The organism is Rhodoferax sp. (genome assembly GCF_025354435.1).
Taxonomy (GTDB): domain Bacteria; phylum Pseudomonadota; class Gammaproteobacteria; order Burkholderiales; family Burkholderiaceae_C; genus Rhodoferax_B.
Map to the genome: position 1 here is coordinate 1 of NZ_JANXMU010000044.1, position 54,750 is coordinate 54,750.

56 protein-coding genes and 1 pseudogene (1 of these 57 only partly in view) are annotated in these 54,750 nt (G+C 63.4%); 18 read left to right on the forward strand and 39 right to left on the reverse strand.

Translation table 11 applies throughout. The annotated features are described in order from the left end of the window. The 3 genes and pseudogenes from Q0T48_RS11420 to Q0T48_RS11430 form a co-directional block, all read right to left on the reverse strand. Window positions 1–480, reverse strand: a pseudogene (locus tag Q0T48_RS11420) (branched-chain amino acid ABC transporter permease); the annotation flags it as partial. Window positions 481–651: 171 nt separating this feature from the next. After that, window positions 652–1,845 carry an ABC transporter substrate-binding protein gene (locus Q0T48_RS11425; protein WP_295956397.1) on the reverse strand — a complete coding sequence of 398 codons (1,194 nt, stop codon included), beginning with the start codon at window positions 1,843–1,845 and terminating at the stop codon, window positions 652–654. A 32-nt stretch (window positions 1,846–1,877) separates the two neighbouring features. Continuing rightward, on the reverse strand, window positions 1,878–2,810 hold the full coding sequence (locus tag Q0T48_RS11430; RefSeq protein WP_295956399.1) for a shikimate dehydrogenase: 933 nt from the start codon (window positions 2,808–2,810) through the stop codon (window positions 1,878–1,880). Window positions 2,811–2,938: 128 nt separating this feature from the next. Between Q0T48_RS11430 and Q0T48_RS11435 the strand changes: the two genes are divergently transcribed. The 5 genes from Q0T48_RS11435 to Q0T48_RS11455 all read left to right on the forward strand — a co-directional run bounded on the left by Q0T48_RS11435 (window position 2,939) and on the right by Q0T48_RS11455 (window position 7,822). Further along, window positions 2,939–3,724 carry an IclR family transcriptional regulator C-terminal domain-containing protein gene (locus tag Q0T48_RS11435; protein ID WP_295956401.1) on the forward strand — a complete coding sequence of 262 codons (786 nt, stop codon included), beginning with the start codon at window positions 2,939–2,941 and terminating at the stop codon, window positions 3,722–3,724. Between the two features lie 274 nt (window positions 3,725–3,998). Further along, complete coding sequence (locus Q0T48_RS11440; protein ID WP_295956403.1) at window positions 3,999–5,348, forward strand: MFS transporter; 1,350 nt, start codon at window positions 3,999–4,001, stop codon at window positions 5,346–5,348. A gap of 23 nt (window positions 5,349–5,371) precedes the next feature. Then, on the forward strand, window positions 5,372–6,415 hold the full coding sequence (locus Q0T48_RS11445; RefSeq protein ID WP_295956406.1) for an aromatic ring-hydroxylating dioxygenase subunit alpha: 1,044 nt from the start codon (window positions 5,372–5,374) through the stop codon (window positions 6,413–6,415). Beyond that, window positions 6,412–7,371, forward strand: a complete 960-nt coding sequence (locus Q0T48_RS11450; protein ID WP_295956407.1) for a PDR/VanB family oxidoreductase — start codon at window positions 6,412–6,414, stop codon at window positions 7,369–7,371. The genes Q0T48_RS11445 and Q0T48_RS11450 overlap by 4 nt, the downstream gene beginning before the upstream one ends. 4 nt (window positions 7,372–7,375) lie before the next feature. Beyond that, window positions 7,376–7,822, forward strand: coding sequence for a MarR family transcriptional regulator (locus Q0T48_RS11455; RefSeq protein WP_295956409.1), 447 nt, complete (start codon window positions 7,376–7,378; stop codon window positions 7,820–7,822). An 87-nt stretch (window positions 7,823–7,909) separates the two neighbouring features. Here the strand turns inward: Q0T48_RS11455 and Q0T48_RS11460 are convergent, their stop codons facing one another. From Q0T48_RS11460 to Q0T48_RS11495, 8 genes are all read right to left on the reverse strand, one after another. After that, window positions 7,910–9,196: a hypothetical protein gene (locus Q0T48_RS11460; RefSeq protein ID WP_295956412.1), complete on the reverse strand. Its 1,287-nt coding sequence runs from the start codon at window positions 9,194–9,196 to the stop codon at window positions 7,910–7,912. A 2-nt stretch (window positions 9,197–9,198) separates the two neighbouring features. Then, window positions 9,199–9,855 carry a GGDEF domain-containing protein gene (locus tag Q0T48_RS11465; RefSeq protein WP_295956414.1) on the reverse strand — a complete coding sequence of 219 codons (657 nt, stop codon included), beginning with the start codon at window positions 9,853–9,855 and terminating at the stop codon, window positions 9,199–9,201. Window positions 9,856–9,909: 54 nt separating this feature from the next. After that, on the reverse strand, window positions 9,910–10,821 hold the full coding sequence (locus Q0T48_RS11470) for a hypothetical protein (protein ID WP_295956416.1): 912 nt from the start codon (window positions 10,819–10,821) through the stop codon (window positions 9,910–9,912). 71 nt (window positions 10,822–10,892) lie between these two features. Beyond that, a complete protein-coding gene (locus Q0T48_RS11475; protein ID WP_295956417.1) occupies window positions 10,893–12,140 on the reverse strand; it encodes a hypothetical protein in 1,248 nt (415 codons plus the stop codon). Window positions 12,141–12,143: 3 nt separating this feature from the next. Continuing rightward, window positions 12,144–12,893: a hypothetical protein gene (locus Q0T48_RS11480; RefSeq protein ID WP_295956419.1), complete on the reverse strand. Its 750-nt coding sequence runs from the start codon at window positions 12,891–12,893 to the stop codon at window positions 12,144–12,146. Window positions 12,894–12,899: 6 nt separating this feature from the next. Next, entirely contained in the window at window positions 12,900–13,433 is a 534-nt protein-coding gene (locus Q0T48_RS11485; RefSeq protein ID WP_295956421.1) for a hypothetical protein, read from the reverse strand. After that, entirely contained in the window at window positions 13,430–13,708 is a 279-nt protein-coding gene (locus Q0T48_RS11490) for a DnaJ domain-containing protein (RefSeq protein ID WP_295956423.1), read from the reverse strand. The genes Q0T48_RS11485 and Q0T48_RS11490 overlap by 4 nt, the downstream gene beginning before the upstream one ends. A 358-nt stretch (window positions 13,709–14,066) precedes the next feature. Then, a complete protein-coding gene (locus Q0T48_RS11495) occupies window positions 14,067–14,951 on the reverse strand; it encodes a LysR family transcriptional regulator (RefSeq protein ID WP_295956425.1) in 885 nt (294 codons plus the stop codon). A 206-nt stretch (window positions 14,952–15,157) separates the two neighbouring features. Between Q0T48_RS11495 and dctA the strand changes: the two genes are divergently transcribed. Both dctA and Q0T48_RS11505 read left to right on the forward strand, forming a co-directional pair. After that, on the forward strand, window positions 15,158–16,453 hold the full coding sequence (dctA, locus tag Q0T48_RS11500) for a C4-dicarboxylate transporter DctA (protein ID WP_295956427.1): 1,296 nt from the start codon (window positions 15,158–15,160) through the stop codon (window positions 16,451–16,453). Between the two features lie 34 nt (window positions 16,454–16,487). Continuing rightward, complete coding sequence (locus Q0T48_RS11505) at window positions 16,488–17,528, forward strand: porin (protein WP_295956429.1); 1,041 nt, start codon at window positions 16,488–16,490, stop codon at window positions 17,526–17,528. A gap of 11 nt (window positions 17,529–17,539) precedes the next feature. On the opposite strand, the gene Q0T48_RS11510 is transcribed toward Q0T48_RS11505, so the two are convergent. Together Q0T48_RS11510 and Q0T48_RS11515 are read right to left on the reverse strand one after the other, a co-directional pair. Next, on the reverse strand, window positions 17,540–20,215 hold the full coding sequence (locus tag Q0T48_RS11510; RefSeq protein WP_295956430.1) for a bifunctional acetate--CoA ligase family protein/GNAT family N-acetyltransferase: 2,676 nt from the start codon (window positions 20,213–20,215) through the stop codon (window positions 17,540–17,542). A 33-nt stretch (window positions 20,216–20,248) separates the two neighbouring features. Further along, complete coding sequence (locus Q0T48_RS11515) at window positions 20,249–21,145, reverse strand: LysR family transcriptional regulator (RefSeq protein ID WP_295956432.1); 897 nt, start codon at window positions 21,143–21,145, stop codon at window positions 20,249–20,251. Between the two features lie 110 nt (window positions 21,146–21,255). Here Q0T48_RS11515 and Q0T48_RS11520 point away from each other — a divergent pair, with 110 nt between their 5' ends. Then, a complete protein-coding gene (locus Q0T48_RS11520) occupies window positions 21,256–21,831 on the forward strand; it encodes a YceI family protein (RefSeq protein ID WP_295956434.1) in 576 nt (191 codons plus the stop codon). 42 nt (window positions 21,832–21,873) lie between these two features. Beyond that, on the forward strand, window positions 21,874–22,461 hold the full coding sequence (locus Q0T48_RS11525; RefSeq protein ID WP_295956435.1) for an NAD(P)-binding domain-containing protein: 588 nt from the start codon (window positions 21,874–21,876) through the stop codon (window positions 22,459–22,461). A gap of 25 nt (window positions 22,462–22,486) precedes the next feature. Here Q0T48_RS11525 and Q0T48_RS11530 read toward each other — a convergent pair whose 3' ends face one another. Then, complete coding sequence (locus Q0T48_RS11530) at window positions 22,487–23,515, reverse strand: NADP-dependent oxidoreductase (protein WP_295956436.1); 1,029 nt, start codon at window positions 23,513–23,515, stop codon at window positions 22,487–22,489. A 118-nt stretch (window positions 23,516–23,633) separates the two neighbouring features. On the opposite strand from Q0T48_RS11530, the gene Q0T48_RS11535 reads away from it, so the two are divergent. Genes Q0T48_RS11535 through Q0T48_RS11545 form a run of 3 tightly spaced genes read left to right on the forward strand, consistent with a single transcriptional unit; the run spans window position 23,634 to window position 24,928 of the window. Further along, window positions 23,634–23,915 carry a DUF427 domain-containing protein gene (locus tag Q0T48_RS11535; RefSeq protein ID WP_295956438.1) on the forward strand — a complete coding sequence of 94 codons (282 nt, stop codon included), beginning with the start codon at window positions 23,634–23,636 and terminating at the stop codon, window positions 23,913–23,915. Continuing rightward, complete coding sequence (locus tag Q0T48_RS11540) at window positions 23,912–24,655, forward strand: 2OG-Fe dioxygenase family protein (protein WP_295956440.1); 744 nt, start codon at window positions 23,912–23,914, stop codon at window positions 24,653–24,655. The genes Q0T48_RS11535 and Q0T48_RS11540 overlap by 4 nt, the downstream gene beginning before the upstream one ends. Window positions 24,656–24,688: 33 nt before the next feature. Then, window positions 24,689–24,928 (forward strand): DUF465 domain-containing protein, encoded by a 240-nt coding sequence (locus tag Q0T48_RS11545; protein WP_295956442.1) that lies wholly within the window; start codon window positions 24,689–24,691, stop codon window positions 24,926–24,928. On the opposite strand, the gene Q0T48_RS11550 is transcribed toward Q0T48_RS11545, so the two are convergent. The 5 genes from Q0T48_RS11550 to Q0T48_RS11570 form a co-directional block, all read right to left on the reverse strand. Then, on the reverse strand, window positions 24,925–26,085 hold the full coding sequence (locus Q0T48_RS11550) for a Gfo/Idh/MocA family oxidoreductase (protein WP_295956444.1): 1,161 nt from the start codon (window positions 26,083–26,085) through the stop codon (window positions 24,925–24,927). The genes Q0T48_RS11545 and Q0T48_RS11550 overlap by 4 nt on opposite strands. 81 nt (window positions 26,086–26,166) lie before the next feature. Beyond that, a complete protein-coding gene (locus Q0T48_RS11555; RefSeq protein WP_295956446.1) occupies window positions 26,167–27,129 on the reverse strand; it encodes a substrate-binding domain-containing protein in 963 nt (320 codons plus the stop codon). A gap of 56 nt (window positions 27,130–27,185) precedes the next feature. Beyond that, a complete protein-coding gene (locus Q0T48_RS11560) occupies window positions 27,186–28,181 on the reverse strand; it encodes an ABC transporter permease (protein ID WP_295956448.1) in 996 nt (331 codons plus the stop codon). Continuing rightward, window positions 28,162–29,649 carry a sugar ABC transporter ATP-binding protein gene (locus Q0T48_RS11565; protein WP_295956450.1) on the reverse strand — a complete coding sequence of 496 codons (1,488 nt, stop codon included), beginning with the start codon at window positions 29,647–29,649 and terminating at the stop codon, window positions 28,162–28,164. The genes Q0T48_RS11560 and Q0T48_RS11565 overlap by 20 nt, the downstream gene beginning before the upstream one ends. Next, window positions 29,646–30,830 (reverse strand): ROK family protein, encoded by a 1,185-nt coding sequence (locus tag Q0T48_RS11570; protein ID WP_295956515.1) that lies wholly within the window; start codon window positions 30,828–30,830, stop codon window positions 29,646–29,648. Before Q0T48_RS11570 ends, Q0T48_RS11565 begins: the two co-directional genes overlap by 4 nt. A gap of 214 nt (window positions 30,831–31,044) precedes the next feature. Between Q0T48_RS11570 and ppk2 the strand changes: the two genes are divergently transcribed. Continuing rightward, window positions 31,045–31,950: a polyphosphate kinase 2 gene (gene ppk2, locus Q0T48_RS11575; RefSeq protein ID WP_295956452.1), complete on the forward strand. Its 906-nt coding sequence runs from the start codon at window positions 31,045–31,047 to the stop codon at window positions 31,948–31,950. Window positions 31,951–32,158: 208 nt separating this feature from the next. Here ppk2 and Q0T48_RS11580 read toward each other — a convergent pair whose 3' ends face one another. Together Q0T48_RS11580 and dmeF are read right to left on the reverse strand one after the other, a co-directional pair. Then, window positions 32,159–32,917: an SDR family NAD(P)-dependent oxidoreductase gene (locus tag Q0T48_RS11580; protein WP_295956454.1), complete on the reverse strand. Its 759-nt coding sequence runs from the start codon at window positions 32,915–32,917 to the stop codon at window positions 32,159–32,161. 129 nt (window positions 32,918–33,046) lie between these two features. Continuing rightward, entirely contained in the window at window positions 33,047–34,045 is a 999-nt protein-coding gene (dmeF, locus tag Q0T48_RS11585; protein WP_295956456.1) for a CDF family Co(II)/Ni(II) efflux transporter DmeF, read from the reverse strand. Window positions 34,046–34,090: 45 nt separating this feature from the next. Between dmeF and Q0T48_RS11590 the strand changes: the two genes are divergently transcribed. After that, window positions 34,091–34,366: a metal/formaldehyde-sensitive transcriptional repressor gene (locus Q0T48_RS11590; RefSeq protein ID WP_295956459.1), complete on the forward strand. Its 276-nt coding sequence runs from the start codon at window positions 34,091–34,093 to the stop codon at window positions 34,364–34,366. A 72-nt stretch (window positions 34,367–34,438) separates the two neighbouring features. Here the strand turns inward: Q0T48_RS11590 and Q0T48_RS11595 are convergent, their stop codons facing one another. Together Q0T48_RS11595 and Q0T48_RS11600 are read right to left on the reverse strand one after the other, a co-directional pair. Beyond that, window positions 34,439–35,029 (reverse strand): hypothetical protein, encoded by a 591-nt coding sequence (locus tag Q0T48_RS11595; protein ID WP_295956461.1) that lies wholly within the window; start codon window positions 35,027–35,029, stop codon window positions 34,439–34,441. A 185-nt stretch (window positions 35,030–35,214) separates the two neighbouring features. Continuing rightward, window positions 35,215–35,988, reverse strand: coding sequence for a sulfite exporter TauE/SafE family protein (locus Q0T48_RS11600; RefSeq protein WP_295956462.1), 774 nt, complete (start codon window positions 35,986–35,988; stop codon window positions 35,215–35,217). 98 nt (window positions 35,989–36,086) lie between these two features. On the opposite strand from Q0T48_RS11600, the gene Q0T48_RS11605 reads away from it, so the two are divergent. Then, on the forward strand, window positions 36,087–37,010 hold the full coding sequence (locus Q0T48_RS11605) for a LysR substrate-binding domain-containing protein (RefSeq protein WP_295956464.1): 924 nt from the start codon (window positions 36,087–36,089) through the stop codon (window positions 37,008–37,010). A gap of 3 nt (window positions 37,011–37,013) precedes the next feature. On the opposite strand, the gene Q0T48_RS11610 is transcribed toward Q0T48_RS11605, so the two are convergent. From Q0T48_RS11610 to Q0T48_RS11625, 4 genes are all read right to left on the reverse strand, one after another. Further along, window positions 37,014–37,508, reverse strand: a complete 495-nt coding sequence (locus Q0T48_RS11610; protein ID WP_295956466.1) for a DinB family protein — start codon at window positions 37,506–37,508, stop codon at window positions 37,014–37,016. 44 nt (window positions 37,509–37,552) lie between these two features. Next, a complete protein-coding gene (gene bla, locus Q0T48_RS11615) occupies window positions 37,553–38,461 on the reverse strand; it encodes a class A beta-lactamase (protein WP_295956468.1) in 909 nt (302 codons plus the stop codon). Between the two features lie 74 nt (window positions 38,462–38,535). Next, on the reverse strand, window positions 38,536–39,240 hold the full coding sequence (locus tag Q0T48_RS11620; RefSeq protein WP_295956470.1) for a riboflavin synthase subunit alpha: 705 nt from the start codon (window positions 39,238–39,240) through the stop codon (window positions 38,536–38,538). A gap of 148 nt (window positions 39,241–39,388) precedes the next feature. After that, entirely contained in the window at window positions 39,389–40,048 is a 660-nt protein-coding gene (locus Q0T48_RS11625) for a MarR family transcriptional regulator (RefSeq protein WP_295956473.1), read from the reverse strand. Window positions 40,049–40,118: 70 nt separating this feature from the next. Here Q0T48_RS11625 and Q0T48_RS11630 point away from each other — a divergent pair, with 70 nt between their 5' ends. Together Q0T48_RS11630 and Q0T48_RS11635 are read left to right on the forward strand one after the other, a co-directional pair. After that, window positions 40,119–41,600: an MFS transporter gene (locus Q0T48_RS11630; RefSeq protein ID WP_295956477.1), complete on the forward strand. Its 1,482-nt coding sequence runs from the start codon at window positions 40,119–40,121 to the stop codon at window positions 41,598–41,600. Between the two features lie 233 nt (window positions 41,601–41,833). Then, a complete protein-coding gene (locus tag Q0T48_RS11635) occupies window positions 41,834–42,145 on the forward strand; it encodes a hypothetical protein (RefSeq protein ID WP_295956479.1) in 312 nt (103 codons plus the stop codon). Here the strand turns inward: Q0T48_RS11635 and Q0T48_RS11640 are convergent. The 4 genes from Q0T48_RS11640 to Q0T48_RS11655 all read right to left on the reverse strand — a co-directional run bounded on the left by Q0T48_RS11640 (window position 42,142) and on the right by Q0T48_RS11655 (window position 45,808). Continuing rightward, window positions 42,142–42,381, reverse strand: a complete 240-nt coding sequence (locus Q0T48_RS11640; RefSeq protein WP_295956481.1) for a hypothetical protein — start codon at window positions 42,379–42,381, stop codon at window positions 42,142–42,144. The genes Q0T48_RS11635 and Q0T48_RS11640 overlap by 4 nt on opposite strands. A 382-nt stretch (window positions 42,382–42,763) precedes the next feature. Then, complete coding sequence (locus Q0T48_RS11645; RefSeq protein WP_295956483.1) at window positions 42,764–43,405, reverse strand: pseudouridine synthase; 642 nt, start codon at window positions 43,403–43,405, stop codon at window positions 42,764–42,766. Next, the gene (locus Q0T48_RS11650; protein WP_295956485.1) at window positions 43,392–43,667 is read right to left on the reverse strand and encodes a VF530 family protein; all 276 of its coding nucleotides are present in this window, start codon (window positions 43,665–43,667) and stop codon (window positions 43,392–43,394) included. The genes Q0T48_RS11645 and Q0T48_RS11650 overlap by 14 nt, the downstream gene beginning before the upstream one ends. Continuing rightward, a complete protein-coding gene (locus Q0T48_RS11655) occupies window positions 43,664–45,808 on the reverse strand; it encodes an ATP-binding protein (protein WP_295956487.1) in 2,145 nt (714 codons plus the stop codon). The genes Q0T48_RS11650 and Q0T48_RS11655 overlap by 4 nt, the downstream gene beginning before the upstream one ends. Before the next feature lie 246 nt (window positions 45,809–46,054). Here Q0T48_RS11655 and Q0T48_RS11660 point away from each other — a divergent pair, with 246 nt between their 5' ends. After that, window positions 46,055–48,358, forward strand: coding sequence for a bifunctional diguanylate cyclase/phosphodiesterase (locus tag Q0T48_RS11660; RefSeq protein ID WP_295956489.1), 2,304 nt, complete (start codon window positions 46,055–46,057; stop codon window positions 48,356–48,358). 41 nt (window positions 48,359–48,399) lie between these two features. Here Q0T48_RS11660 and Q0T48_RS11665 read toward each other — a convergent pair whose 3' ends face one another. From Q0T48_RS11665 to gcvP, 8 genes are all read right to left on the reverse strand, one after another. Continuing rightward, window positions 48,400–48,540 carry a hypothetical protein gene (locus Q0T48_RS11665; protein ID WP_295956492.1) on the reverse strand — a complete coding sequence of 47 codons (141 nt, stop codon included), beginning with the start codon at window positions 48,538–48,540 and terminating at the stop codon, window positions 48,400–48,402. Between the two features lie 98 nt (window positions 48,541–48,638). Further along, entirely contained in the window at window positions 48,639–49,319 is a 681-nt protein-coding gene (locus Q0T48_RS11670) for a type 1 glutamine amidotransferase domain-containing protein (protein WP_295956494.1), read from the reverse strand. Between the two features lie 26 nt (window positions 49,320–49,345). Then, window positions 49,346–50,506 (reverse strand): iron-containing alcohol dehydrogenase, encoded by a 1,161-nt coding sequence (locus tag Q0T48_RS11675; protein ID WP_295956496.1) that lies wholly within the window; start codon window positions 50,504–50,506, stop codon window positions 49,346–49,348. A gap of 73 nt (window positions 50,507–50,579) precedes the next feature. Then, window positions 50,580–51,212, reverse strand: coding sequence for a TetR/AcrR family transcriptional regulator (locus tag Q0T48_RS11680; protein ID WP_295956498.1), 633 nt, complete (start codon window positions 51,210–51,212; stop codon window positions 50,580–50,582). A 77-nt stretch (window positions 51,213–51,289) separates the two neighbouring features. After that, the gene (locus Q0T48_RS11685) at window positions 51,290–51,499 is read right to left on the reverse strand and encodes a SlyX family protein (protein ID WP_295956501.1); all 210 of its coding nucleotides are present in this window, start codon (window positions 51,497–51,499) and stop codon (window positions 51,290–51,292) included. A gap of 26 nt (window positions 51,500–51,525) precedes the next feature. Further along, entirely contained in the window at window positions 51,526–52,134 is a 609-nt protein-coding gene (locus Q0T48_RS11690) for a YitT family protein (protein ID WP_295956503.1), read from the reverse strand. 30 nt (window positions 52,135–52,164) lie between these two features. Next, on the reverse strand, window positions 52,165–52,647 hold the full coding sequence (locus Q0T48_RS11695; RefSeq protein WP_295956505.1) for a GNAT family N-acetyltransferase: 483 nt from the start codon (window positions 52,645–52,647) through the stop codon (window positions 52,165–52,167). Then, on the reverse strand, window positions 52,647–54,750 hold the 3' portion of the coding sequence (gene gcvP / locus Q0T48_RS11700; RefSeq protein ID WP_295956507.1) for an aminomethyl-transferring glycine dehydrogenase. 776 nt of this gene lie beyond the right edge of the window; 2,104 of the gene's 2,880 nt are visible here — the last part of the coding sequence; its start codon lies beyond the right edge, outside the window — the gene reads right to left on this strand; its stop codon occupies window positions 52,647–52,649. The genes Q0T48_RS11695 and gcvP overlap by 1 nt, the downstream gene beginning before the upstream one ends.

Consider the following 54,750-nt stretch of genomic DNA (forward strand, 5'->3'; position numbering starts at 1 on the left):
TTGCAGAAAGGCCTGGGTGGCAAACACCAGCAGCAAGGCCAGCACCAGCGTACCCACGTCGGCCAGGGTGACGGTGACCCCGCCGATGTTGAACAGCTTGTCGGCAAACAGGCTGGGGAAGGGGTGGGCTTCGGCGCTGTACCCGGCCCGCATGCCGTTGCGCAGGGCGATGCTCAGGCCGATGGTGGCCACCACGATGGGCATCATGCCGAACTTGAACAGCGGGTCCACAATGCCGCGCTTGAAGGCCCAGCCCAGCACGGCGGTGGCCACGATGCAGGTCAGCAAAAAGCTCACCAGAAACGGCGCACCCATGTTGATGAAGGCCAGCATCATGAAGGCCGGCAGCATCACGAATTCGCCCTGGGCGAAGTTGATAGTGCCTGCCGCCTGCCACAAGAGCGTAAAGCCCAGGGCCGCCAGCGCGTAAATGCCCCCGGTGGCCAGGCCACTGAAGAAGAGTTGGAGAAAATCGGTCACGGGGGCTCCTGGGAGGGTGGTAGAACAGCGGTGGTTAAGTACTCAGTCGCCGCAAAAGCGAGAACGTACGCTGTCCAGAAACACCGCAGAACTGGCTTTGCCAGGCTGCAGGTGTTGCCCCCTGCAAGGGGGGTGGCGAAAGACGCGCAGCGCTGAAGCCTGGGGGTGTGCCTATTTTTTAGCGGCTGGCATCTTGGCGTTGACGTTCGCTTCGTTCAGCGGCGGCACCATGGCAATCACTTCCTGCTTGCCGTTCTTGACTTCGACGATGAAGCTTTCGCGGTCCAAGTCGCCGTTCTTGTCAAATTCGACATTCATTAGCACGCCGGGGTATTTGTCGGTAGACACCTTCAGGCCGTGCAACACAGCTGCCACGGCCTTGCGGTCGAGCTTGCCGACCTTTTCAATCGCGGCCTTCAGCACGTACATGCCGCTGTAGCCCTTCATGCCGTTGTGGTCCGAGGTGTAGCCGTAGGCCTTTTCAAACTTGGCGCGGAAGGCGCGGATGGCCGGAATCGGCGCGTCCACTGTCAGGCCCACGTGGGCAATCGCGCCATTGGCTGCGTCGCCTGCCAAGTCAATGACCTTTTGGCCGGTGAGGGTGGTTTCGCCAATGATGGGCTTGGTCCAGCCTTGCTTGCGCAGTTCGCGCAGGGCACGTGCGGACTCTTCTTCGTTGGTGTAGACAAACAACGCGTCGGCATTGCTTTGCTTGGCTTTCAGCACCGGGGCCGAGAAATCGACCTGGCCGCTGTCGGTGGAGATTTCCGCCACGATCTTGGTGTCGGTGCTGGCCAGGGCCTTCTTGATGGAATCCAACCCGCCCTTGCCGAAGTCGTTGTTCACGTACACCACGGCCAGGGTTTTGGCCTTGGTCACCTGGTTGATGTAGCGCGCCAATTTGGGCATGGCGGTGGACTGGGTGAAGCTGGTGCGGAACACATAGGGGTTGCCCTGCTGGGTGATGCTGGCCGCTTCGCCACCCGTGAAGTTGGGGATCTCGGCGCGGCGGCTTTCTGCCATGCTGACCATGATGGAGCCCGAGAATACCGGGCCGAAGATGGCAAACACGTCGTTGTCGATGGCTTTTTGCGTCAGGCCCTTGGCGATGCCGGGGTTGCTTTGGGTGTCGGTGGTGATGGTCTCGATCTTCTTGCCCAGGATGCCGCCTTCGGCATTGATCTCTTTGACTGCCAGTTCTTCGCCGTTTTTGAAGTTGGTGCCCGCTGTGGCCCCGCCGCCCGACAACTCGACGATATTGGCGATTTTGATAGTTTGTTGGGCAAAAGTGCCGCTAGCGCAGGCAGTAATTGCGCAAGCAGCTATCAATTTGAGAGTAACGCGTTTAGGGGAAGTAGTGGCCATGGTGTGTCTCCGGGTGGTTGTTGTCTAAAAAGTCAGGCGGGCTTGCGTATCTCGCCGAGCAACTCGGCAGGGTAAATCAGTTCGCGTAGAAAATCGGCATCTTCGCGTATCTTTTGGGCCGCATCGGTGAAGCCAAAAAAATCCAGGTAGCAATGGGTTTGCTGGATCATCATCTCGAACCCGGGCTCGGCCACCAGACCGCGTGCGCGGGCGGCGCGCACTATGGGCGTGGGCTGGTTCTTCATCAAAATATCGACCAGCGCTGCGCCCGCGTCCATGCGCGCCACATCGCAGGGCAAGGGGTCTGTAGCCTTCAAACCCAGAGGCGAGGCGTTGATCACTACATCGAATCCGGCGGGGTCGTTGCTGGCGGCGGCCCAGGCTTTGACGGGCGAGCCCGCCGTGATGCGTGCAGCGGCTTCGGCGGCGCGCTGCGTACTGGGATCAAAAAAGGCGATTTCGGCCGGAGCCTGGGCACCGGCCAAGGCCAGCGACGCACCAATTGCCGCTGCCGCACCGCCTGCACCCAAAATCAACACGCGCTTGGCGGCATAGGCAATGCCGAAGTAGCCCAGGCTGGCCACGAAACCTTCGCCATCAAACAGGCCGCCTTCGAGCTTGCCGTCGGCCCTGCGCCGCACGCCGTTGACCGCACCAGCCATGCGGGCGATGTCCGACATGCTGTCTAACGCGTGCAGCATCGGCGCCTTGTGCGGAATGGTGACCCACAGGCCGTGCACATTGGGGGCGGCAAACGCGCTTTGCACAAACGCCTGCAGATCGGCCGGAGCCACCTGCACCGGCACCAGCACGGCGTTGATGCCGAGCAGCGCAAAAATGCGGTTGAAGCTGGTGGGAGCCTGCACCTGCTCGACCGGATGGCCGACGATGAAGTACACGCCGGTGTGGCCGTCGATGGCGTGTACGGGGGCGGCGGTGGACGCGGTGGAGGGCTGGGTGGACATGGTGGTGGGCGGCAGAAATTTGATTGCGAATGTAGAGGCTTGCGCCGTACGTCGGATGCAACTGCTTGCAATTTTGCGCGATTAGTGAACGATGTTGCGCGACAATCGAACGGAATGAGGGTTTTCCTATGATTTCTTTGCCACCTCCCGCCCCCGATGCTTTGGACCGCCGCGACTGGATCGCCGGGCTGGAGAAAGGCCTGGCCCTGCTGGAGTCCTTCAGCGAAGCCCATCCGCGCATGAACGCCACCCAGGCCGCCCAGCGCGGCGGCCTGACCCGCACCGCCGCGCGCCGCTATCTGCTGACGCTGGCGCACCTGGGCTACGTGGGTACCGACGGCAAGCTGTTCTGGCTGACCCCGCGCGTGCTGCGCCTGGGCCAAAGCTACCTGGATTCGGCCCGGCTACCGCGCATCGTGCAGCCGTTTTTGCAGCGCGTGACCGCAGGCACCATGGAGGTGGCGTACCTGAGCGTGCTGGACGGCGACGACATCGTCTACATCGCCCGCAACGGCCCCAGCCGCGCCATGAACACCGGCTACGTGCTGGGCGGGCGGGTGCAGGCCCAGGTCACGGCGGCGGGCCTGCTGATGCTGGCCCAGCGCACCGCAGAGCAGCGCGAGCAATGGCTGGCCCAGCGCACCTGGCAGACCTACACGCCGCACACCATTACCGACAAAGAGCAGTTGCGCACCACGCTGGTCCACATCCGCGCGCAGGAATGGGCCCTGTCCGAGCAGCAGCTGGAGTTGAACTACCGTGGCATCGCCGTGCCTCTACGCGACCGCAACGGCGATGCCGTCGCCGCCCTCAGCGTCACCATGCCCATGGGCCATGAACCCGCCGCCGATGCCGTCGCCCGCGTGCTGCCGGTGCTGCGCGAGACGGCGCAGGCGATGCGGAATTTGATTTGAGGAGCAGGGCGTTGCAACGCCCACCAGCCCACCAAAACTACGCTTTCCATAGCGACCAGTGCAGGCGCTATAAGCGTTAAGCCTCGATTTTATGCTTTAAAAATTCCATAAATCTTTACGCACCAGAACCCCTTCCACTAGGGTAAATGCGGATCCCCAATCCTTTTAACGATCCGTACACTGAACCTGCATTCAGGATGCTGATCGTCAACCCGCTGCAAGCGACCGGCACCTTTCCACACCACCGCAGCACCACGAAAGAGACAAGGACCCCATGCAACAAGACATTCGAAAATCCATCGACGAAGGGGCCATGGTCCGCTTCCAGTGGCTGGCCGTGGCCATCTGCGTGATGCTGGTGATGCTGGACGGGTTTGATGTGCTGGTGATGGCCTTCACGGCCTCTAGCATTTCGGCCGAATGGCATTTGAGCGGCGCGCAACTCGGCGTGCTGTTCAGCGCCGGGCTGGTGGGCATGGCGGCGGGTTCGCTGCTGCTGGCTCCGCAAGCCGACCGCTATGGCCGCCAGGCCATCATCCTGGTGTGCCTGGCGCTGATCACCGTCGGCATGCTGCTGTCGGCGCTGGCGCAGAGCAGTCTGCAACTGGGTCTGCTGCGCGCGCTGACCGGCGTGGGCATTGGCGGTATGCTGGCCAGCGTGGGCGTGATCACGGCCGAATACTCGTCGCAGAAATGGCGTAGCACCTGCGTCGCCTTCCAGGCCACCGGCTACCCCATCGGGGCCACGCTGGGCGGCATGGTGGCGGCCGTGCTGCTAACGCACTACGGCTGGCGCTCGGTGTTTGTGTTTGGCGGCCTGACCACCTTGGCTATGGTGCCGGTGGTGCTGTGGCTGCTGCCGGAATCGGTGGACTTCTTGTTGGCCAAGCAGCCCCAGGGCGCGCTGGGCAAGCTCAACACCTTGCTGCGCAAAATGCAGCGCCCTGTGTTGCAAAGCCTGCCCGCACGGTCGGTGCCTGTGGCCGGTGCGGCCCCGGTGGGCGGCTTTAAGTCTTTGTTCTCGCCCGCCATCCTGCGCTCTACGCTGCTGATCTGGAGCGCATTCTTTCTGCTGATGTTCAGCTTTTACTTCGCGCTGAGCTGGACCCCCAAGCTGCTGGTGGCCGCAGGCCTGTCGGCCCAGCAGGGCATTACCGGCGGCGTGCTGCTGAACCTGGGCGGCATCGTCGGCGGTACGCTGTTTGGCGTGCTGGCTTCGCGGCTCGACCTGGGCCGTTTGACCGCGGCCTGCCTGGCCATCACGGCGGTGGCGATGGCGGTGTTTGGTTACGTGACCGGTGCGCTGGACCTGGCTTTCATGGCGGCGTTTGGCATCGGCATGTTCATCTTTGGCGGCATGGCCGGGCTGTATTCGTTTGCGCCCATCATCTACCCGGCGGCGGTGCGTACCACCGGCATGGGCTGGGCCATCGGCATTGGCCGCATGGGGGCCATCCTGGCCCCGCTGACCGCCGGTGTCTTGCTCGACAGCGGCTGGGCACCGCCCCAGCTCTACTACGTGTTCGCCATTCCGCTGCTGCTGGCCGTGGTGGCGGTGCTGGCCATCCGCGCCAAGGCACCTGTGGCAGCCCGTGCATCCGGCACACTGTCTGCAGCCCATTGATACATAAACCCAAGGAGCCCCACATGTTCCCCAAAAACGCCTGGTACGTCGCCTGCACCCCCGACGAAATCACCGATAAGCCCCTGGGCCGCAAGATCTGTGGCGAATCTCTGGTGCTGTACCGCGGCCCCGATGGCCAAGCCACCGCGCTGGAAGACTTCTGCCCGCACCGGGGAGCGCCCCTCTCGCTGGGCAAGGTAGAGAACGGCAAACTCACCTGCGGCTACCACGGGCTGGAGATGGGCTGCGACGGCAAAACCGTGGCCATGCCCGGCCAGCGCGTACGCGGCTTCCCGGCCATCCGCGCCTACCCGGCCATCGAGCGCTACGGCTTCATCTGGGTCTGGCCCGGCGACGCGGCCCTGGCTGATGAAGCCAAGCTGCACCACCTGGAGTGGGCCGAAAACCCCGCCTGGGCCTACGGTGGCGGCCTGTTCCACATCCATTGCGACTACCGCCTGATGGTCGACAACCTGATGGACCTGTCGCACGAAACCTATGTGCACGCCAGCAGCATCGGCCAAAAAGAGATCGACGAGACGCCCACCAAAACCGTGGTGAATGGCGACGAAGTCATCACCAGCCGCCACATGGAAAACATAAGCGCCCCACCTTTCTGGCGCATGGCGCTGCGCGGCAACGGTCTGGCCGACGACGTGCCGGTGGACCGCTGGCAGATCTGCCGCTTCACCCCACCCAGCCACGTGATGATCGAAGTGGGCGTGGCCCACGCGGGCAAGGGCGGCTACGACGCAGCGGCCGAGCACAAAGCGGCCTCCATCGTGGTGGACTTCATCACGCCCGAGACTGAAACCTCGATCTGGTACTTCTGGGGCATGGCGCGCAACTTCAAGCCCGACGATGCCGAGCTCACCGCCACCATCCGCGCGGGCCAGCACACCATCTTCAGCGAAGACCTGCAGATGCTGGAGTTGCAGCAGCGCAACCTGCTGGCCCACCCCGAGCGCAAGCTGCTGATGCTGAACATCGACTCCGGCGGCGTGCAGTCGCGCAAGGTGATCGACCGTCTGCTGGCCGCTGAAGCACCGCAGCAGGTGGCGGCATGAGCACGGTGCGCGTGCGGGTGGCCCGCAAAACCACCGAGGCGCTGGACATTTGCAGCTTTGAACTGGTGGCTATGGACGGCGCGCCGCTGCCCGCGTTCACTGCCGGGTCGCACATCGACGTGCATCTGCCGGGCGGTTTGACGCGGCCGTATTCGCTGTGCAACGACCCCACGGAAACGCACCGCTACCGCATCGGCGTGCTGCGCGACCCGGCTTCGCGCGGTGGATCTATGGCCATGCATACGGCGGTAGCTGAGGGCGATGTGCTGGAGATCAGCGCGCCCAAGAACCACTTTGCCCTGGCCCCAGAAGCTACCCGCAGCCTGCTGCTGGCGGGCGGTATCGGCATCACGCCCATTCTGGCCATGGCGCAAACCCTGGCCCAACAGGGCGCGCCGCTGGAGATGCACTACTGCACCCGGGCCGAGGAGCGCATGGCTTTTCGCAGCGAAATCGCGGCTGCCGCATTTGCCCGCGACGTGCACCTGCATTTCGACGACGGCTCCAGCATGCAAAAGTTGTCCTTGCCCGACCTGCTGGCCGAGCCGCAGCCGGGCGTGCACCTGTACGTGTGCGGCCCCACCGGCTTTATGGACGCGGTGCTGGCCACGGCCCGCGCCAGCGGTTGGCCCGAGGCGCAGTTGCACTACGAATTCTTCTCGGCCAACGTGGCCCCTTCGGCCAATGACGCGAGCTTTGAGGTCAAGCTGGCCAGCTCGGGCCGGGTGGTGCGCATCGCCGCCGACCAGACCGTCGCCAAGGCCCTGGCCCTGGCTGGGGTGGACATTCCGCTGTCGTGCGAGCAGGGCGTGTGCGGCACCTGCCTGACCAAGGTGCTGGAGGGCGAGCCCGACCACAAAGACTTTTACCTGACCCCGGAAGAGCAGGCCGCCAACGACCAGTTCACACCGTGCTGCTCTCGGTCAAAATCAGCGCTTCTCGTCCTCGACCTCTAAGCTGATGCCCCTGTCCACCCTGATCGCCCTGCAAGACCAACCCGGCCACCTGATCCGCCGTGCCCACCAGATCGCGGTGGCCAGCTTCCACGACCACCTGGGCCGGGAGGTCACCCCCGTGCAATATGCGCTGATGCGTACGCTGCAAGACCAGCCCGGCATCGACCAGAGCACCCTGGCGCTGGCGGTGGCGCTGGACACCTCCACCACCGCCGACATTGCTGTGCGGCTGGAGGCCAAGGGCTGGATCACCCGGGCCGTGCTCGCCCGCGGCCAGCGCAGCCTGTCGCTGACCCCCGAGGGCGTGGCCCTGCTGACCTCGCTGGTGGACGGCATGGCGCAGATGCAGTGCAACCTGCTGGGCGGCCTGGAGCCGCAGGAGCAGGCCGATCTGCTGCGGCTGCTGCGCAAGTTCATTGAACCCGACTCAATCAAGCGCAAAGGGCGTTGAGGTCATTTGCTATTAAAATAATAGCTACTAGTGCATATGGAGTAAGCGACAGAGCCCTAAAAAGCTTGTAATTTATGCCGGTGGCAGTTACCGGTACAGCCCCAGCGCGCCAATGCGGCGCTCGATCTCGGTGGCCATCTTTTTGTAGCCGGGGCCGTCCACACCGCCAAAGCGCTTCTGGAATTCGGCCATCTGCAGGTCTTCGGGCAGGTCGCTGACCTTGGGCAGCAGGTCGGCATCGCTCAGGCCTTGCGCCAGGCGCTTTTGCAGGCTGAGCTGGGCGGCGGCACCGCCGGTGGCGAGTTCCCCCAGGCGGGTGCCGGCGCGGTCGGCGGCCAGGTCGTTGAACGAGAAGCCGCTGCCGCCTTGCGCATCGTCCAGCTCTTTGTACACGCCCACCATGTCGGCCAGCGGGCTGCCCGCGGTGGCGGCCAGCGCGGCAGAGATGCTGAAGTGCTGGGCGGTGTCGGTCCGGCCCGCCAGTGTGGTGGTGCGCGGCGCGGGCCTCGGCCAGTCGCGCGCGGCGGGCAGGATGGCCCCGATGCCCTTGCCATTGACATAGAAGGCCAGGGCGACCAGGGCGGCGCGGTGTTCGTCGGCCAGGCTGTTTTTGTCGTCGCTGCGCTGGGCCGAGAGTTCAAACAGGGGCTGTGCCAGCGCGCCCAGGCTCAGGCCGCGCGGGCCAGGCTGGGCCGCCACTTCGACCAGGCGGCCTTGGTAGGCTTGCAGGCGGGCCTGTACCTCGGGGGGCACCAGGGCGGCCTGCAACTGGGCGGGGATGGCATCGTTCCAGACAAACTGCACGCTCAGCACGCCGTTGCGCACGCCCACGTGCTGGATGCTGTCGGCCGCTGCTGCTGCGGGGCTGGCCTGCAGCCGCCACAGGCCAAAGCGCAACAGTTGGTTGGCAATCTTGGGCGGCACGGTGAGGCGGCCCAAGGTGAGTTGTTCAACCTTCGGTGTGCCCGGTGTCTCAGTCAGCACGGCCTGGATGTTCAGGTAGTCGCCAAACGGGTTGGGCGGCAGGAAAGTGCTGGCGCGCAGGGTGGCGCTGCCGTCTTGCAGCACCATCTGTGCGCGGGTGTGGGGGCGGTGGCTGGCGATGTAGGCCACGGCCAGGTTCAGGTCGTCTTCGCCCAATTGCAGGGTACGCAGCGCGCCGGGCGGCGTTTTGCGCGGGTCAATGCGGGCCAGCAGGCGCTGCGCGCTGGCCATGCGGCTGGGGGTGAAGGCCAGGCTTGGAGCCGGGGCCAGCAGCGGCGTGTCGTCGATGGCCAGGTACGCGGCCCAGGCCAGGGCCAGCGGGATACAAAGCAGAAGAATGGCGAAGAGGTAGCGCAGCAAGCGGCGAATTCGGGACCAGAAGAGGGGCATTTTTAGGGGGGAGTGAAAAAACTCACGTCATTGCGACCGCCAGTTTTGGCGCGGTACATGGCGTTGTCGGCCCGGGTAAGCAGCTGCTGTAAATCGGTGCCGTCATGGGGATAGGTGCTGATGCCAATGCTGGCAGTGACGTGCACACTGTGCCCGCACAGCAGATACACGGGTTCTACTGTATGCAGGATTTTATCGGCGATATCACGCAGTGCTGCAAAGCTGTGCTGTTCCTCGACCACCACGATGAATTCGTCGCCGCCCAGCCGGGCTACCAGGTCGCCGCCGCGCATGCAGGACTGGAGGCGCTGGGCCACTTGCCGCAGCAGTTGGTCGCCCACGGCGTGGCCCAACTCGTCGTTGACGGTCTTGAAGTGGTCCAGGTCGATGAACATGATGGAAAACGGCATGCTTTTGCGTTCGCACCGGGACAAAATGCGCCGCAGCGCGTCCATGCACATGGCGCGGTTGGGCAGGTCGGTGAGTTCGTCGTGGTAGGCCTGGTGCTGCAGGGCTTCTTCGGCCCGCTTGCGCAGTTCGATGTTGTTGAGCGCATTGAGCAGGCATTCCCGCCCCTGGAACTGGATGCGTTGGGTGGACACCAGGGCCCAGAAGGTGTTGCCCTGGCTGTCTTTCATCTCTACTTCCCAGTCCTGCATGCTGTCCTGGCCTTTGAAGCGTTGCAGCCACAGCGCGCGTTCGTCCGGGCGGCATTAGAAGATTTTGGAATGGGCGTGCTGCAAGTCTTGCATGGTGGTTTTGAACTGCGCCAGCGCCCGCGCGTTGGCATACAGCACGGCACCGCCGTGTTTCAGCGTAATCGTCATCGGAAAGGGGCTGACCTGCAGCAGTTTTTGCACCTGCCGCTCGCCCTCCTGCAAGGCCCGCTGCAGGGTTTCGCTGTCGCGTACCAGGCGGCGCGAGAACACCAGGGCGGCGGCAGCCAGCAGGGTGGCCGCTACAAACATGGTCCACAGCAAGACGCTTTTGGCCCGCCGCGAGGCTTCACCAAGCGAATAAGAGAAGGCATCTGCCAGCGGTGCCAGCTTCAGGCTGATCTGGTGCAGTTCCTCCTGGATGTCGCTGGCCATGGGCGCGTCCAGCGTCTGGGTGATCACGGCGGTATGCAGGCGTTCGCCCGCCAACCGTAGCTGGTCGATGCTGGTGTCGGCCGTGGCCCAGAGCGTGACGGCCCGGTCGATTTCGGCCATTTGGCGAAAGTTGCGGAACAGGCCGATCATTCCGTCCACATCGGCGGGGTGGTTGCGCCCTTGCAGCAGGCCTTGCCGGGAAATATGCAGATCGGGCTGGGGCTTTTCCAGTTCCAGGCGGAACTGGCGGTCGCCCAAAATGATGTCCAAGGCGCTGGAGTAGGCTTGGTAGTCGCGTTCGTCGCGGGTGTTGGCATAGCGGGACAGGGCGTAGATGGCATCCCGTTCGGCCTTGGACCACAGACCTTCACCTCCCACAAAAGCCCTCGCCGCCGACAGCACGCCCATGCTGTAGTAGGCAAAGCCCAGGGTGGCTCCAACTAGGGCCAGAAACAGCCAAGCAATCAAGATCAGGCGCTGCCCACGCCGGGCCGGTGGCTGGGAAGCTGTTTCCTGGGGCTGGGTGGGCGCCATGTTACTTACGCTTACATCAGTGCTTGTGTCCGCAGTATAAGAACATGTCCAGGCCCGTAGGGGCGAAAAAATCAGCTGTTGGCTGGGGCCTTGGCTACCTTGGGCGTGGCTTTGACAATGTTGCAGTGCAGCTTGAGTGCGGCCATCGCTTCCACCAGCCGGGTATCGCGTTCATCCAGCAGGTCGCGCTGGTTTTCTTCCACAAAGTTCTGCCACAGCGTCTGGTAATCACCATGGTGCTCGTGCGGGGCGTATTCGCGGATGAAATCGCTGGCCTGCTGCGGGTGAAAACCGCCTTTGCGGATTTTGCGCACGATGCTGGCGGCGGTGGTCTCGGTCAGCGTGGTCTTGCGCGCCGCGCCGGTGGCGATACACAAAAACAGCGTGATCAGCGAGCTGTCGTCGGTGTGCCGCTGGGTCACTTTCAGCCACTGGTCGGAAATCGCCCGGTCGAGTTCGCTGATGTCGTCCACGCCTTCGTCCAGCCAGAAGTAGCGGCCCATGAAGGCCAGCGACTGGATGAACAGCTTGCGCGGCTTGACGGTGGCGTCCAGAATTTTGGGCAGATCGTGTTCTTGCATGCTCTCCAGCGTGGCCTGTAGCACCGGCTGGAACTGTGCGGGCATGCCTTTGGGCAGCGCCAGCGGCACGGTTTTGCCACCCTCGGCGCGTTTGCGCAGCAGGTTGACCACGGTTTCAAACTGCGCCCAGTTGGGCATCAGGCTGCGGCCTGCGGCAGCGCACAGCAGAGCCGTGCGGATGACGGCCTCGCTGTCGGTGTCGGCGGCCTGCAGCTCGCGCCGGGCCACGCCCAGCTTTTGGGCGCACCAGATGGCGGCCTCAATGCGGGTTTCGATTTCGCTGCGCTTGGCCAGCTCCAGCTGAATTTCAGGCAGGGGCTTCAGGGCCCATTTGGCCAGCACCGGGATCAGCTCGTCGCGGAACTCACCACTGTCTTGCATGCTGAAGTGGGTGTTGTCCGGCAGAGTCAACAGGGCTTTGAGCATGTCGGAACCGGCTTTGGAGCGCGACAGGATGGAGTGGTCACGCAGCAGCGTGGCCGCCGCGTGCAGGTCGCCATCACACACATGCTCCAGGTGCAGGCTGATCAGGTTGACCATGCGCTCGCGCGATTTTTCCAGCTCGGGCCGCAAAAATTCGGTGCCGAAGTAGCGCGCGATCTGCACCATGCCTTTGGGTGCATCGTTGCGAATCGACTCCAGCTTGGCCGCGTCGATCAGCCCGTGCTGCAGGCCATAGCGCAACGCTTTTTCAAAGAATGGGCGGTGGTCGTAGATGGCAATGCCGGTGTCTTGCATGGTTTAAATTGCCGATTCTTCGTCTGGGTCCACCGCGCGTTTTTGCGAACCTTCGCCTTCGCCGTGGGTTTCGCGGAACGGGGTGTGGCCGCCTTGGTGGTGGCCGTCTTCTTCCTCCTCGGATTCTTCTTCAAAGGCCTTGACGCGGGCGCGCAGGATCACCATGACTTCGATCAGGATGTCGGGACAGTGGGTGCGCAGCAGCCAGGTGAATTCCATCCAGTCGTGGTCGGCGACTTCGTCTTGGTCGACCTTGAAGTCGTTGTACATCTGGGGCACCAGTTCGGCCTCAGACAGCACCGCGCCCGTGTCTTCCGAGGCTTCAAAGGTGCCGGTACGCAAAAAGCTTTCGACCCGGCCCCAGTGGTCGGCCAGGTAGTCGGCCAGCGCATCGCAGCCGCCTTCGCGTTCGCCAATGGCGCGCAGAAATTCGACCGGGTCGTTGTCGTCCCGGAAGATGACCGAATTCATCATGCCGCGCAGGTGGGCGTGGGTCAGGTCTTTGTACTGCTTTTCAATCACCACGGCGCGCGAGAACTGCTCGGGCGTGACCAGCAGGTTGATGACCGAGTCTTTGGACGGGTCGTATTCGCGGATCACGGCCAGCAGGTCTTTGGGCGGCAACTGGTCCAGCGCCAGCACCAGGGCGTGGTCGCCTTCTTCGTCGGCCAGGGTGACCAAGGCGGCTTCGGCGCCGACGATGTCGCCAGCGAGGATCAGGCTTTGGGCTTTGATGATGGCGGGGTAGTGCATAGCGGTTTAACCTTTAGGGGGCTTGTGGTCGAAGCCTTGTTCTTCCATCCAGGCCGCACCCGCGTCTTCGCGGTCGCGGGCTTCTTGTTCTTCGGGGTCGATATCCAGGTCTTCTTCGTCCTCGTCATCTTCCACCGGTGCGCCGCGGTCGTCGGCGCGGGTGTACAGGTATTCCAGGCAGGCGGCGATCACCATGAACTGCTCGCCCGTGGGCTCCAGCAGCACGCGGTCGGCCATCGCCTGTGCCCAGGGGGTCAGGGTGATGGTGCGGCCCAGCTTGTCCCAGTCAGGGAATTCCTCGGGTTCCAGCGCCACCAGCAGGTCCATGGCCTTGGGGCTGGGGAAGCGAAAGCCCTGGTGGAAGGCGGCAGCCAGCATTTCCGGGCTGTCGTCCATCATCACCAGCAAAAATTCGAGCTGGCTGCGCTTTTCTTTCAGGCGCTTGTCGAGCACGTTTTTGCCTTCGGAGTCGGACACCAAGTCGTCCATTTCGGCATCGTAGGCGCGGGCATGGTTGGCAAAGTAGCGGGATAGTTTCATTGCAGTGCTTGGTCTAAGTAGTTGTGCCAAATTTCGCGGGCGGTTTCCAGTGGATCGTCCAGCAGACCCCGGCGGCGGTTGTCGTCATAGGTTTTGCGTCGTTCGTCGTCACTCAGCACATCGTAGGCGGTTTGCACCGCCCGGAAAAGCTGCGGGGCATCGGCCGAAGCGTTGCGGTCCGGGTGGTACTGGGCGGCGCGCTGCCGATAGGCTTTTTTGATATCGGCCAGCGTCGCGGCAGCAGATAGGCCTAGCGCGGCATAGTGGTCTTGCATGGGGGAGTGTCTTCGCAAAAAAAGACAGCCCGACAGGCTGCTGTCGGGCTGTGCTTGGTTGGCGACGCGGCATCGTCGGAAAGTGATTTTAACTGCCCGCCTCACAGAGCTGATTTTTAAGGAAAATAGGCCTCTGGCGCTTGTAGGATATACGGTAGTAGCTATATTTTAGATAGCAAAGCTGTTTTCACAGTGCATCCGCCACCAGCCGGAAGTCCGGGTCTTCGGCAAACGGCTTTACGGTAAAGCCCAGCCTGCGCATCCGCTTGGGCATGCTGGGGCTGCTGGCCAGCACCAGGCCATTGATTGAGCTTTTTGATCCTTTGTCTGTTCGATTTCCGCCTACCAAAGAGCGGTATCAATGGCCACGAATCAGCCTCGTCATCAGCGCTGCGGTCCGTCGTCTCAGCGGTGTTTCACGTCTCTGTGCGGGCGTGACAAGACAGAGCGTGGTCTTGATCTCGGGACGCTCAAACGGTGACACAACCAACCGCTTGGGATGTGCAAACACACGGATGGCATCTTCACTCAGTGTTGCGTGCCCGATGCCGGCACTCACAAGATCGAGGATCACCGATACGCTGGAAACTTCCCATTCCACATGCATAGGCACGCCCGCCATGGCCGCTGCAGACTCCATCAATCTGCGATAGGTTTGCCCTCTCTCGGGCATGATCAAAGAGTACTTCGACAGGTCCTGCAAGGTCACCGGGCCGGTGGGAGCCTGATCCGCCGGACTGACAAGGCACAGCCGCTCTTCTCGCAGAGGCTGGATTTCGAGCGACGACACGGGCTCTGGGCTGTGGACCAGCCCGAGGTCGCAGCGCCCTGAAACCAGCCATTCGGTGATGTGTGTCGAAAAGCCCTCGATGATCGCCAGATGGGCCTTGGGCATCTCGTCGCGGAAGGCCTGAATCAAGGGCAGCGTGTGCAGGCGCGCCAGCGTAGGCGGCATCGCGATCACGATGTTCCCGGTGGGGTCGTCACGTTGCGTGACCGCGTTCTCCTTCGCCTGCTCGACAAGATGCAGGATGCCGTAGCAATGGTCGAGCAGCCGACGACCGGCCTCGGTAAGCTTCACTCCCCGGCCGTGGCGCAGCAGCAAGGTGTCGTGCAACTCCACCTCCAGCGCGCGTACCTGCCGGCTCAGGACCGGCTGCGCTGCGCCAAGTACCAACGCGGCCTTGCTGAAGCTTCCGTGCTCGGCAACACGCACGAACGTCTCGAGTTGATTCAGGTTCATGTCCAGATTTTCCTACAAGCCATACTTTCAGTGTATAGCTGCTAGCGCCAGCTAGAGCTTGCTGGTGGTGGCTTGCACCTTCAAAATCGGGGCTGGTCGATGTGTACTGCCAACTTGTCCAAGCCACCGCTGGTCGGCGTACCGGTAGGCTATTTCGCAGATATCTATAAGAGTCTCGCTGTAGCGAGCGCAATCTAGGAGACAAAATGAATACAGAAAACACCGTCGTGGATTCGTCGCAGCCGAAAATACGGCGAGCGTGGTACCGCGTGCTGTGGGTTCAGGTGCTGGTGGCGATGGCCTTGGGCGTCGTCCTTGGGCATTTCTATCCCGATGCCGGGAAGCTGATGCAACCCCTGGGCGACGGATTCATCAAACTTATCCGCATGCTGATCGCGCCGATCGTGTTCTGCACTGTGGTGCTCGGCATCGCCAAGATGGGCGACATGTCGAAGGTCGGCAAGGTCGCCATCAAGGCCTTGATTTACTTTGAGGTGATGACCACGGTGGCGCTGGCCCTGGCGCTGGTCATCGTAAATCTGTGGCAGCCGGGCGTGGGCATGAACGTCAACACGGCGGCGCTGGATGCCGGGTCGGTGAAGATGTACGTCGACCAGACCAAGTCGCACGGCACGGTGAGCTTTCTGATGGACATCATTCCGTCGACATTGGTGGGCTCTTTCGCAGAAGGTAACGTCCTGCAGGTTCTGCTGATCTCGGTAATCCTGGGCAGCACGCTGGTCGCCATCGGGCCGCGTGCAAAACCGGTGATACAGCTGCTGGACATTGGCTCGGAGATGCTATTTCGCGCCGTCGCCATCGTGATGTACCTGGCGCCGATCGGGGCATTCGGAGCGATCGCCTTCACCGTGGGGCGCTATGGTGCGGGAGCGCTTGCGTCGTTGGGCAATCTGCTGATCTGCTTCTATTTCATCTGTCTGGTTTTTGTGTTACTAGTTCTGGCACCGGTGTGCAAATTCCTGGGTTTCAGCCTCTTCAAGCTCCTGCGGTATCTGCGCGAGGAACTGTTGATCTGCTTTGCAACTACATCCTCCGAAGCCGTGCTGCCGCGCATGTTGACCAAGATGGAAAACCTCGGTTGCAAGGCCAGCGTCGTCGGTCTCGTGATTCCGACAGGCTATTCGTTCAACCTCGATGGAACTTGCCTGTACCTGGCTACGGTGGCGGTGTTCCTCGCGCAGGCCACCAATACGCCACTGGACATCTACCAGCAACTTCTGCTGCTCGGCGTATTGCTGCTGACATCTAAAGGTGCGGCAGGCGTCGCTGGGGCCGCATTCGTGGTGCTGGCGGCGACGCTCTCGACCGTGGGAACCATTCCAGTGACGAGCGTTGCATTGATTCTGGGTGTGCACCGCCTGCTCGCTGAAGGCCTGGTTCCGACCAACCTCATCGGAAACGCAGTGGCCACTATCGCCATCTCCAAATGGGAGGACGGGCTGGACGAAGAGCAGATGCACCGGGTACTGAACCGTGAATAACGCAACACCAACCTTCACATCACAGAGTATTCGCATGTCCATACATATCCCAAAATCCAAGCAATGGGCTGCCAGCACCATTGCTGCAGCAAGTGTTTTAGCGTTTGCCACAAACGCGGCCGCCCAGACCAGCGTGCAGCTCTACGGTCTGGTGGGCACCTATGTCGCCAGCATCAAACGCAGCGACACCGTTGTGCGGAACTCCGTAGTGGGCTCCGGGGGATTGACCACCTCTTACTTTGGTTTGCGTGGAAAAGACGATTTGGGGGGCGGACTGGCCAGCGTGTTCCAGCTGGAGAACTTTTTCCAGCCGGATACCGGCGGTGCAGGCCGTTCGGCCAAGGACCCCACCGCGTTCTCCCGCAGCGCCTGGGTGGGGCTGCAGGGTGATTTGGGCTCGCTCACGCTGGGCAGGCATACCTCGCCGTACTACGTGGCGATGCAGGCGGTGAATCCGTTCCAATCTTCGGTGGTGTTTTCACCCCTGGTGCTGCAGTCCTACGTGGCCACGTTCGGCGGGACCCTGATTGGCGACACGGTTTGGGACAATGCAGTGCAATACCTGTCCCCCAAAGTGGGCGGGGTAACCGGCATGGTAATTTACGGCGTGGGTGAGGTCCTTGGCAACACCGCCGTCAACAATGCGGGCCTGAGCCTGAACTACACCAGTGGGCTACTGGTGGCTGTGCTGTCGGCACAAAACGTGCGCACCGCCGCAGTAACGCCGTCAACCGGCCAACGGGCGTACCAAGCAGGCTTCAGCTATGACTTCGGTAAAGCCAAGTTATATGGATCGGCGCAGGGTACCGACAATGCAGTGACGGATATCAAGACGCACACCTACCAGGTCGGCACTTCCATTCCGGTGACTGCCGCGGGCGCGGTGCTGGTTTCATGGGCCCATACCAGCACCGACAACCCGAAGGCCGCATCTGTTAACCGCAATACCGCGGCGCTGGGCTACGACCATTTTCTGAGCGTGCGAACCGACGTTTACGCCACGTACCTGTACGACAAGACGAGCAACCAAGCCGTGGGCAATAGCGTAGGGCTAGGCATCCGCCACCGGTTCTAGGGGGCAGGCTGTCACAAGTTGTGCGCCACCAGCCGGAAGTCCGGGTCCTCGGCAAAAGGCTTCACGGTAAAGCCTAGCCCGCGCATCAGCTTGAGCATGCCGGGGTTGCTGGCCAGCACCAGGCCTTCGATCTCGCTCAGGCCTTTTTCGCGGGCGACTTCCATGATGCTGAGCATCAGCCGCGTGCCCAAGCCTTGGCCGCTGTAGGTGTCGGCCACCACCAGCGAGAACTCGCAGCTGGTGCTGTCGGGGTTGGTGATGAAGCGCGAGACACCCAAAATGCGTTCGGTCTCGGTGATGCTGCCGCCGTCGGCGACGCTGCGCTCCTTGAACACGGCCACCAGGGCCATTTCGCGGTCGTAGTCCATCAGGGTGAAGCGCGACAGCATGCTGGGCGGCAGCTCGGACAACATCGACACGTAGCGGAAGTAGCGGCTTTCGGCCGACAGGCCGCGCACCAGATCTTGCAGCATTTGGGCATCGTCGGGGCGGATAGCGCGCACGGCGTACTGGCCACCGCCGCGCAGCGGCCACACATGTTCGTAGTGGGTGGGGTAGGGCAGGATGGCCAGGTGCTGGTAGCTTTGGCCGCGCCCGCTGTGGCCTACAGGGGCACTGTCGATGACGATGCGCGCATCCACCGCCACCGCACCCGAGGCATCGACGATGACCGGGTTGATGTCCATCTCGCGCAGCTGGGGCAGGGCGCAGACCATTTCCGACACTCGCATCAGCACCTGCTCCAGCGCGTGCATGTCCACCGGGCTGGCACCGCGCCATTCACCCAGGGTTTCGGCCACCCGAGAGCGGTCGATCAGGCTGCGGGCCAGAAACTGGTTCAGCGGCGGCAGCTCCATGGCCCGGTCGTTCAGTAGTTCGATCATGGTGCCGCCCGCGCCAAAGGCGATGACGGGGCCAAACGGGTCGTCGGTCACCAGGCCGATGTAGATTTCGCGGCCGCGCTTGTGGCGGGCCATGTTTTGCACCGTGACACCGTTAATGCGAGCCTGCGGCATCTGCCGGGCCACCAGGGCCACCATGTCGTTATAGGTATCGCGCACGCCCACGGCGTTGGCGATGTTCAGCGCCACGCCGTCCACGTCGGACTTGTGGCTGATGTCGGGCGAGTCGATCTTTAGCGCCACCGGGTAGCCGAGCTGGGTGGCGATCATCATGGCCTCGTTGGCACTGCGGGCCAGCACGGTGTGCGTCACCGGAATGTGGAAGGCGGCCAGCAGGGCCTTGGATTCCATCTCGGTCAGCACCTTGCGACGCTCGGCCAGCACGCTCTCGATCAGCAGGCGCGCACCTTCGATGTCGGGCTTGGCCAGCGCTGACAGGGGTGGCGGGGTTTGCTGCAGCAGGCGCTGGTTTTGGTAGAACGAGGCGATGTTGCCAAACGCGCCCACCGCAGCTTCGGGCGTGCGGAAGGTGGGAATAGCCGCCGCATTAAGCAGCGTGCGCGCGTCACCCACCGAGGCATCGCCCATCCAGCAGGTCAGCAGCGGCTTGGTGGTGCGCGGCATGAACTCGGCCAGCGCCGTGGCAATGGCGCTGGCATCGCAACCGCCTTTGGGCGAGTGGATCACCAGCAAGCCGTCTATTTGCGGGTCGGCGCTGGCGGCTTGCACGGCGGCCAGGTAGTGGGCGGGCGTGGCATCTTCGGACAGGTCCACCAGGTCGGTCAGCGTCGCCAGCGGCGGCAGTTGGGGCCGCAGGGCGACGACGGTGGCGGGGCTCAGGGTGCCCAGTTGCAGGTTGATCTCGCAGATCCAGTCGGCCGCCAGCACGCCGGGGCCGCCGCCGTTGGTCACGATGGCCAGCCGCTTGCCCACCGCCCGGTAGCGCGAAGCCAGGCATTTGGCGGCCGAGAACAGCTGCACAAAGGAATGCACCCGCACCGCCCCGGCCCGGCGCAGGGCTGCGTCGAACACGTCGTCGCTGCCCACGATGGTGCCCGAATGGGTTTGTGCCGCCTTGTTGCCCCCAGCTTTGTGCCCGGCTTTCAGCACCACCACCGGCTTGGCGTTGGCCGCCGCGCGCAGGGCGCTCATGAAGCGGCGCGCGTCCGAGATGCCTTCCATGTAGACCACGATGCTATGGGTATGTGCGTCGTTGGCCAGATAGTCGAGCACCTGGGCCAGATCCACCGCCGTGTTCGGCCCCAGCGACACCACGGTCGAAAAGCCTACGGCGTTCTGCTGCGCCCAGTCCAGGATCGACGCGGTCAGCGCGCCCGACTGCGACACCAGCGCCAAATGCCCCTGCGCAGCCAACGCGCCCGCCACGCTGGCGTTCAGCCCCCGGCGCGGGCTTTGGAAACCCAGGCAGTTGGGCCCCAGCAAATGCATGCTATGGCGCTTGGCCACCCGGTGCAGGTCGGCCGCCAGCGTGGCGTTGATGCCGCTGGACACCACCAGCGCCGAGCGGCATTTGATGCGCCCGGCCACCTCTAGCGCAGCGGCCACGTCTTCCGGTGGCAGGGCGATGACGGCCAGGTCGGCCCGGGTTTGCGCCAGGTCGGCCAGCGTGCCGGTGGTATGGATGTCCAGAAAGCTGAGCGTGCCGCTGAACGCCTGCGCCTTGAGCGCCGCGACCAGCGCCTGGGCCTGTGGCGTAGGGGCGGCACCGGCAAACACCACGATGGAGTCGGGAGCAAAAAGGGAGGTCAGGTAGTGTTTGTCCATAAGTCATCTTAGAACAAGCCCTTGCTTACCGCGCTATGCCGCCCACGCTTTCAGGTGGTCGATGAACCATCTGCCCGCAGGCCCTGGTGGCGTTGATGCCGTATGCAGGGCCGACATCGCCAGCGGGTAGCCGGTGGGCGGCATGCCATCCACATTCAGCACGACCAGCGTGCCCGCTGCGATGTCCTGCGCCACCATGTGCAGGGGCATGTTGCCCCAGCCCACGCAGTCCTTCAAAAAAGCGTACTTGGTGGACAGGTCTGCCAGCCGCCAGGTGGAGGGCGACAAAACGCCGTAGTCCCGGCCCGCCATCAGCTGGGACCGGTCGGTGAGCACCAGTTGCACGTGCTGCGCCAGCAGGCGCTTGGGAATCTGCTCTGGTATGTGGGCCAGAGGATGGCCAGATGCCGCCACCATGACCAGCGTGACCTCGCCCAGGCGCTCGCTCACCAGCGTGGGAAATGCCACCGGCAGGGCCGCCAGAATGCCTAGGCTGCAACGCCCGTCCAGCACCGGCTGGTAGCCCGCACCCAGGCCTTCTACAAACAGCCGCAGCGGGGTGAGCGGAAACCGGCTGGCAAATGCTTTGGCGGCTTCGGTGATCACGGACGTGGGAAAGAACACATCCACCACCACCGACAACTCGGCCTCCAGGCCCGCCGCCATGAGCTTGGCCCGGGCCTTGAGCGTGTCCACGCCTGACACGATGTTGCGGGCATCGGCCAGCAACAGCACGCCTTCTGCGGTGAGCTTGGGGAAGCGGCCTGTGCGGTCAAAAAGCGTGACACCGATCTGCCCCTCCAGACTGCTCACCCAGCCGCTTACCGCCGATTGCACGCGGTTGAGCTTGCGGGCGGCGGCCGAAAAGCTGCCTTCATCGACCGCTGCGATGAAGGTTCTGAGTTGGTCGAGTGAAACGCCATCCAGCATAAGTACGCAATCCATCCCAAAAACAGATGGATTACATCTCAATATACCGTCTTTTCAGAAGACATCAAAGGACGCACCATTCACCCACCTACCCACTTTGAAGGATTTATATGCGTTCCACCCTTATTGCGGCAGCTTTGGCTGCCACTGCTTTTGTCGGCGCCGCCCACGCGGAGGTCGCCACCTACAGCATCGACCCTAGCCACACCTTTGTGACGTTCGAGGTCAGCCACTTTGGCACGTCCACCAACCGCGGCCGATTCGACAAGAAAGAAGGCAGCATCCAGCTCGACAAGGCGGCCAAGACCGGCACGGTCGAATTGACGCTCGAAACCAGCTCTATCAGCACCGGCACGGTAGCTTTCGACAAGCATTTGCAGAGCGACAGCTTTTTCAACTCCGCCAGTTTTCCTGCTGCGAAGTTCGTCGCAAACAGCTTCAGTTTCAACAGCGACAAGGTCAGCGAAGTGGCTGGTCAGCTGACCCTGCTAGGCCAAACCCACCCCGTCGTGCTCAAGGCCAGCAACTTCAATTGCTACACCAATCCGATGCTCAAGCGCGAAGTCTGTGGCGGGGATTTCGAGACCACCCTCCAGCGCAGCCAATGGGGCATGGGCTGGGGTATCAATCTGGGTATCCCCGACACGGTGAAGCTTGCAGTGCAGGTTGAAGCCGTCAAACAGTAATCCACCCGCAACCCATCCAACCCACTATTCAAGGAAATTACCATGACCTATTCCATCATCGGCTCCGGCAACGTCGGCACAGCCCTGGCCCGCCAGTTCGCTCGCAATGGCATTCCCGTTGGCATCGCCAACACCCGCGGATCCGACTCCCTGGCCGCACTGGCGGCAGAACTGGGCGGCACCGTCACGGCCATGGCGCTGCAAGACGCATTGCAGGCGGACACCATCCTGCTGGCCATTCCTTTTCTTGCCCACACGGCGGTGGGCGCTGCGGCATCGGACTGGGCCGGTAAAACCATTGTGGACGCGATGAACACCTACGGCGTACCGCCCGAAGCGCTTGCAGGTAAAGCCTCTAGCGATGTCGTGGCGGCCGCGTTCCCGGGGGCCAAAGTGGTCAAGACGCTGAACCAGTTGCCCGCCAAGCTGTTGGCGATGGACCCCGCCGAACACGGGGGCCGCCGCGTGATGTTTGTCGCGGGCAACGACGAGGCCGCATCTGCGGCGATCGCGCAATTGGTGGCCGATCTGGGTTTCGCCCCCATCCTGCTCGGCAAGGTCAGCGAAGTCGGTGCCTTGCTGGAAAAAGGCGGGCCGCTGGTGCTGCAGAACCTCATCAAACAAGGGTGATGTTGTCCCGCCCCATCGGGATGCCTTAGCCCTCCGCCACCTGCAGTACCAGCTTGCCAAAGTTCTCGCCCGCAAACAGCTTTAACAGCGTCTCGGGGAAGGTGTCCAGGCCCACCACCACGTCTTCCTTGCTGACCATGCGGCCGTCTTTTAAATAACCGGCCAGCTCGGCCACGGCCACGGGGTAGCGGTCGGCGTAGTCGAACACCACCATGCCCTGCATGCGGGCGCGGTTGACCAGCAGGCTGAGGTAGTTTTTGGGGCCCTGGATGGGCGTGGTGGTGTTGTACTGGCTGACTGCGCCGCAAATCACGATGCGGGCCTCGCGGGCCAGCTGGGCCAGCACCTGGTCCAGGATGTCGCCGCCCACGTTGTCAAAGTACACGTCCACCCCGGCAATGCAATGCTCTTTGAGGCCATTGCGTACCGCGTCCGGTCCGGCCTTGTAGTCGATGCAGGCATCAAAACCCAGGGTCTCGACCACCCAGGCGCACTTGGCTGGGCCGCCTGCAATACCCACCACCTGGCAGCCCTTGAGCTTGGCCAATTGGCCTACAGTCTGGCCCACGGCCCCGGCTGCGCCCGACACCATCACGGTTTCGCCCGCCTTGGGCTGGCCGACGTCAAGCAGGCCGAAGTAGCCCGTCATGCCGGGCATGCCCAGCACGTTGAGCCATTGGGTCAGATTGCCGAGGGCCAGGTCGATCTTGAACAGGCCATTGCGGTGCAGTTGCTCTTTGGGAATCAGCATGTACTCCTGCACACCCAGCGAGCCCGATACGTGGTCGCCCACCGCAAACAGCGGGTTTTTAGACTCCACCACCACGCCCACACCACCTGCGCGCATTACCTCGCCAATGCCCACCGGCGGAATGTAACTTTTGCCCTCGTTCATCCAGCCGCGCATGGCCGGGTCGAGGGATAGGCTGAGCACCTTGACCAGCACGCCGCCCGCTACGGGCGGCTGGACCGGCTCGGTGGTGGCGCTCCAGTTGGCGCGGGTGGGCAAGCCGGTGGGGCGGCTGGCAAGGCGAATCTGGTGGTTGGTGGTCATGGTGTCTCGGCTTAGATATGTAAGAAAGGGATGGTAACCACTACAGTTTCCTTGACACTTCGCAACCGTGACAAGCTGCGGACTGGTATATCCTTTAGCGCTATCCCAAGGAGTCCCCATGAAAGCCATTTGGAACGGCGCAGTGATTGCCGAGAGCGACGATATCGCGGTGGTCGAAGGCAACCACTATTTCCCGTTGAGTTCGCTGAACCGTGAGTTTGTGGGTTTCAGCAACCACAAAACCACCTGCGCCTGGAAGGGCCAGGCCAGCTACTACTCGCTGATGGTCAACGGCGAGATGAACACCGACGCAGCCTGGTATTACGCCAGCCCCAAGATGGGTGCCGAAGAAGTCGCCGGCCGCGTGGCTTTCTGGAAAGGCGTGAAGATCGAAGCATGAGCGCTGTGTTACTTTCTCCCCCCATCACGCCGCCCACCCAGGTGGTGGACGTGCTACGCCAACAGGCCTACGCCGCGCTCAGCCCCGAAGGCGTGGCCGCACTGGCCGGTTGCACGCTGGCCGATTTGAACGCTCTGGTCCCCAGCTGGGACGACCTGCAGCCCGACGAATACCTGAAAGACGGAGGCCGCTACCGCCGCCGCCGCCACTCCTGTTTTGTGCTGCAAGGTGACACCTTGGAACAGGTGCCGCACCGCCCGCACTGGCAGCCGGTGGAATACAACGCCTTGCACGGCGGCATGGAGCGCTGGTTTGCGCCGATGTTGCCCGACACCGTGGCCCAGCCTGCGTGGGCCCAACTGCTGCTGGCGCTGGGGCAGATCTGCTCCTCGCTCAAAGGCAACGGCCAGGCCCCCTGGTACGTGGAAGCGCACCAGTTCCGCATTGACACCACCGACGGCATTGGCCGCCCAACGCCCGAGGGTGCGCACCGCGACGGTGTGGACTTTGTGGCCGTGCTGCTGGTGGGCCGCGAGGGTATCAAGGGCGGCGAGACCCGGGTCTTTGAAGCCGAGGGCCCGCACGGCCAGCGCTTCACCATGACCGCACCTTGGACCATGCTGCTGCTGGACGATGCCCGCGTGGTGCACGAGTCCACCCCCATCCAGCCCACCGCCGAGGGCGGGCACCGGGATACGTTGGTACTGACCTTCCGCGCCGCAAAATTCCAAAGTAGTTAGAAATTTAGAAGATTTACAACCCAAGGAGACACCATGGAACTACTCAACCACGACCTAGCCCATGAATTCCCGCAGCTCATCGGCAAGATGCGCAGCCTGAAGCTCAGCAGTTCGCGCTTTTTGCACCTGTTCAACGACTACGACACCGTCAACCACGCCATCACCAAGATCGAGCAGGACGGCGGCGCGATTGGTGACGTGGAGATGGAAGATATGAAGAAGAAGCGCTTGAAGATCAAGGACGATATCTACCAGATGCTAATTGCGGGCTAGTCCATCGCCGTCCACTTTTGGGTGCTGCGCGACGACTCCAGCACCTTTTCGATAAACCGCACGCCACGCGCGCCGTCTTCCACGCGCGGGTAGTCGGCATCCATCGCATCGGCCACGCCACCGGCCAGCCGGGCGCGGATGTCGGCGGCGACACCCAGGTAGATGTTGGCGAAGGCTTCGATAAAGCCCTCGGGGTGGCCTGCAGGCAGGCGCGATGCTTTGGCGGCTGCCTCACACAGGCCGGGGCCGCCACGGGTCAAGGTGCGGGGTGCCTCGTTCAGGGGCATGTGGACCAGCCGGTTCGGATTCTCCTGGCTCCAGTCCAGCGTGCCGCTGCTGCCGAACACGCGCAGGCGCAGGTCGTTTTCATTGCCGATGCAGATTTGCGATGCCAGTAAGGCTCCACGCACGCCGCCTTGCAGGCGCAGCAGGATCTGCGCATCGTCGTCCAGCGTGCGGCCCGCACCGGTGGCGGCCAGGTCAGCGCAGATGCTTTCCACCTCCAGCCCGGTCACGGTGGTCATCAGGTTTTCGGCATGCGAGCCGATGTCGCCCATCGCCCCTGCCAGGCCGCTGAGGGCCGGGTCCATGCGCCAGGCGGCCTGTTTGTTGCCGGTGTCTTCCACGGCGGTGGCCAGCCAGCCCTGGTGGTATTCCACGATGACCTTGCGTACAGTGCCGATCGCGCCGCTGCGCACCATCTCGCGCATTTGCCGCACGAGCGGGTAGCCGGTGTAGTTGTGCGTTACGCCGAAGACTGTGCCCTGGCGCTGCACGGCATCCACCAGCGCTTGCGCCTGGGTGCTGGTGTGCACCAGGGGTTTATCGCAAACCACGTGGAAGCCCGCTTCCACAAAGGCCTGGGCCACGGGGAAGTGCAGGTGGTTGGGGGTGACGATGCTGACGAAGTCGATGCGCTCGTGCGCCGGGCGCTTGAGTTCATCGGCCAATAAATCTTGCCAGCTGCTGTGGTTACGGTCATCGACTAAGAACAGGTCGCGGCCCGAGGCGCGGGCTTTGTCGGGGTTGGCGGAGAGTGCCGCGGCGACCAGTTCGATCTGGCCGTCCAGTGCGGCGGCTTTGCGGTGCACTGCGCCAATAAAGGCATCGCGCCCGCCGCCAACCATGGCGTAGCGGAGTTTGCGGGTGGAAGTCATGTTTACTATGGTTTTTATAGCTACTGGCGTAGACAATGTCTACGCTAGAGCCCTGTTTTGTTTAAATTTTCGGCTTCTGGATTAGAACGGCGAATCGGGGAAGTAGAACTGGCTGGCGTTCTCTTTGGTGATCAGCACCGACGGGATGATGTAGGTGGCGGGCAACTTTTCGCCCTTCAAACGCGCTTCAGCCGTCAGCTTGATCGCGTCGTAGATGAACTTGGGCGAGTACGACACGTTGGCCTGGATGCGCGGGTCTTTGCCGTCCATCAGGGTTTTGATCATGCCTTTGGCACCGGCACCACCGAAGACGATCTTGATGTCGGTGCGTTTGGCCTGATCGATGGCTTTGAGCACGCCCACGGCCATGTCGTCGTCGGCGGCCCACACTGCGTCGATCTGTTTGAAGCGCGTCAGGTAGTCCTGCATGACCTTGAAGGCATCGTCGCGGTTCCAGTTGGCGTATTTCGCGTCTAGCAGGTGGATGTCCGGGCTGCCCTTGATGGCGGCGTTGAAGGCATCCATGCGCTCGTTGTCCAGCGTGGTGGCAATGCCGCGCATGGCGACAATGTTGCCCTTGCCGCCCAGGACTTTCACCAGGTAGTCGCCGGGGATTTTGCCGAAGGCGGTGTTGTCGCCCGAGATGTAGGCATCTTGCGCGCTGGTGTCCGTCAGGCCGCGGTCGACCACGGTGACGTACACGCCCTTGCTTTTCACCTGCGCCACCGGCTTGGTCAGCGATGCCGATTCAAACGGGAAGATCACCAGGGCGTTGATCTTGTTCACCGTTTGCAGATCTTGCAGCTGGTTGGCCTGCTCGGGCGCGCCGGATGCCGTCTTGACGATGACCTGCAGGCCGGGGTGGGCCTTTTCCAGGTCTTTCTTGGCCTGGTTGGCCCAGAACACGATGCCGCCGGTGAAACCGTGGGTGGCGGCGGGGATGGCCACGCCGAGCACGACTTTTTCTTGCGCGAAGCTGGGTGCGGTGGCCAGGGCAGCCAAGGCTACAGCGGTAAGGGCCAATCTACGGGTGATCTTTTTCATTTCAGTTGTCTCCTACAGGTGGATAAAAAGTAGCTTGTGGCTACCGGGTTGGAAAGCTATCTCTTAGAGCGCTGCATGAATGCCACGCTGATGATCACAAAGCCCTGCACGGCGGCGTTCAGGTACACGCTGATGATGCTGGTCAGGTTCAGGATATTGCTGATGACCGACAGCAAAATGGCACCCACCACCGTGCCGGTGATGCTGCCCGCGCCGCCCTTCAGCGCCGTGCCGCCCACGATCACGGCCGCTATGGCCTCCAGCTCCCACAGCAGCCCGGTGGTGGGCGAGGCCGAGCCCAGGCGCGGCACGTACAGCAGGGTGGCGATGCCCACGCACACGCCCAGCAGCACGTAGGTCAAAATTTTGATGCGGTCTACGTCCACGGCGGCGTAGCGGGCCACCTGCTCGTTGGAGCCAATCGCCTGCACGTAGCGGCCAAAGGCGGTGCGGTTCAAGATCACGCCGCCCAGCAGCGCCACTACCAAAAACACCCACACCGGGATCGGCACGCCCAGCAGGCTGGCGTAGTACACGGGGCTGTACACGTCCGATAAATCGTTGTCCAGCGTGATCGCGCCGCCGTTGGCAAAGTAGGTCAGGTAGGCGCGGAAGATGCCCAGCGTGCCCAGGGTCACGATGAAGGGCTCGATGCGCCCTTTGGTGATCAGCAGGCCGTGCGCCAGGCCAAACAGCGCCCCCAGCACCAGCGCCAACGCCATGCCCAGCACCACCACCAGCACGGGTGAGGCCAGCATCGGCCCCAGGGTGTTCATGCACATGATCACGCTGCCCGCGATCAGCGCCGCCATCGACCCCACCGACAAGTCGATGCCGCCGGAGACGATCACAAAACACATGCCCACCGCGATGATGCCGATGAAGGCCGTGCGGGTCAGCACGTTCATGGCGTTGTCCAGCGTGGCGAAATTGCTGTTCAGCAGCGTGCCCGCGATAAGCAGCAGCACCAGGCCAATGACCGGGCCCATGCCGTGCAGGCGGCCCATCCAGTGGGTGGCGGTGCGGGGGGATTTAGTGGGTTCCTGTGGCATGGGCAATCAGCTCCTGTTCGGTCAATTGGTGTTCTTCTAAAACGGTTTGCAGCTGGCCGCCGCGCATCACGGTCACGCGGTGGCACAGGCCGATCAGCTCCATTAGCTCGCTGGAAATAACCACCACGGCCAGCCCCTCGCGGGCCAGCCGCTGAACCAGAAAGTAGATGTCGCGCTTGGCCCCCACGTCCACGCCGCGCGTGGGTTCGTCCAGCACCACCACTTTGGGTTGCGGGTGCAGCACTTTGGCCAGGGCCAGCTTTTGCTGGTTGCCACCCGACAGGCTGGAGGCTTTGCTCTGCAAGTCGCCGGTGCGGATGCCGTAATCATCCACGGCGGTTTTGAGTGCGCCCATCTCGGCCTGCGGGTCCAGAAAAGGGTGGGTGTAGCGCTCCAGCGCCATCAGGGTGAGATTTTCGCGCAGGCCAAAGTGCACGTGCAGGCCTTTGCCTTTGCGGTCTTCGCTGAGGTACGTCAGGCCCTGCTGGGCAGCAGCACGGGGGCTTTTCAGGTCGGTCACCCGACCTTGCAGTTCGATACGGCCCGCCGTGCGCTGGCGCAGGCCCAGCAGGCCTTCAAACAGCTCGGTGCGGCCCGCACCCACCAGCCCGGCAAAGCCCAGGATCTCGCCGGGGCGCACTTCGAAGCTCACGTCGGTGGCCCAGCCGGGCACGGTCAACCCGGTAACTTTGAGCATGGGGGCTGCGGCTGGCGCGTGGGGGGCTTTGGGCGGGTACAGGTCGGTCAGCTCGCGGCCCACCATCAGGCTGGCCATTTGCTGGCGGGTCAGATTTTTCGTCTCTTCGCGGGCCACAAAGCGGCCGTCGCGCATCACCACCACCTCGTCGGTTACCTGTTCCACCTCGTCGAGCTTGTGCGAGATGTAGACCAGGGTGACTCCGTCGGCCTTGAGCTGCGCCATCAGCGCAAACAGGCGCTTGGTTTCGCCGGGGGTCAGGGTGGCGGTGGGTTCGTCCATGATCAGCAAGCGGGCTTTGCGGAGCAGGGCGCGGGCAATTTCCACCAGCTGCTTTTCGGCCACGATCAGGTGCTTCACCCGGGTGTTCACGTCGGCCTGCAGGCCCACCTGGGCGATGGCCTTGGCGGCCTCGGTCTGCATGGCCACGTCGTCCAGCAGCCAACCCTTCTTTTTCTCGTGGCCCAGGAACAGGTTTTGCGCAATCGTCAGGTCTTCGGCCAGGCTGAATTCCTGGTGGATCAGCACAATGCCTTGCGCCTCGGCCTGGCGCGAGGTGGTGAAATTCTGGGCCTGGCCGTTGATGCGCAGCGTGCCGCCAGTGGCCACCTCGAATCCGGCCAAAATCTTCATCAACGTGGATTTGCCCGCGCCGTTTTCGCCCAGCAGGCCCACGGTGCGGCCCGCCTGCAGCGCAAAGCTCACGCCGTGCAGCACCCGCACCGGGCCAAATTCTTTGACCACATTGTCAAATTCCACGTTCACGCTCATCGCGGGCTTCCTTTGTTTTTCAAGGTCTCTTGCATCGCCAGCACGCCCGCGCCCACCAGCCCGGCCTGCTCGGCCAGCGGGGTGTACTGGATCTCCAGGTGCCGGGTGGACAGGGCCAGCGAGCGCTGGTAGATGCTTTGCCGCACCGAGGCCAAAAACAGCGGTCCGATGCGGGTGATGCCGCCGCCGATGAACACGTGCGAGGGGCTGAAGAAGTTCACCACCGAGGCCAGCATTTGGCCGATCAAGTTGCCGGTGTGCTGGATGATGCGGTTGGCTGCTGCATCGCCATGGCGGCTGGCATTGCCCACATCTTCGGGGGTGATGCTGCCAGTGTCGGCCAGGCAGGCGGCCAGCAGGGCGCTTTCGCCGGATATGGCGGCCTCCAGTGCCATGCGGGTGATGGCCGGGCCGGCGGCCATGGCCTCTACGCAGCCCAGGTTGCCGCAGTGGCAGCGCGGCCCGGCGGTGTCCACGCAGATGTGGCCCACGTCGCCCGCCGAGCCGTTGGCACCCCGGTACACCTCGCCGTGGCAGACGATGCCGCAGCCAATGCTGGTGCCCACCTTGATGACCAGAAAGTTCTGCAAGCTGCGCTGCAGCCGCCACAGCTCGCCCAGTGCCATGGTGTTTACGTCGTTGTCTACAAACACCGGCGCGGCAAAGTCTTCGCGCAGCGCGTCGCGGATGGAAAAGCTGTCCCATTGCGGCATCAGCGGCGGGTTGACGAGTTGGCCGCTGGCAAAGTCCACCGGGCCGGGCACGCCCATGCCGATGCCAATTACCTGCTGCGGTTTGGTGGCGCACTGGGCCAGCAGCTCGCGCATCAGCACCCGGACTCGGGCCATCACCAGGCCGGGGCCTGCGCGCACGTCGGCGGCTTCGGAATGGCGGGCCAGCACGCTTAAGTCAGGGCGCAGAATGGCGATGTCGAGGCTGGTGGCACCCAGGTCGGCGGCAATCAGCACGCCCAGGCTGGGGTTGATCTGCACCGTCTCCGGGCGGCGGCCACCGCTGGAGGCCTTCAGCCCGGTTTCGGTCAGCAAGCCCACGTCGAGCAGGGCGGCGACCAGGCTGTTGGTTTTGCTTTTGGAGAAGTCCAGCCGCTCGGACAGGGCCAGACGCGACGCACCCACCGACCAGAAAATGGTCTGCAGCAGGGTCGTTTCATCGACGGACATGTCCATTCCGAGTGGCAAAACTTGTCTCCTTTTTATGTCTAACCGTCGATAGAACGCGGTCGGTGGCGGATGGTAGACCGCACACTTCTGCCATACAAGTCTTATCTTCGACCAAATTCGGGTCAAATAATTTTGAGAGCATGTTGACATAGGTTTGTCATGCCATTGACACATCCGGGGGCTACCGTAGCCGTATTTGCATTTGGAGAAGCCCTTGAACGCCAACGACGACATAGTGCAGCGCATGCACCGCGATCTGATCGACAGCTACGACGAAGAGCTGGAGCTGGAGATGGACGACCGCATGCTGACTGGCGAAGATGCCGAGCCCGCCACCGAAGCCAACAAGGAAGCCCGCCGCCAGTATTTCCGCGAGCTGTTTCGCCTGCAGGCCGAGCTGGTCAAGCTGCAAGACTGGGTGGTCGCCACCGGCCACAAGGTAGTGATCTTGTTTGAAGGGCGCGACGCCGCAGGCAAGGGCGGTGTCATCAAGCGCATCACCCAGCGCCTGAACCCGCGCGTCTGCCGCGTGGCCGCGCTGCCCGCGCCCAACGACCGCGAACGCACGCAGTGGTACTTCCAGCGCTACGTGTCGCACCTGCCGGCGGCTGGCGAGATCGTGCTATTCGACCGCAGCTGGTACAACCGCGCCGGCGTCGAGCGGGTCATGGGCTTTTGCACCGACGACCAGTACGAGGAGTTCTTCCGCACCGTGCCTGAGTTCGAACGCATGCTGGTGCGCAGCGGCATCCAACTGGTGAAATACTGGTTTTCCATCTCGGACCAGGAGCAGCACCTGCGCTTCTTGGGCCGCATCCACGACCCGCTCAAGCAGTGGAAGCTCAGCCCCATGGACCTGGAGTCGCGCCGCCGCTGGGAGGAGTACACCAAGGCCAAAGAGGTGATGCTGGAGCGCACCCACATCCCCGAAGCCCCGTGGTGGGTGGTGCAGGCCGTGGACAAAAAGAAGGCCCGGCTGAACTGCATCCACCACCTGCTGCAGCAAATGCCCTACCAGGAGACCGAGCACCCCGCCATCGTTCTGCCCGAGCGCGAACGCCACGAGGACTACATCCGCAACGCCGTGCCGCAAGAGATCGTCGTCCCAGAAATCTATTGAATACGTTCAGGCGGCTGGAAGCCTTTCAGGCTGCCTGTGCTTATCTGGTAAGCGTGAGATGCTCCTGAAACCGTAGCGGGCGGTAGCCAATAAGGGTCGGATCATCCGCGCGCACAAAGCGCCGGATGCCGCCACAAACCGCAAGTCGCGCGTGTGCTCCGACCCCTATTGGCGGTTCAACGCCCCAACGCCCCAACGCCCCAACGTCTCACCCCCGCACATCCGCCACCGGCTCCACCCCAAAATCCCCCCGCCCCAAATACGCCAACACCCGCGCCGCCGCATCCCCCGGCGATGTCAACTGCCTATTGCGGTGCAAGTCAGCAAACGCCCCCTGGTCCGCAAACGCCCCCGCATCCGCCCCGCGCAACTGCGCCTGCATGTCGGTATCGATCACCCCCGGCGCCAGCGAGCATACTTTCGCCCCATTCACCTGCCCCGCCTCGTCCAGTGCCACGCAGCGCGTGAAGTGGTCCATCCCCGCCTTGGCCGCGCAGTAAGCCGCCGAAGCCGCCATCGCCCGCCGCCCCAGTCCCGACGAAATATTCAACACCCGTCGCTGCCCTGGCCAGCCCCGCGTGGCCCCCAAAAACGCTGCCGTCAACTGCATCGGTGCCTCCAGCCCCACCCGCAGTGCCTGCGCCAAATCCGTCCCATCGGCATCCCGCAGCGGCGTGAGCTGCGCCAGCATGCCCGCGTTGTTGATCAGCGTCACGCTGGCCCACTGCGCCGCGTCCTGCTGCGCCAGCCATGTGCCCAGCCGCTGCGCCACCGGCAGGCTGTCGGCCAGATCCGCCTGCCACTGCTCCAGCACACTGCTCGCCGGGGCGACCAGCTGCGCATTGCTCTGCCGCGAGATGCACACCAGATGGTGGCCCGCCTGCAGCAGTTGCTCGGCCATAGCCAGGCCCATGCCGCGCGAGGCGCCGGTAAGGATGGTGAGGTGGTGGGGGAGGGTGTTGGGCATGGAATTGTTGACTCGTGCTTGTGGAATCAGCGTGGGTAGCTATGGAATGTGTAGTGAAGGTCCGTGACTCGTAAAAGCGGAACGACTTTTTTGAAAGGTCGCTTTGGGTCCACCCGCGACATTCGCCTTTCAGAGTCCAACGCCCAGAACCGGTCGTTGCAAGTGCGGCGACGTCGACGTTTCAGCGGGAATTCGGTTCACTTCAATTGAGATGTGAACCAGCTCCTCGTGGATTGCGAGCTGTTTCTTGAAGTAGTCGGGAGACACGTCTTCGGATGCAACGAGCGCCACGATGCAGGCGTACTTGCCCTTACCGACCCGCCAGACATGCAGGTCGCTGATGGTGGCTGGAATTGGGCTCTCGGCGATGACCTCGCGGACTTCCTCGACGACCGGTGCGTCCATCTCGGCATCGAGAAGCACCTTTCCAGAGTCCCGCATCAGGGTGAACGCCCACGCGGCCACCAAGACCGCCCCGACCAGGCCCATGACGGGGTCGAGCCAGCTCGCGCCCCAGAGTTTTCCGCCGAAGAGGGCAACGATGGCCAGGACTGAGGTTGCAGCGTCAGCGAGGACATGGACGTAGGCCGAACGCAAGTTCAGGTCTTCATGGTGTCCGTGGTCGCCATGACCGTGCCCATGGTCATGCCCATGGTCGGCGCCACGCAGAAGCCACGCGCACACCAGGTTGACCAAAAGCCCGACCACACCGATTCCTATTGCTTCGTCGTAGTGGATGACGGTCGGCGAGATGAGACGCTCGACCGATTGGTAAGCCATCAGGAAGGCGACGAGGCTCAGCAGAACCGCGCTCGTGTATCCGCCCAGAATCTCAATCTTCCAAGTACCGAAGGCGAACCGTGAGTGCCCAGCAAGTCTTCGCGCAGCGGCATAGGCGATGACCGACAGGCCAAGGGCCAGAGCGTGCGAGCTCATGTGCCAACCGTCGGCCAGCAACGCCATGGAGTTGTACCTCCACCCACCCACGATTTCGACGACCATCATCACCGCTGTCAGAACAACGGCCAGCAGCGTGTTGCGCTCGGCCAAAGGGTTCCCTTCGTCGAAAACGTGCGTATGTTGCCACGCGTCCTGAGGATGAGTGAGGAGGGGAGTAGATGGGTTCATGGCACATACTATACCCCAGTATATTTACTGCCGTAGAATGGCCTCATGGGGCACACAATTACCGCTAAGAAACCACTACTCGCCAGGATTCGCCGCATCAAGGGGCAAGCAGACGCACTCGAACGGGCGCTGACTGAGGACACGGATTGCTCGGCCGTGTTGCAGCAGATTGCTGCCATCCGCGGCGCGGTGAATGGTCTGATGGCCGAAGTTCTCGAGGGCCATATCCGCGAGCATCTCGGGGCCAATGACATTTCGGAAGACGAGCGGAGAACCGATGTCGACGCCGTGGCCGCAGCGGTCAGGTCGTACTTGAAATAGTCTTCTAGCGCGTGATTGCGCTGCCGGAAAGCGGACGCTCGTCAAAGGCCGCTTCTGGCCGATTTCTGCCATTCAAAGCCCCCCAGCCGCCGCCCAAACATCACCATCTCCCACCCCCGCATACCAACTCCCAAACCGCGCCCGGTACCCCTGCCAAGGCTCCGCCAGCACCGCGCGCGGGTCGCCGCTGAGCGCGTAGGCCATGCCTTCGACGAACCAAGCCGGTTTGAGCAAGGTGCCCAACACGCCCAGCCGCTCGGCCTGCAACTGGTGGATCAGCTCGTGGCGGAGGTAGTAGGGCTTCCAGGCGCGCGGGCCGATGACGGTACCCAGGGTGCCGACGGTCACGGCAGAGCACGCACCCAGGCCGAACGCATCGGCGCAGGCGGCCGTGCTGCAGAACACCACGCGCGGTGCCTTGCGCAAGGGGGCCAGGCGGGCGGCCACGAAGGTCTGGGCCTCGGCCAGCAGCGCGGTGGCCGTAGCCAGTTGGGACGCATCGTCCACGCAAATGTGCGCGGTAGGGCAGGTCACCCCGGCCAGCGTGGGGGCCACCACCCGCACCGGCTTCACCAGCAGCCAACTGGCCACCGGCACGACCAGCAACAGCAAAAGGGCTAGCCGCCGTAGCGACGGCAGTTTGAAAATGTGTGGGACGGGCATGGCTGCGAAGTAATGAATAAAAAGCGGCTTCTGTGCTGGTCCTGCTTGTATGGCTAGCTATGCATTGTGTAGTAATAGTTTTGAACTGTGCACAAGGCTTGGTCTGTCGTTTACCGCTAGGGTGCGGTGCTAGCATCGGCGCGGTATTGACCTCAGCCGCCATCGGATATCGGCTCGCGCGCACCTCACCCCAACACAAATGGCTTCACCAGCATCCACACCGCCGTACACAGCACCATCCACGCAAATGCCGCCTGCATGCGCTTTTCCGGCAGGCGGTGGGCCACGGCCACGCCGGCGGATACGGTGAACAGGCCGCCGATGGCCAGGGGCAGGCCCATTTCCCAGTCCACCCGGTGCGCGGCGCTGTAGGTCATCAGGGCAATGATGGAGCTGGGGGCTACCAGGGCCAGCGATAGGCTTTGGGCCACGGTCTGCTTTTGGCGGAACCAGCCGGTGAAGATGGGGGTGGCGACCAGGCCGCCGCCTACGCCCAGCAGGCCCATGGCACCGCCACCCACCATGCCCACCAGGGGCATCCAGCGCAGGCTGCGCGGTGGGGGCGCAACGGCGTTGGGGCTGGCAGGGGTTTTGACCAGCAGGCGCACTGCCAGAGCCAGCAGAAACACGCTGAAGACGGTGCGCATGATTTCCGGCGCAAGGCGGGTGGCCACGTGCGCCACCACCCAGGTGGTCAGGCAGGCCAGCACGCCGATCTGCAGCGCAGTTTTTCGGGCCACGGGGTGGCGTTGGCTGTAGCGCCTCCAGGCGATCAGCAGGTTGGGCACCATCATGACCAGGGCGGTGCCCTGCGCTACGGCCTGGTCCATGCCAAAGCCCACGGCCAGCAGCGGGATGGCGACGATGCCGCCGCCAATGCCAAACATGCCACCCAGAAAGCCGAGCGCGGCACCCAGCAGCAGCATCATCAAGAGCGCGGAAAGGGCGACATGCAGCATGGGGTGGATGGGCAGAGTGGGAATGTCTTGATGGTATGAGGCTCTACACCATGCATCAATGGGCCAGGATGCAATTCATTCGGTATTAATATGCACGAATGAAGGACACGCCCGACCTCAACTTCTTTGCCATCCTGGCGCGCCAGCCCAGCTTGGCGGTGGCATCGCTGGAGCTAGGCGTCACGCCCCCAGCGGTGAGCCGCCGACTGGCGCAGCTAGAGCAGCGACTGGGCGTGCGCTTGCTGAACCGCACCACCCGGCGGCTGAGCCTGACGCCCGAGGGCGAACGCTACCTGGAAGAGGGCGGCCGCCTGCTGCGCGAGATTGAAGGGCTGGAGCGGTCTTTGGCCGCGGGGGCCGAGGTGCCGCACGGGGTGCTGCGCATCAACGCTACCTTTGGTTTTGGCCGACGCCATCTGTCACCGGCGATTTCCGAGTTTCGGGGGCTGTACCCCTCGGTCGAAATCGTGCTGCAACTCACCGACCGGACCCTGGATTTGACGGCCCACGCCATGGACATCGGCATCCACTTCGGCGAGCCGCCCGACCGGCGCATCCTGGCCCGCAAGATGGCCCCCAACCGGCGCTTTCTGTGCGCTGCCCCGGCCTACCTGCAGGGGCGGACGGAGCCCGCCACGCCGCGCGACCTGCACGCGCACCAATGCATCGTCATCCGCGAGAGCAGCACGGCATTCAACAACTGGCCGCTGTCGGACGGGCAGCGCCAGGAAATGGTGAAGGTGTACGGCGGCTTGAGCACCAACTTTGGCGAGATCGCGGTGGACTGGGCGCTGGCCGGGCACGGTGTTCTGCTGCGTTCTGAATGGGACGTTGCGCCCTACCTGCGATCGGGGCAGCTACGCCGGGTGCTGCCGAGCTGGGAGGGCTCGCCGTCGGACATCTACGCCATCTACCCCCAGCGCCACCATTTATCGTCCAAAGTGCGGCTGTTTCTGGACTTTCTGGCCGCCAAGTTTGCCGACCAACGCTCGCTGGAGGCGGCAAACACCCAGGTGTGGTGAGGCTCAGGGCTGTTCCCGGCGTTCGGGTTGCGCTGCGTGGATGAAGACGGTGTAGGTGTCCGCCGGGTGCGCCACCTGCGCCAAATCCAGGGCATGGCCAATGGCACCCCGGTGGTAGCTGCCGTGGTTGACGATGTGAAAGAGTATTTCCAGGCCGGTCATGGACCCGTGCTGTCCATCGACGAATACAAAGGACACTCTGCGGCTTTTTTCACCGGGTGCCAGCGTGTCCACATAGCGGGCAAACCACTGGTTGGAGTCGTCGATGCGCTGGCTGAGCGCGTGGAAGTCGGGCACTACCGCGGTGTTGGTCGACAGGTGCGGTGCCGAGGCACCCAGCAGGCGCGCCTTGAACAGCTCCTCCACCCGCACCATGTGGTTGAACTGCTGCAGTGCAAACGCGTAGCCCGCAGCAAACTGCTGCACGTCGATGCGGCCCACCGCATCCAGGGCGCGCCGATCGGCCCATTGTTTGTATTGAAACGCCTCCACCAGCATGCGATGCCCCCTAAAAAAACGGTGAATGTAACGCCCTCGGGGTCTCAGCCCGGCCCGGCGAGCACCAGCGCTGCTACCAGTAGCCCTACCTCGGCCAAGGCCTGGTCGCGCACCTCCTGCGCTGCCGTGGTCTCGGTCAGGTAGCTGGTCACCAGCACCGGGCTGCGGCCAGGTGGCCAGAGCACGGCGATGTCGTTGCTGCTGCCGTGGCCACCGGAACCGGTTTTGTCGGCCACGCGCCAGCCTGCGGGCAACAGGGCGCGCAGTTTGCGGTCGCCGGTTTTGCAGTCCAGCAGCCAGCGGGTGAGCTGCGCGCGGGACGCGGGCGACAGGGCATCGCCCAGCACGACCTGCTGCAGGGTGCGCAGCATGGCGGCGGGGGTGGTGGTGTCGCGCGGGTCGCCAGGCGTGGCCTGGTTCAGGTGCGGCTCTGTGCGGTCCAGCCGGGTGGCGGTGTCGCCCAGGCTGCGGGCGTAGGCGGTAAGGGCTTGCGGCCCGCCAAAGCTGTGCAGCAGCAGATTGGCGGCAGGGTTGTCGCTGACAGTAATGGCGGCTTCGCAGAGTTCGGCCACGGTCAGGGGCGGGCCACCCACGCGTGGCTGGGTCACCGGCGCGTAGGGCACCATGTCAGCGGCTTGCACCGTGATCTGCCGGGCCAACTGCTCCTGTCCCTGGTCTACCCTGGCCAGCACCAGCGCGGCGGCCAGAAACTTGAAGGTGCTGCACAGGGCAAAGCGCTCTGTGCCGCGGTAGGCGTATGCGGCACTGGTCTGGGTGTCCAGCACAGCCACGCCCAGGCGGCCACCGCTGGCGGTTTCGATTTGCTGCACCGCCTGCTGGAAGCGGCTGGCGCTGGCGGGTGACTGGGCCCACAGCGTGGGGGCCATGCCGCCCATGGCGACGGCAGTGGCCGCCTGGATGAGTTGGCGGCATGGCAGGTTGAAATTATGCATAAAAAGTGCCTCTAGCGTATGCTCTATCTACGTAAGTAGCTATGAAAAGTATAGTTTTTGAACGGAGCCGCTATTTACTTGGGCAGGCTGGGCACACCCACAAAATCGTCTAGCGACAGGCCTTTTTCTTTCAGCAAGGCTTCCAGCAGTGGCTGGAGTTTGCCCAGGCTCTCGGCCACGGTTTCGCGCACGGTGTCCACCACCACCTGGGTGCTGCGCTCGATCTCGATGTTGACTGTGTCGCCCGCCTGGATGTGGCCAAAGGTGGTGGCGCGGCGGGTTTCGGGGATCAGCCAGACCTCGAACCAACCCTCTTGGCGGTTGACTTCCGAGACGGTGAGGCTGGCACCGTTAATGGCGATGTAACCCTTGGTGAAGATGTATTTGCGAAACGCTTCGGGAATCGCGAAGCGCAGCTTGCAATTGGTATCGGTGAGCAGTACGTCGATGAGGGTGGTGCAGAAATCCACGTGGCCGGACAGCGGGTGGCCACCGATTTCGGCCCCTTCCTTGGCGGCCCGCTCCACGTTGACCTCACTGCCTGGTGCGTAGCGGCCCAAGGTAGTGATGTTCAGGCTTTGCAGCATCACGTCGAATGCGGCGGCGGTAGGCGACACGAGTTCAGTGACGGTAAGGCACACACCGTCGACCGACACGCTGGCACCGATGACCAGATCCTGGCAAAAGCCGGGGGGAAACACGAGGTTGAAACTGCGCATGCCGTCGCGGTCTTGCAGGGCTTTGACGGTGGCGGTGGCTTGGATGATTCCAGTAAACATGGTGCGGTGCCGTGGGCAAAACCGCCATTGTCCGCTAGCTGGGGGATGGCGAGGTTCTGGGTATAAAAAGTGCTTCTAGCGTATGTTGTACCTGCACAAGTGGCTATGGATATGGAAGCAAATGGAAAAATTCGCCGCAGGGTTGCGTTCAGGCCGGTATCGGCGTAATGCGGTACACGCAGCGCCGGGCATCGGCCAGCAGGTGCTGCTCGCGCACCACGCGGGCACCGGGCCCGGCCACTTCCTGGAACAAAAGCAGCTCAGACCGGCAAAACCCCTGGCAACTGCGGGCCGCCGCGCAGATGGGGCAGTGGTCTTCGACCAGCAGCCAGTCGGCGCCGTCGGGCTCGGCGCGCGCCATGTAGCCCTCGGCGGTGCGCACAGCGGCCAGTTGCTCCAGCCGCTGTGGCAGCGTGGGGGCGGTGCAGGCCTGGGCATAGACCGCGCGGGCATCGGTTTCGCGCTGGGTGATCAGGCGCTCCAGCCCGTCCTCGCCAAACAACTGGCGGATGGAGCCGATGAGCTGCACCGTCAGCTGCGCGTGGGTGTCCGGGAAGCGCCCATAGCCTGCCTCGGTCAGCACCCAGTTCTGGCGCGGGCGGCCCGCACCGGAGACCGCTTCAAGCTGGCCTTCGACCAAGCCCGCAGCCACCAGCTTCTGCACCTGCTGGCGGGCGGCTTCACCGGTCATCTCCAGGGCCTGCGCCAGGGCGGTGGTAGAGGCCGGGCCCTTGGTTTTGATGAAGAACAGGATGCGGTCGGCCGTCGGCAGGGCTGGGTTATCAAAGATTTCACTTGTGTAATTCATGGGGTGGAATTAATATCCAAGAAATTAGTTGGATAATAGCCCCATCCCCCCACGTTGTCGAGAGCCGCCTATGCCTACACCCCTGACTGTGACTGCCCCCTGGCGTGATTTGCTGCGGGGCCAGAACGGCCTGCGGGCCCTGGCCCTGACCGGCGGCGTGGCGTTGCATGCCATCAACGTGCACATCGTGACCACGGTGCTGCCGTCGGTGGTGGCGGATATTGGCGGGCTGGACTGGTATGCCTGGAACACCACGCTGTTTGTGGTGGCGTCCATTGTGGGTGCGGCGCTGTCGGTGCGATTGCTGGCGGTGTGGGGGCCCCGCGGGGCTTGCATGGCGGCGTTGGCGTTGTTTGCCGCGGGGTCGGCGGGCTGCGCCTTGGCTGCGTCCATGCCCTGGGTGCTGGCCAGCCGCAGTGTGCAGGGCTTTGGCGGCGGCATGCTGGCGGCGCTGAGCTATGCGCTGATACGCGTGGTGTTTGCGCCACCGCTGTGGCCGCGTGCCGTGGCGCTGGTGTCGGGCATGTGGGGTGTGGCCACGTTGTGCGGCCCGGCGGTGGGCGGGCTGTTTGCCCAGGGCGGGCACTGGCGCTGGGCGTTCTGGACCCTGCTGCCGGTGGCTTTGCTGCAAGCGGTATTGGTGGCGGTGCAGTTGCGACCCACCCGTGTGGCGGCCCCTGGTGCGGGCTCGGTACCCCGCATTCCGATGGTGCAGATTGCGTTGCTGGTGGCTTCGGTCTTGGCGGTGGCGGCGGGGAGCTTGTCGGCCCAACTGGCCTTGCAGGCGCTGGGCGTGTCGGTTGGGCTGGCCCTGGGGGCGGCTGCCATTGCCTGGGAGCGGCGTGCCCCGTCGCGCCAGCTGCCTAGCTTGTTGCCGACGGGGGGCACCGCGCCGGGCACGCCGCTGGGGGCGGTGTATGCCTGCCTGGCCTTGCTGCTGGTGGGCACCACGACCGAAATTTTTGTGCCGTACTTTTTGCAGACGCTGCAGGGTTTGGCACCGTTGACGGCGGGCTACCTGACGGCGGCAATGGCGGGCGGCTGGAGCCTGGGCTCGGTGCTGTCGTCCGGCCACAGCGGTACCCGCGCCACGGCCTTGCTGCGGGCAGGGCCGCTGCTGTGCGCGGCCAGCTTGCTGGCGTTGGCGGTGCTGGTACCTGTGGACCTGGGCCTGCCCGCAGCGGTGCACACCGCACTGTGCGCGGTGGCGCTGGCGGGTGTGGGTGCCGGGGTGGGCATCGGCTGGCCGCACCTGCTGACGCGGGTGTTGACGCTGGCCCCGCCGGGCGAGGAGGGCGTGGTCTCGGCCGCCATCACCACGGTGCAGCTTTACGGCATGGCGCTGGGCGCCGCTGCCGCTGGGCTGGTGGTGAATGCGGCGGGCCTGACCTATCCTGGCGGCAGTGCCGGGGCCGCGTCGGCTGCGGCGTGGTTGTTTGCCAGTTTTGCGCTGGCCCCGCTGCTGGCAGGGTGGTTAGTGCACTGCATGGCCCGGCCCCGTGCGGTGGCAGCGGAGGTGACCAGGCCCGCGTGGCAGGGAAAACGGAGCTGATCCAACTGCCAGGTTGACCCGCAGACCGGCAACCGCTTTACACCTGATTTTTATAAAAAAAGTGCCTATAGCGTATATTCTGCCTACACAAGTAGCTATAGATACAGGAGCAACCGGATGGGCCGTTGTGGCAGGCGGTGGTAGATTCTGGGCCGCTTTCCGCTGGGTAGTCGTAAACTTGGCCTTTGCGCAACTTCCACCGCTCTTTTCTCTCCCTGTCAACCGATACACCCATGAACTCGCCCAATCTGCCCGGACTCCCCCAAGCCGCTGAACCGTCTGCTGCCGATGCCATTGCCGATGCGCTGGACAAACACAAGCAGGTGGCCGAAGAGATCAAAGAAGTAGCCGAAGAACTGGGTGTGGTGCACGCCGTGCTGGACACCCAAATTCTCGGTGATGCAAACCACGAAGACGTGGGCGAAGCCGTGGCCCGCACCGACGCGCTGGAAAAGCGCTTGAATGAATCGGCCAAAGTGCTGGAAGACGCGACCGAGGCGCTGGAGCAGGAGGTCAAGGCCCTGCAAGCAGGCCAAGGTTCTTAGACCTGCGGTAGATAAGACGGCAGCAGCTTTGCGGCATGCTGCAGCAGTTCAAACTCTGCATCTGAGATGGTCAACTCCTGCACATCGAAGTGGCACAAGGTGCCCCACAGTTCGCCAGCGCTGCCCAGCACGGGCACGCCGTGGTAGCAGACCACGACACCCTGGTAGGGGTGGCCGTCCAGGCGGGGGGTCGCTGGCGGAGTTGGTGGTTTGAAAAACGCCGTCGCCCAAAACAAACTGGCAAAAGCTGGTGGCTAAAGGTACTTCGGCCAGAAACTCGGGGCAGATTTCGCCCAACTTGTCACACAGCAGCACATTGCGCAACATGCCGCCGTCGAGCCGGTATACCGCTGTGAAGCGGTGCGCCACGCCTGCGTTCAGGTGGTGGATGGCGGCTTCCGCGCCCTGGATTTCGAGTAAGGAGGTGAAGGCCGCGAGGCTTCTGGAGGTATGCATGGTGCTAGGGGGTAAGGGGCTTGCAATCTGGGGGCTCAGCGGGAGGGTGCACTGTTTATGCCAGTTGCGGTACATATTCTAGATATTTTGTATTAAAAGTGCCTCTAGCGCATGATCCATATACGCTAGTAGCTATCAATACAGTAGCGGTGGCGTGCAAGCTTAAAACGCTGCCGCACAGTCCCAGTGCCGTGCCACGCCGGTCGCCGGGTGTTGCAACGCCAGGCTGCTGGCGTGCAGCAGCAAGCGCCCCGCCATGGCCTGCACCGTGGCCGGGGCATACAGCGCGTCGCCCAGGATGGGGTGGCCAATGGCGGCCAAGTGCACGCGCAGTTGGTGCGATCGACCGGTGACGGGTTCCAGCTCCAGCCGGGTGCTGCCGTCCATCGTCTCCAGCACGCGCCAGCGGGTGCAACTGGGTTTGCCATGCTCCCAGTCGATTTTGCGCAGCGGGCGGTTTGGCCAGTCCACCAGGATGGGCAGGTCGATCTGGCCGTGCTCCCCATCGGGTCGGCCCGCCACCACGGCGGTGTAGCGCTTGGCCACCTCACGGCCCGCGAAGGCGGCGTTGAGCAGGCGCTGCATGGCAATGCCGCGCGCCATGACGATCAGGCCAGAGGTGGACATGTCCAGCCGGTGCACCACCAGCGCGTCGGGGTAAGCCCGTTGGGCGCGGGCGCTCAGGCAATCTTGTTTGTCATCCCCCCGGCCGGGCACCGAGAGCAGGCCGCTGGGCTTGTTGAATACGAGGATGTGCGCGTCGGCGTAGAGGGTGTCCAGGCCCGCAGGCTCAGAGGTTTCCACGGCGTTGTTCGCGCTGCATGAATAAGAAAAGGCCTTCGACTTTCTCGCGTGCCCAGGAGGTTTTGCGCAGGAACTTCAGGCTGGAGGCGATGCTGGGGTCGCTGGTGAAGCAGCGGATGTTGATCTGCTGGCCCAAGCTTTCCCAGCCGTAGGCAGTAACCAGTTCGGTCAGGATGGATTCCAGGGTCAGGCCATGCAGGGGATTGCGGGCTTGCTTTTCTGGCGGGGTGGGGGTGGGGATATCAGGGGTATCGGTGGTCATGCGGCGGCGTTGTCCAGAATCAGGCGCTGCACGGTAGCACAGAGTTCTTCCACATCGTTGGGTTTGTGGATCAGGGCTTTGACACCTTCGGCGATGGCGCTTTGCTCGATCTCGGCGGTGATGTAGCCCGAGGCCAGGGCCACGGGCAGGTCGGGGCGGATGCGCTGGGCTTCGCGCACCAAGTCCACGCCGCAGTAGCCGGGCATGTTGAAGTCGGTGACCAGCAGGTCGTAGGCCCCGGCGTTGGCGCGCAATTCGGCGGCGGCCTTGTTGGGATCAGAGAAGCCGCTGACCCGAAAGCCGCGTCGGCGCAACAGCCGCTCGACCAGAAACACCAGGGCATGGTCGTCGTCCACATACATCACGTGCTTGCCCAGCACCTGTTCGCTGGCAGCGGGGGCGGGCTCGGGCTCGGACGGATGCGCGGCTATCAGGGCGGCGAAATCGGAGTCGGTAACCGGCTCCATCGCCGGGAAGTACAGGGTGAAGCGGCTGCCCAGGGAGGGGGCGCTTTGCACGTCGACTGCACCCGCATGGCTGCGCATCACGCCGTGCACCACGGCCAGGCCCAGGCCGGTGCCCTGGCCGACTTCCTTGGTGGTAAAGAAGGGCTCAAAGATGCGCAGCAGGGTTTCGCCGTCCATGCCCTTGCCGCTGTCGAGCACAGTGAGCATGGCGTAGTGGCCGGGGGCGATGCTGAGGCGGTCGCATAGCCGCAGGTCGGGTTCCACGCCCGATAGCTCGATGCTGACCACACCGCGCTGGTCGCCGTGGGCCTGGATGGCGTTGGTGCACAGGTTGAGCACGGCCTGCTGGACCTGCACCGCGTCGGCCATCACCACTGGGGTGTCGGGGTCGATATGCAGGTGCAGTTCCACCGCCGGGGGCAGGGTGACGCGCAGCAGGCGCTCGGTTTCGCTGACCAGTTCGGCCAGGGCCACCGGGGCGCGGCGCGGGGCTTCGTTGCGGCTGAAGGTCAGAATCTGGCGCACCAGGTCGCGGGCGCGGCGACCGGCTTTTTCGATCTCGTGCAGGCTGACCTGGGCGGGCGAGTTGGGGCCCGCGTCTTCCTTGGCCAGCTCCACATTGCCCAGGATGGCGCTGAGGATGTTGTTGAAGTCGTGCGCGATACCACCGGCCATGGTGCCCACGGCCTGCATTTTTTGCGATTCGCGCAGCTGGGCTTCGAGCACGCTGCGCTGCACTTCGGCGCGCTTGCGGCTGGTCAGGTCGCGGGCGAAGACGGTGGTGGTCTCGCCGCTGGGGTGGCGTTCGAACGACACGCTGACTTCGACCGACAGGCGTTTGCCGCTGGCCGTCAGCGCGGTCATTTCGCCCAAAAACGCCTGGGTGGAGATCTGGTTCAGCGCCAGTGCGTGCCCGGCTTCGGGGAAGAATCGCGTCAGCAGGCTGCCCAGGGCCTGCGAGGGCGGGCACTGGAACAGCACTGCCGCCGTGGGATTGAAGACGGTGATGTACTGGTCTTTGTCGACGCAGATGATGGCATCCAGCGCCGAGTTGATGATGGCCTCGAGTCGGCTTTCGCTGGAACGCAGTTGCTCGTTGCGCTGGCGCAGAGCCGATGCGCTGAGCTGCAGGGCGCGGCGTTCGGCCAGCAGCGGGCCCTGGTCCACCACGGCGCAGATGTACTGGGCGATGGCATCGGACGCGCTGTCGAGCCGGGCGATGTGCAAGTCGCCCGACATCGCGCCGTCCTGCCCGATGCTGAACACCACCTCGGTGGCTTCGCAGTGGCCGTCCACCCGCGCTTCACGGAAGGCCTGGCGGACTTGCTCGGTGCAGCCGGGGCTCACAAAAGGCATCAGGAAGTGCAGGGGCCGGTCGCTTTCGGAGGGCTGGAACAGGCGCTGCGCCATGGCATTGCTTTGCACCACCATGTCGTGGTCGTCCACCACCATCAGGGCCAGCGGCACGCTGGAGAACAGGGTTTCAAAGCGCTCGGATGCGGCCTCGGACGCGGCCTGGCTGTAGCGCAGCACCTTGTTCTGGCTCTCCAGTTCGGCCTGGCGGTTGCGCAGGTCCTGGATCAGCTGGTGGACCGGGTAGGCCGGTTGCAGGCTGTCGGGGGCCGGACTGATAACGGCGCTGGACACCAATGCGGGAGAGGAGGGCTTGCGCATGGAGGCTGTGGGTGCGGCTGAGAAATGGATAAGTGCCCGGCACTACAGCAAAGGGCAGGCCATGGGCCTTGCACACCGTTGCGGCGTAAGCCAAGTGTCTTATGGGTGAATAAACGTAACAGTTTACGGGTTGACGCTGCATCTGTCTCATCTGTGTACTAGTCTGCATATTTGACAAAATATTTTGTGAACGAGTTACGATAGCCAGCCTGTAGTGCATACACACAAAAATTAGTTTTCCCATCTATGCCATCCGCATTCAGTCCCGTACTCCTTTATTCCATCCTGGTGAATGCCGTGGTCGGTCTGACCATGGGCGCGGCCTTGTTGTTGGTGTGGCGAGGACACCGGTCGCAGCTGTTCACCCGCGATCTGGGGGTTGCACAGTTGGCGCAGGCGCTGGTGCCTATGGGCTACTTGATGAGCCAGTGGGTGGGAGATGAATGGACCGTGCCCGGCATGGTTTTGGCCGTATTTGGGCAAATTGGCAGCATTGCGCTGATGTTGAGCGGTAGCCGCCGCTTGTCTGGCTGGGTTTTTTCGACGCTGGAGTGGGTGGTTTTTTCGGGTTTGCTGCTGCTGGCCGGTTTATGGGCGGTGCTGTTCAGCGACCCATCCATTACGGTCTGGGTCAGCCCGTCTTTAATGATTTTGGCGGGCGTGGTGGTTACACGTGGTTTGCGCGGGGGCCTGTTTACCGACCGCCTGGTAGGCCCTTTGATGGTGCTGCTGGGGCTGAATCAGCTGTGTTTTGCCTTTTGGGGCCAGGCGGGGTTGTTGTTCCAGTCGAATGCGGGTGCGGTATTGCGGCTGCTGTTGGGCCTGACGTTGGTCTATGCCACCCTGGACCGCTCGATGCTGGAGTCGGACAACCTGCGCAAGCGCTTTCAGCAACTGGTGGAGCGCTCGCACCAGGGCATTTTGGTGCTGGTGGAGCAGCGTGTGCGGTACGCGAACTCGGCGCTGTTGGGCTTGTACGGCTTTGGGCGGCGGGAACAGGTGACCTTGTCCGACCTGCTACAAGGTGTGCGACGCGAAGAAGTCGCGCAGTTGCAGCTGCGCTACCAGCAGATCGAAAGCGGCACCGTGGACGAGCTGCAATGGGAAGGGCTGCGGCACCGCAAGGACGGCTCGTCGGTGTGGCTGCGCTTCTCGGGCTGGCGCACGCAGTGGGGCGACGCGCAGGCGATCCAGATTCTGGTCACCGACCAAACCGACCACCACGATGTCACCCAGGCATTGCTCTACCAGGCGACGCACGATGAGCTGACCGGTCTGCCCAACCGCAGCGCCTTGCTGCAGCGCCTGCGCCAGTGCTGCGTGGTTGTGCCGGACCGGCCCAGCTTTGGGTTGGTGCTGCTGGGGGTGGACCGCTTCAAGCTGTTCAACGAAGCCCATGGCCATTCGCTGGGCGACGAAGTGCTCAAGGCCCTGGCGATTGCGGTGGAGCGGGAACTGGGTGAGGACTGTGAGCTGATGCGCCTGGGGGCCGATGAATTTGCTTTTCTGGCCCGGCCCTACCACGACAGAGACAGTGCTGCGGCCATGGCGCGTCGGGTGCAGCAGTTGCTGTTGCGACCGCTGGTGCTGCCGCAGCGCAACTTTTTTATCGACGTGTCCATGGGCATCGCGCTGTACCCCAAGGATGCCCAGGATGCCGAGTCTTTGCTGCGTGCGGCCAACGCCGCCATGCACGCCGCCAAGCGTACGCCCGGTACCTCGGTGGCGCTGGCCGAGGCCCGGTTTGAACGCGGCTCCAGCGACGTGTTCGAGCAGGAACAGGCCTTGCGCGCGGGCATCGAGCAGTGTGAATTCAGCCTGTACTACCAGCCCAAGGTCGACGCGCGGACCGGGCAGTTGGCCAGCTTTGAGGCCTTGGCGCGCTGGCACCGCCCCGGAGTGGGCTGGGTCAGCCCGGTGGAGTTCATTGCCGTGGCCGAGCGCACTGGTTTGATCGCCGACCTGGGTTTGCTGTTGCTGAGCCTGGCCTGCGAGCAAGTCGCCCTGTGGCGGCAGCGGTTTACCAAGGTGGTACCGGTGGCGGTGAACGTGTCGCCCCTGCAAATGCTGGATGGCGGCTTTCCGGAGCTGGTGGAGCAACTGCTGCTGCAACACCGGCTGCCGGCGCATGCGATCACTCTGGAAATTACCGAAAGTGCGGCAGTAGCCAACCTAGACCAGGCGCGCAAGCAGATCCGGCAACTGCGCAACCTGGGTATTGCCGTGGGACTGGACGACTTTGGCACCGGATTTTCGTCGCTGAACATGCTGCGCAGCCTGCCGCTGCAGTCCGTCAAGATCGACCGGGGCTTGATCGAACCCCTGCCCGCCGCCGATGCCACCGCCGTGGTGCAGGCGATCTGCCAACTGGCCGTGGCCTTGCGGCTGGATGTGGTGGCCGAAGGCATAGAAACACCCGCCCAAGCCAACATTGCCCGGCTGGCGGGCTGCCATGAACTGCAAGGGGATTTGTTTGCCAAGCCGCTCACACCGGAAGAAGCTGCGCAGTGGCTGCTGAATGCACCGGTGGCTGTATTTCTAGAGGCATAAAAAAAGCCGCATCAGATGCGGCTTTTTTGAGGGGGTAGCGGTTATTTCTTCAACTTGCCGCGAACCGGCACCACGGTGGTGATGGTGGGGCGCACTGCATCGGTAGAAATGGGCTTGGGAGGCGAAGTGTCCTTCTTGGGCTTCTTCGATTCCTTGTTGGTTTTTTGCTCGCCTTTGGCCATGATTTTCTCCAGTCAATTAAGAGGTTTCTATGGCCTTGAGCTTATCAGTTCATAGCCGGTTTTGAGCTTTGGCGAGGCAAAGTTTATGGCCTCTTTTTTTACGCCAGCTTCTGCAGCAAAGCGTGCGCTGCCGCTTCGGATGACGCGGGGTTTTGCCCGGTGACCAGCAAGCCGTCGGTTACCACGTACGACTGCCAATCTGCGCCTTTGGAGTAAATGCCGCCGTTGGCGATCAGCATGTCTTCGACCAGGAAGGGCACGATGTCGGTCAGGCCCACGGCGTCTTCTTCGCTATTGGTAAAGCCGGTGACTGACTTGCCGCGCACGATGGATTGGCCATCGGTGCCCTTGGCATGGCGCAGCACACCGGGTGCATGGCACACGGCGGCCACCGGTTTGCCAGCGGCCAGCAGAGTTTCAATCAGCGCAATCGAGGTGGCATCTTCGGCCAGATCCCACAGCGGGCCGTGGCCACCGGGGTAGAACACGGCATCGAAGTCGGCTGCAGACACGCCTGCCAGCACCCGGGTATCGGCCAGCAGTGCCTGGGCGGCGGGGTCGGCCTTGAAGCGCAGGGTGGCCGCGGTTTGCGAACCTGGGTCGTCACTCTTGGGGTCCAGCGGCGGCTGGCCGCCGAGGGGTGAGGCCAGGGTGATGCTGACACCGGCATCTTTGAAGACGTAGTAGGGCGCGGCGAATTCTTCCAGCCAGAAGCCGGTTGTGGCACCGGTGTTGCCGAGTTGGTCGTGCGATGTAAGCACCATGAGGATTTTGGACATGGGGTTTCCTGGTGGGTTGAAAAAAATTACAGAGCGGCTTGCAGCACGCGGCGGCTGACTTCAGGCGTGATGTCGCCGTGTTCGCCCAGGCGCGTCATGCCGTGTTCGGTAAGCTGGGCTATCAGTACGTCGATGGCCTCTGCGCCCAGCCCGTAGGCCGACAAGCGGGTGGGGATGCCCATGCGCTCAAAGAAGTCGCGGGTGGCCACGATGGTGGCGGTGATGCGCTCGTCTTCGTTGCCGGTGCGGATGCCCCAGACGCGGTCGCCGTACTGCAACAGCTTGGCGTGTTTTTGCACCCGGCGCTCGTCCAGCATGGCGGGTAGCACGATGGCCAAGGTGCGGGCGTGGTCGATGTTGTGCAGGGCGGTGAGTTCGTGGCCCACCATGTGGGTGGCCCAGTCTTGCGGCACGCCCGAGCCGATCAGCCCGTTCAGCGCCAGGGTAGCGGCCCAGACCAGATTCGCACGATCGTCGTACACCGGCTCGGGCGCGGTCAGCAGGCGTGGGCCCACGTCGATGAGGGTTTGCAGAATGCCTTCGGCAAAGCGGTCTTGCAGCGGTGCGTTGACCGGGTACGTCAGGTACTGCTCCACGGTGTGCACGAATGCGTCCACCACGCCGTTGGCTAACTGCTGCGGCGGCAGGGTGTAGGTTTTGGTAGGGTCGAGCACCGAGAACTGTGGGTACACGTGCTGGCTGCGGAAGGGCAGCTTGGCACCGATGTCGCGCCGGGTGATCACGCCGCCCTTGTTCATTTCAGAGCCGGTAGCGGGCAGGGTCAGCACCGTGCCAAAGGGCAGGGCGCGACGGATGTTGGCACCACCTTTGAGCAAAATGTCCCAGGCATCGCCTTCAAACAAGGCCGCTGCGGCAATGAACTTGGCTGCGTCGATCACCGAGCCGCCACCCACCGCCAACAAAAAGTCAAAGCCGCCTTCGCGCACTTGGTGCACGGCCTGCATGGCGGTGTCGAAGCTGGGGTTGGGTTCGATGCCGGTGAAAGTGGCGTGGGCGCGGCTGCCGAGGGCTTGGCGCACTTCGGCCAGGGTGCCGGTTTTTTCGGCACTGGAGCCGCCCACCAGAATCAGCACCTTGGCGGCAGCGGGCACCAGCGTGGCGAGGTCGGCAATGCGGTCTTTGCCAAAGACGATGTGGGTGGGGTTGTGGAAGTCAAAGTTGTTCATGGGGTTCCTTGTGGTGTTTAAAAGTAGACCGGTCGGCTAGTATTTTTATAAAAATGATAGCTGCTAGTGCAGATCAGGCGGGCGTGGAGTCGAGTATTTGCTGGGTAGCCCGCATGGCGGGCTCAAATGGCGAGTTATCGCGCCGCAGCTTGGAGAGCAGGCTGGCACCCAGCCAGAGTTGGTACAAAGTCAATGCCGTGGCTGGTGCCGGTAAGTGGGCAGGGACGGACCCGTCAGCATGGCCATCTTCCAGGCACTGGGCAATGCGCTGCACGATCTGGTCGGTACCGTCGCGCAAGGTCAGGCGCATGGCCTCAGAGATATCGGCCACCTCGGCGCTGAGTTTGACGACTAGGCATTTGGTACTGGTAGTGGCGGGGTTGCCCGTACCGCCCACGGTATCGCAACTAGTGGCGCATTGGGTGCTGTTCCAGTGCTGCCAATAGCGCATCAGCCGCACACGGCCGGTCTCGCCGTCGGGGCGAAACATCGCGTCCAGTCCTTGCACGTAGCGCTCCATGTAGCGCACCAACAGGGCTTCGCCAAAGCGCTCTTTGGAGCTGAAGTAGTGGTAGAACGAGCCCTTGGGCACACCTGCCACGGCCAGAATCTCTGCCAGGCCTACGCCAACAAAGCCCTTGGTGGCGATCAGGCGTTCGCCACAGTCGAGGATGTGGTGTTTGGCGGTAGGGGCTTCATTCAGCATGGATGTATTGTAGCTGTAGTAGACCAGTCGTCTAGTGATTTGCTGTGTAAGGCCCTTGGTTGCAGCGGGCTTTTATTTCAGTAGTGCGGAGGCAGGTCGTCGGCGGCGTTGCGCGGGCCGTCCTGGCCATCGGTACTGCGCTGCTGTAAGCGGGTCACTTCGCGCACCAGCAGGTCGATTTGCTGCTGCTGGCGGATGACCACCAGGTCGAGTTGCTCCAGCAGGTCTTCGGTAAAGCTGGCTTTGATTTCCAGGTCGGTCAGGCGTTGGTCAATGGTGTCATGCATGCCCGTATTGGACACTACCGCACCGCCTACAAAACGGCGTACCGGCCCGGCTTGTGGTTGACCCAGATAAACAGGTTCATCACCACCGCGCCCAGCACCGAATAGCCCACGCGGGCCGGTTCGATCACCGTCAGCGCCAGCAGCACGATGGTGCAGTCAATGGCCATCTGCACCTTGCCCGCGCGCCAGCCGTAGGTCTTTTGCAAGTACAAAGTAACGATGGTGGCCCCGCCCAGGCTGGCACGGTGGCGGGCCAGAAACAGGCAGCCTGAGCCCAACAGCAGCCCGCCCAGCACGGCGGCGTAGGCCGGGTGCAGGCGTTCGATGGCAAACAGCTTGGGCGACCACTCCATCATGGCCGACAGCATGCTGATGGCGATGAAAGTCTTGAAGGTGAACTCGCGCCCCATACGTGTCCAGGCGAACCAGTAAAACGGCAGGTTGATCACAAAGAATAGCTTGCCCAGCGTGATGCCCGTGGCATAAAACAGCAAAAACGCAGCCCCCGCCGTGCCGCCCGTCATCAGGCCCGCCTGGGCAAACAAGATCAGCGCCAGCGACACAAACAGCGTGCCGGTAAAAATGGCCTGTGCGTCTTCAAACGCGGTGTGGAGGTGTACGGAGGATTCAGCCATGGCCAGTTCCCCAGCAGGAACTGTGCCGCACTAGATTTGTTTTTGCAGAAACACGGCATGCCCGGCGGATGCGACCAGCTGGTAACCCACAAACCCAAAGCGCGCATAGCTGGCCTGGGCCTGGGCATTGCCCGTTAGCACCTCCAGCGTCAGCTTGCAGCAGCCCCGCTCCAGCGCGTGTTGCTGCACCGCCGCCAGCAACGCCTGGCCCACGCCCCGGCCCCGGTGTGCCGGGTGTACCGCCATGTCGTGGATGTTCAGCAGCGGCTGGGCCTTGAAGGTCGAATAGCCCTCAAAACAATTGGCAAGCCCGATCGGCTCGTCTCCCTGCCAGGCGATGAAGCTGGCCGCGTGCGGGCGCAATGCCAAGTCGGCGCACAGGCGTTCGCGGGTGTCGTCGCTGAGCGGCGTGGCACCACCCATGGGGTCCTGGGCATACAGGTCCAGCAGGTGGACCAGGGCGGCTGCATCGGTCGGGTTGCTGTAATCCACGCGGCGGACGTGCAAGTCCATCAGGCGTAATCCGCCACCGGCACGCAGCTGCAAAACAGATTCCGGTCGCCAAACACGTTGTCCACCCGACCCACGGGCGGCCAGTATTTGGACTGCTTCAGGCTGGCCAGCGGGAACGCGCCCACCTCACGGGCGTACGGGCGGTCCCACTCGGCTGCCATCAGGCTGGCGGCGGTGTGGGGGGCGTGCTTCAGCGGGTTGTTGTCTTGCGGCCAGCTGCCGTTTTCAATCTGGCGGATCTCGTCGCGGATGGCGACCATGGCGAAAATGAAGCGGTCCAGCTCGGCCAGGGTTTCGCTCTCGGTGGGCTCCACCATCAGGGTACCGGGCACGGGGAAGCTCAACGTGGGTGCGTGGAAGCCGTAGTCGGCCAGGCGCTTGGCCACGTCTTCGGCGGTCACGCCACAGCTGTCTTTGATGGGGCGCAGGTCCAGGATGCATTCGTGCGCCACATGGCCGTTGGCGCTGGCGTACAGGGTGGGGTAGTGCGGGGCCAGCTTGGTGCTGACGTAGTTGGCGGCCAGGATGGCGGCTTCGGTGGCGTGCTGCAGGCCTTCGGCACCCATCATGCGGCAGTACATCCAGCTGATGGGCAGCACAGATGCATTGCCCAAGGGCGCGGCGCTGATGGCACCGATGCCGTGCTGGGTGTCGCCCGCCGTGGCGTGGCCGGGCAGGTAGGGGATCAGGTCGGCCACCACACAGACGGGGCCGACACCGGGGCCGCCGCCGCCGTGCGGGATGCAGAAGGTTTTGTGCAGGTTCAGGTGGCTCACGTCGCCGCCAAATTCGCCCGGCGCGGCCACGCCGACTAGGGCGTTCATGTTGGCACCGTCCACATAGACCCGGCCACCATGGCTGTGCACCAGGGCGCAGAGTTCTTTCACCTGGGTTTCGAACACGCCGTGGGTGCTGGGGTAGGTGATCATGACCACGGCCAGGTCCTGGCTGTGCTCTTCGCACTTGGCTTGCAGGTCGGCCATGTCCACGTTGCCGTTGGCATCGCAGGCGGTGACCACCACTTTGAGCCCGGCCATTTGGGCGCTGGCGGGGTTGGTGCCGTGGGCGCTGCTGGGGATCAGGCAGATGTTGCGCTGGCTCTGGCCGTGGTCGTCAAAGTAGGCCTTGATGGCCAGCAGACCGGCGTATTCGCCCTGGCTGCCCGCGTTGGGCTGCAGGCTGATACCTGCGTAGCCGGTGGCCTGGCAAAGCCAATCGCGCAATTGTGCGTCCAGCTCGGTGTAGCCCAGGCGCTGGTCGGCGGGGGCGAAAGGGTGGATGTTGGCAAATTCGGGCCAGGTGACCGGGGCCATCTCGCTGGTGGCGTTGAGCTTCATGGTGCAACTGCCCAGCGGGATCATGCTGCGGTCCAGTGCCAGATCTTTGTCGCTGAGGTGCCGGATGTAGCGCAGCATACCGGTCTCAGAGTGGTGGGTGTTGAACACCGGGTGCGTCAGGAAAGCGCTGCTGCGGCGCAGCTCGGCAGGGATCAGCGAGTCCACGCTGTCTTCCAGCTCGCCCAGGCGCGGCATGGGCTCGCCGGGCTTGACGAAGAACGACCAGAGCATTTCGATGTCGCCCCGGGTGGTGGTTTCGTCCAGCGAGATGCCGAGGTGGTTTTTTAAGCGAAAACGCAGGTTAGCGCAGGCGTTATGTGCGCGAGTAGCTATTAAATCGCTAGCGTCGTCGGTTTTGACGGTGAGCGAGTCAAACGCATGCGTGTTGACGATCTCGTAGCCCATTTGCTGCAGGCCGCGCGCCAGGATGGCGGTGAAGCGGGCCACGCGCTGGGCGATGCGGGTCAGGCCCTGGGGGCCGTGGTACACGGCGTACATGCTGGCCAGCACGGCGGGCAGCACCTGTGCGGTGCAGATGTTGGAGGTGGCTTTTTCGCGGCGGATGTGCTGCTCGCGGGTTTGCAGGGCCAGGCGGTAGGCCGGGTTGCCGTGGGCATCCACGCTCACGCCCACCAGGCGGCCGGGCAGGGATCGCTTGAAGGCATCGCGACACGCCATGTAGGCGGCGTGCGGGCCACCATTGCCCATGGCAACGCCGAAGCGCTGGGTACTGCCGATGACGATGTCGGCATCCCACTCGCCGGGC

Coding starts and splice junctions, on each gene's coding strand:
- Q0T48_RS11535 (WP_295956438.1), top strand. CDS start 23,634: ATGAAAGCCATTTGGAACGGCGCAGTGATTGCCGAGAGCGACGATATC.
- Q0T48_RS11525 (WP_295956435.1), top strand. CDS start 21,874: ATGACCTATTCCATCATCGGCTCCGGCAACGTCGGCACAGCCCTGGCC.
- Q0T48_RS11635 (WP_295956479.1), top strand. CDS start 41,834: ATGAACTCGCCCAATCTGCCCGGACTCCCCCAAGCCGCTGAACCGTCT.
- Q0T48_RS11435 (WP_295956401.1), top strand. CDS start 2,939: ATGATTTCTTTGCCACCTCCCGCCCCCGATGCTTTGGACCGCCGCGAC.
- Q0T48_RS11545 (WP_295956442.1), top strand. CDS start 24,689: ATGGAACTACTCAACCACGACCTAGCCCATGAATTCCCGCAGCTCATC.
- Q0T48_RS11670 (WP_295956494.1), bottom strand. CDS start 49,319: ATGTCCAAAATCCTCATGGTGCTTACATCGCACGACCAACTCGGCAAC.
- bla (WP_295956468.1), bottom strand. CDS start 38,461: ATGCATAATTTCAACCTGCCATGCCGCCAACTCATCCAGGCGGCCACT.
- Q0T48_RS11695 (WP_295956505.1), bottom strand. CDS start 52,647: ATGGACTTGCACGTCCGCCGCGTGGATTACAGCAACCCGACCGATGCA.
- Q0T48_RS11480 (WP_295956419.1), bottom strand. CDS start 12,893: ATGCACTACCCCGCCATCATCAAAGCCCAAAGCCTGATCCTCGCTGGC.
- Q0T48_RS11470 (WP_295956416.1), bottom strand. CDS start 10,821: ATGGCGCCCACCCAGCCCCAGGAAACAGCTTCCCAGCCACCGGCCCGG.
- Q0T48_RS11540 (WP_295956440.1), top strand. CDS start 23,912: ATGAGCGCTGTGTTACTTTCTCCCCCCATCACGCCGCCCACCCAGGTG.
- Q0T48_RS11460 (WP_295956412.1), bottom strand. CDS start 9,196: ATGCCCCTCTTCTGGTCCCGAATTCGCCGCTTGCTGCGCTACCTCTTC.
- dmeF (WP_295956456.1), bottom strand. CDS start 34,045: ATGAACCCATCTACTCCCCTCCTCACTCATCCTCAGGACGCGTGGCAA.
- Q0T48_RS11610 (WP_295956466.1), bottom strand. CDS start 37,508: ATGCTGGTGGAGGCGTTTCAATACAAACAATGGGCCGATCGGCGCGCC.
- Q0T48_RS11520 (WP_295956434.1), top strand. CDS start 21,256: ATGCGTTCCACCCTTATTGCGGCAGCTTTGGCTGCCACTGCTTTTGTC.
- Q0T48_RS11605 (WP_295956464.1), top strand. CDS start 36,087: ATGAAGGACACGCCCGACCTCAACTTCTTTGCCATCCTGGCGCGCCAG.
- Q0T48_RS11600 (WP_295956462.1), bottom strand. CDS start 35,988: ATGCTGCATGTCGCCCTTTCCGCGCTCTTGATGATGCTGCTGCTGGGT.
- Q0T48_RS11455 (WP_295956409.1), top strand. CDS start 7,376: ATGCCCCTGTCCACCCTGATCGCCCTGCAAGACCAACCCGGCCACCTG.
- Q0T48_RS11685 (WP_295956501.1), bottom strand. CDS start 51,499: ATGCATGACACCATTGACCAACGCCTGACCGACCTGGAAATCAAAGCC.
- dctA (WP_295956427.1), top strand. CDS start 15,158: ATGAATACAGAAAACACCGTCGTGGATTCGTCGCAGCCGAAAATACGG.
- Q0T48_RS11530 (WP_295956436.1), bottom strand. CDS start 23,515: ATGACCACCAACCACCAGATTCGCCTTGCCAGCCGCCCCACCGGCTTG.
- Q0T48_RS11450 (WP_295956407.1), top strand. CDS start 6,412: ATGAGCACGGTGCGCGTGCGGGTGGCCCGCAAAACCACCGAGGCGCTG.
- Q0T48_RS11590 (WP_295956459.1), top strand. CDS start 34,091: ATGGGGCACACAATTACCGCTAAGAAACCACTACTCGCCAGGATTCGC.
- Q0T48_RS11485 (WP_295956421.1), bottom strand. CDS start 13,433: ATGAAACTATCCCGCTACTTTGCCAACCATGCCCGCGCCTACGATGCC.
- Q0T48_RS11445 (WP_295956406.1), top strand. CDS start 5,372: ATGTTCCCCAAAAACGCCTGGTACGTCGCCTGCACCCCCGACGAAATC.
- Q0T48_RS11625 (WP_295956473.1), bottom strand. CDS start 40,048: ATGAATTACACAAGTGAAATCTTTGATAACCCAGCCCTGCCGACGGCC.
- Q0T48_RS11630 (WP_295956477.1), top strand. CDS start 40,119: ATGCCTACACCCCTGACTGTGACTGCCCCCTGGCGTGATTTGCTGCGG.
- Q0T48_RS11550 (WP_295956444.1), bottom strand. CDS start 26,085: ATGACTTCCACCCGCAAACTCCGCTACGCCATGGTTGGCGGCGGGCGC.
- Q0T48_RS11650 (WP_295956485.1), bottom strand. CDS start 43,667: ATGACCACCGATACCCCTGATATCCCCACCCCCACCCCGCCAGAAAAG.
- Q0T48_RS11475 (WP_295956417.1), bottom strand. CDS start 12,140: ATGCAAGACACCGGCATTGCCATCTACGACCACCGCCCATTCTTTGAA.
- Q0T48_RS11675 (WP_295956496.1), bottom strand. CDS start 50,506: ATGAACAACTTTGACTTCCACAACCCCACCCACATCGTCTTTGGCAAA.
- Q0T48_RS11515 (WP_295956432.1), bottom strand. CDS start 21,145: ATGCTGGATGGCGTTTCACTCGACCAACTCAGAACCTTCATCGCAGCG.
- Q0T48_RS11495 (WP_295956425.1), bottom strand. CDS start 14,951: ATGAACCTGAATCAACTCGAGACGTTCGTGCGTGTTGCCGAGCACGGA.
- Q0T48_RS11430 (WP_295956399.1), bottom strand. CDS start 2,810: ATGTCCACCCAGCCCTCCACCGCGTCCACCGCCGCCCCCGTACACGCC.
- Q0T48_RS11565 (WP_295956450.1), bottom strand. CDS start 29,649: ATGAGCGTGAACGTGGAATTTGACAATGTGGTCAAAGAATTTGGCCCG.
- Q0T48_RS11465 (WP_295956414.1), bottom strand. CDS start 9,855: ATGCAGGACTGGGAAGTAGAGATGAAAGACAGCCAGGGCAACACCTTC.
- Q0T48_RS11425 (WP_295956397.1), bottom strand. CDS start 1,845: ATGGCCACTACTTCCCCTAAACGCGTTACTCTCAAATTGATAGCTGCT.
- Q0T48_RS11570 (WP_295956515.1), bottom strand. CDS start 30,830: ATGTCCGTCGATGAAACGACCCTGCTGCAGACCATTTTCTGGTCGGTG.
- Q0T48_RS11655 (WP_295956487.1), bottom strand. CDS start 45,808: ATGCGCAAGCCCTCCTCTCCCGCATTGGTGTCCAGCGCCGTTATCAGT.
- Q0T48_RS11555 (WP_295956446.1), bottom strand. CDS start 27,129: ATGAAAAAGATCACCCGTAGATTGGCCCTTACCGCTGTAGCCTTGGCT.
- Q0T48_RS11680 (WP_295956498.1), bottom strand. CDS start 51,212: ATGCTGAATGAAGCCCCTACCGCCAAACACCACATCCTCGACTGTGGC.
- Q0T48_RS11620 (WP_295956470.1), bottom strand. CDS start 39,240: ATGTTTACTGGAATCATCCAAGCCACCGCCACCGTCAAAGCCCTGCAA.
- Q0T48_RS11660 (WP_295956489.1), top strand. CDS start 46,055: ATGCCATCCGCATTCAGTCCCGTACTCCTTTATTCCATCCTGGTGAAT.
- Q0T48_RS11505 (WP_295956429.1), top strand. CDS start 16,488: ATGTCCATACATATCCCAAAATCCAAGCAATGGGCTGCCAGCACCATT.
- Q0T48_RS11490 (WP_295956423.1), bottom strand. CDS start 13,708: ATGCAAGACCACTATGCCGCGCTAGGCCTATCTGCTGCCGCGACGCTG.
- Q0T48_RS11595 (WP_295956461.1), bottom strand. CDS start 35,029: ATGCCCGTCCCACACATTTTCAAACTGCCGTCGCTACGGCGGCTAGCC.
- Q0T48_RS11665 (WP_295956492.1), bottom strand. CDS start 48,540: ATGGCCAAAGGCGAGCAAAAAACCAACAAGGAATCGAAGAAGCCCAAG.
- Q0T48_RS11560 (WP_295956448.1), bottom strand. CDS start 28,181: ATGCCACAGGAACCCACTAAATCCCCCCGCACCGCCACCCACTGGATG.
- Q0T48_RS11580 (WP_295956454.1), bottom strand. CDS start 32,917: ATGCCCAACACCCTCCCCCACCACCTCACCATCCTTACCGGCGCCTCG.
- Q0T48_RS11510 (WP_295956430.1), bottom strand. CDS start 20,215: ATGGACAAACACTACCTGACCTCCCTTTTTGCTCCCGACTCCATCGTG.
- Q0T48_RS11440 (WP_295956403.1), top strand. CDS start 3,999: ATGCAACAAGACATTCGAAAATCCATCGACGAAGGGGCCATGGTCCGC.
- Q0T48_RS11690 (WP_295956503.1), bottom strand. CDS start 52,134: ATGGCTGAATCCTCCGTACACCTCCACACCGCGTTTGAAGACGCACAG.